The following is a 57,671-nucleotide window of genomic DNA, read 5'->3' as shown; positions in this document are numbered from 1 at the left end:
AAGCAATTTTTGCTTCTTCACAACTTGAGAATAATGTTCCTTGACCTTTAATACCATTTGCTTCAGTTTCTTTTTCCTCAGTTGAAATATAGTAGTTTCCAAGAATCATATCCTGAGTTGGTGTAACAATTGGCTTACCATCTTTTGGACCAAGAATTGCACTACTTCCAAGCATTAAAGCTCTTGCTTCAGCAACAGCTTCATCACTAATTGGTAAGTGGACAGCCATTTGGTCTCCATCAAAGTCAGCGTTGAAGGCAGTTGTAACAAGTGGGTGAAGACGAATTGCTTTACCTTTAACTAATTTAGGTTCAAATGCTTGAATACCTAAACGGTGTAAAGTAGGAGCACGGTTTAAAAGAACTGGTCTATCTTTAATAACCTCTTCTAAAACATCTCAAACTTTTGTGTCGTTAGCCAAAATCATTTTTTCAGCAACTTTAACATTTTCTGCAAAGTCTCTTTCTTGTAATCTTCTAATTACAAATGGTTTAAACAATGTGATAGCCATATCTCTAGGAATACCTGCTTGATACATTTTTAGATCTGGTCCAATAGCAATAACTGAACGACCTGAGTAGTCAACACGTTTTCCAAGTAAGTTTTGACGGAATCTTCCTTGTTTTCCTTTTAAAATTGATGTCAATGATTTTAATGCTCTTTTATCTTTACCTGTTACTGGTCTTGGTTTACGCTCATTATCTAGTAATGCATCAACAGCTTCTTGTAACATACGTTTTTCGTTGTTAACAATAATACTTGGTGCACCCATTGATTTAACTTTTTTCAGACGTTCATTTCTAATAATGATTCTTCTGTATAAGTCATTTATTTCTGATGTAGTAAATCTTCCACCATCAAGTTGAATAATTGGTCTAATGTCTGGTGGTATAACAGGAATTACGTGAAGAACCATTCATTCTGGTCTTGCTTGAGATTTTTTTAATGAATCAAGAACTTCTAAACGTTTCATCATTTTGTTTTGTTCTGTTGATCCTTTATTTTCTTTTAACTTATCTTTTAATTTTGTAATTTCTTTATCAAGATCAATACCTTTTAAAAGTTCTTCAATAGCACTAGCGCCAATTCCAAATTTAGCACCAATTAATCTAGACATAAATGTTGCTGCTTCATCCATTGAAAATGGAGTTTGTGATTTTAATTGTGTAATTAAATTGTCTGCTCTTCTTCAGTCTCTTGTTTCTTCGTCTAAATCAGCTTTAATATCTTCCAAAGTTTTTAAAAGTTTTTCTCTAGTTTTTAAACTTGCTTTAGCATTACCTAAATCTAAAACTTGTCCTCTTTCAAGGTGTCTTGATCCTCCAGCATCTAAAACAACGTGACTAACAAAATAAACTACTTCTTCAACTTCTTTAGTTTTTAAATCCAATATTGAAGCAATTCTTGAAGGAACGACTTTTAACATTCAAATATGAGTTACTGGTTCTTCTAATTCAATGTGACCCATTCTTTCACGTCTAACAATTGTTTCTGTAATTTCAACATTACAACGTTCACAAACTTTACCTTTATTTTTAACTTTCTTGTACTTACCACAACTACATTCATAGTTTTTGGTTGGTCCAAAAATTCTTTCGTCAAAAAGACCTTCTTTTTCAGTTTTTAAAGTTTTATAGTTGATTGTTTCAGGTTTGGTAACCTCACCACGTGATCAGCTTCTAATAACATCTGGTGAAGCTAATTCTATTTTAATCATTCTTTTATTTATACCCATAAAACTTCCTCCTTATTCTTCATCGAAATCAAATTCATCTGCTGCAAAATCAAAATCGTCTTCTTCTGATTCTGAATCTGCTTCATCTTGAAATACTTCTGAATCTACTTCATCTTCACTTGTTTCTCTGAATTCTGATCTTTCTTCAGAACTAAATGCAGTCCCTGCTTCAATATTTTCAAAATCGGTATCATCTTCATCGTATGCATTTATTGCAACTTTGTTTCCTTTGTCGTCAATCATGTGCATATCAAACCCTAATCCCATAATTTCTTTTGTAAGAACATTAAATGATTCTGGAATTCCTGGTTTAGGAATTGGTTTTGAACGAACAATTGATTCATAAGTTTTGATACGACCTTTTATGTCATCTGACTTAATTGTCAAGATTTCACGAAGTGTGTAAGCGGCACCGTAAGCTTCAAGTGCTCAAACTTCCATTTCCCCAAATCTTTGTCCCCCGTTTTGGGCTTTACCCCCAAGAGGTTGTTGAGTAATTAATGAATATGGACCAATGTTTCTTGTATGTAATTTGTCATCAACCATGTGAGAAAGTTTTAGCATATACATAACTCCAACCGAAATTGGTTTATCAAATGCCTCTCCTGTTCTTCCGTCAATTAATTTAACTTTTCCATAGTTTTCCATTCCCGCTTCATTCATGATATCTTTTAAGTCAGCTTCTTTAACACCTTCAAAGACTGGTGTAGAAACTTTAATACCTAATTTTTTAGCTGCCATTCCTAAGTGGATTTCAAGTACTTGACCAATGTTCATACGAGAAGGAACCCCCTGTGGGTTTAGCATAATATCAACTGGTGTTCCATCTTCCATATGTGGCATATCTTCGATAGGTAATATTTTTGAGATAACCCCTTTATTACCGTGACGACCAGCCATTTTGTCACCTTCTTGAATTTTACGTTTTTGAACAACGTAGATTTTTATTATTTCTAAAATATCTGCTGGAAGATCATGTCCATCTGATTTACTAAATCTTTTAATTGACTTAACAATTCCTTCCCCACCATTTGGAACTCTTAATGAGTTATCTTTAACATTTCTAGATTTTTCACCGAAAATAGCATGTAGTAATTTGTCTTCGGGTGAAAGTTGTGTTTGAGATTTAGGCGTAACTTTACCAACCAAAATATCTCCAACTTTAACTTCAGTACCAATTGCAATAATTCCATCTTCATCTAAATGTTTTTTATGTGATTCACTAATATTTGGAATTTCTCTAGTGATTTCTTCTGGCCCTTGTTTTGTTTGTCTTCTTTCCAAAGTATATTCATCAATATGGATTGAAGTGAATCTATCATCAATTACGATTCTTTCAGAAACAATAACAGCATCCTCATAGTTATAACCATTTCATGTTGTAAAGGCTACAACTACATTTTGACCCAAAGCTAACTCACCTTTTTCCATTGAAGGACCATCTGCAAGAATATCTCTTGCTTTAATGCTATCTCCAACTTTAACAATTGGTAAATGAGTTATTGCAGTACCACTGTTTGATCTTCAAAAATCACTCAATCGATAATTTTTTGGTCCACTTGCACCTTCAATTATAATTTGTTTTGAGTCAACGTATTTTACAACTCCATCTTCATTAGCAACAACAGCATCCCCAGAGTCACGGGCTGCTTCAAACTCAACACCTGTTCCAACAATTGGAGATTCAGGATTTATTAAAGGTACAGCCTGACGTTGCATGTTAGCACCCATAAGTGCACGGTTAGCATCATCATTTTCCAAGAACGGAATACATGAAGTTGCTATTGAAACAATTTGTTTTGGTGAAACATCGACAAAATCAACATCTTTTGGATCAGCCATGATGTCATCACCTCTATAACGAGCAATTACACTTTCATCTAAGATTGTTCCATCTTCTGATGTTTTAATATTTGCTTGTGCAACTATAAAGTCTTTTTCTTTATCGGCAGTTAAATAAACGTGCTCATCATTTAAAACTTTTCCGTTTTTAACCTGTCTGTATGGTGTTTCAATAAATCCAAACTCATTTATTCTTGCGTAAGTTGATAAGTTGTTAATCAATCCAATATTTGGTCCTTCTGGAGTTTCAATTGGACAAATTCTACCATAGTGAGAAGGGTGAACGTCACGAACCTCTAAAGCGGCTCTATCTCTACTTAGACCTCCAGGTCCTAGAGCAGTTAAACGACGTTTATTAGTTAACTCAGCCAATGGGTTTGTTTGATCCATAAATTGTGATAACTGTGACAAGTTGAAAAACTCACCAATAATTGCTGTTAATGGTTTATTGTTTATAATACTTGATGGTTTCATTTTAAATGGATTAGATGTAGCTAATTTTTCTTTAACATTTTTTTCGATACGAGTCATACCAATTCTAAATTGGTTTTGTAGTAATTCCCCAACTGTACGAACTCTTCTGTTTCCTAAGTGATCAATGTCATCAACTTCTCCAATGTCATCCATTAAGTTAATTGCATATGAGATAGTTGCAATAATATCTGGAACATTTATATATTCATCAGATCTTAAATTAGTAATCCCAATAATTGGGGTTGTTTCATCTCTTGTGTCATTGTTTTTATAAACTCTAACTTTTTGTAATTGGTTTCCTGATGATATAGATTCATGAAAGTTGATTGTATGAACCATAGCACCGGCATCCAATACTTTTTCAATTTTTGCATACATATCTTTAGTAATTTCAGTATCTTTTGGCACAGCCACATTACCATCGATATCAACAATATCTTCAGCTAATACTCTTCCGATTAATCTATTTTTAACAGCAAGTTTTTGCTTTAATTTGAAACGTCCAGCTTTTGTTAAATCATATCTTTTTTTGTCAAATAAAAGTCCGTTTAAGTACTTACTTGCACCTTCAGAAGTAGCTGTTTCACCTTGTCTAATTTTTTTATAAATTTCTTGTACTTGTGTTTCAAAATCGATTTTTATGTCTCCACTTAATTGATCTTGTTCGTAACTAGAAGTAATCATTTCTTCTCCGTCAAACAAATCGATAATATCTTTACTATCAATTTGTAATGAAGTTAGTAAACTAGTAGCTGTTGTTTTTCTTGATTTATCAATTTTTACGTAAAAAATATTTGAAACTTTGTTATCCAATAACTTCTTACTGTCTAATTCAAATTCTAATCATGTTCCTCTTGAAGGAATGATATCAGCAAAGTAAATCATTTCCCCATTTTTTCTGTTCATTTCTTTTTTGAAATAACTTCCGGGAGATCTTACTAATTGAGATACAACAACTTTTTCACTACCATTAATTATAAAAGTCCCTCTATCTGTCATAAGTGGGAATTCACCAAAGAAAACTTCACCTGTTTTATATATATCGATATTCGCAAAATACATTTCTTCATTTTCTGAAATAACTTCAATTTGAATAGTATCTTTATCACCAGATTTTGATTTAAACTCAAAAAAGTAAAGTTTGTCCTTTGCGTCCTTAAACTCTACACCTGTTGATTCAATTTTTTCTTGTAATCATCCTTTTAAAAATGTCTGCATATCACCAGAAATCTCTTCTTTGTATAGTTCAACATTTTCTTGTCTGATTGTTAATGATAAGTTAGCATAAATTGGAGCATCATATATTTTTGATTCTTCCTTAGCTTGAGTGACTTTAAGTCTTGGTTCTCTAAATTCTCAATCTGTTAGGTTTAAAACGATATCTCCATCTGCGGAAAAAACCGGAAACACTTCATCAAAAACTTCTTTAATTCCCTCTTTTAAAAACCATTGAAATGTTTCTATTTGTAATTCTATTAAGTTAGGTAATGGTAAGTTACCTGAAACTTTGGTATAATCACGGCGTTGTACTAATGCATTAATTTTCTTGTCTCTGTAGTTCATTCTTTGCCTCCATTAAAGTAAAACATACGCAAACAAATTCTATATTAAAACACTAGATAAATCAAGAGTAATTTTGGTTTTTTTTATTTATTTTAGTTTAAATCATTTTATCTTCTTTTTTCTGTTTTTTAGCTTTAGCTTTCTTTATTTGAGATGGAAATCAATAGATGTTTGGTGCAAAAATAACTGTTTCAAAAGTAATCCAAAGAATAAATCCTGGTACACAAGTTATTATTGAAGTAATTCAAAACATAACTGTAGCAAATTTAGACCTATTTTCTTTGTAAATTCAAATATTAAAAGCTATAGCATGAAAAACTGTTAATGAAATAATTATCAATAACAATGCAAATACCCCAAAAATATATGGTGGTAAATCTATACCAGCTAGCATATTACTCATCCTTTTTATTTATTTTAACATTTTTAGATTTGTTAAATTTGGTTTTTAAAAAGGTAAAAGATATTTGACATCATGTTTTATGTAATTGGTTATCATTATTTCTTTCATATATTGGTTTAAAGAAATAGACAAAACTTAATCCTAGGGCTATGTATATATTACCAACTGTAAATATTAAAATTAATACATATAATCTGGGCATATCTTCTATACCAAGCGCTCCAGTAATATCTCCAATTATATAGTTTGTACCAAAAAATCTATTTCATGTTTCTACACCTAAAATAACCATTGCTCCAGTAATCATAGCTTTGAAGATTGCTTGTTTTCCAAACTTATAACCTGTAAATCCATATAAATATAAATAAGCCCCACCAAATAATATACAAGCATGTCCAAGGTAAAAGGTAAATCAATTTAAAAATCCTTGCTCTACTGTAGATCACAAAATTGGTTTATCCATTGGTGAAATTAATGTGACAACAGGACCCATAATTATAAATGGGAAAAAACATTCTAAAATTAATTTTGATGGACGAATAAGACAGAAGAAAACACATCATGAAGAAATTGTACAGAATGAAAGTTGTATATAGTTGACAAAATTTTGGTATCATTCTTGACCGTCGCGTGCTGGATTCAGGTAAAGACCAGAATTTTTAAGTATTTTAACTGATTCTTTATGACTATTATCAATAAAAACCTCTTGATGTCATGGTCCTAAATATATTATTCTTTGAACTTGTGTGATTACAAAAAAAACTATTAAAGTAAACTGGGAAAAACAAATTCTACAGTTTTAAATAATAGCGCCGGCAGTAGCTGGCGTTTTTCAATTCAAAATTTTTTGTATTCTTTTATTATTATATCAATCTATATATCAATCTATATGATTATAAATTTCATCAATATTCATTTTGTTTGTATTAATGTGATTTAGATACTCACCTTTTAAACAACTAAAAAAATACTCTATTTCTCTATTATCTAAGGAATTGCCAACTCTGCTCATTGAAGTTTGACAATTCATTTGTTTTACCAATTCTATAACTTCATTACTAGAGTATTGAGAGCCATGATCTGAATGTAATATAAAATTTGATTTATTAATTTTATTTAAAGTATCTATAACTAATTGCGAGTTGTTGTTTTTTGATAAACATCATGATTCAATTTTTTTAGTTTTATGACTAATAGCTGCAGATAAATAGTAATTATTTCCTTCTACCAAACCCGGAATGTAAGAAACATCAGTAGCAATTATATTGTCTATAGTAGGATTATAATTGCGCTTCACTAAATCCTTAAATTTAGTATTAATATTTTTTGATTCTGCTTGTCTTTTTTTAATTCGGGTTTTAATTATAAAACCTCATCTTTTTAGATAGTGCCTTAAAGTTCTATCGTTGATTGACATATGTTTTTCTTTTAATAAAACACTTATTTTTCTGCTACCATATATAAACTTGGACTCCTTTAATATTTCTTCAACTGTGTTTTTTAAATTATTGTATTTATATCTTCTAACTTTTGGTTTTTTGTAAAATGTTGTTCTATGCATTGATATAATTCTTGCTTTCATACTTATGTTTAGAGATTTTATTTTGCTAATCGCATTTCTTTCCTTTTTATCTCTCTGACTTTTTATTCAATCTTCAATTATTTCTCTTTTTTGCTCTTCAGTTAGATCACTAATTATTCCTGGAATATCAGAATCATCTCTTTTTTTGTATCTTCCAGAGCCTTTTTTTCTATTTAAACTTTTCATACCATAATTATCTACTAAATAAGTTTTTTGTTTTATTCTTTTTTTAATAAATTGTGAAAATTTAATCTGTTTTGCTTTAATTATACGATATTCTTGTTCTGCAATTTGAATTCCTTGTTTTTTATATATTTGAATTATTTTCATTCATTCTTCTACAGTTAGGTTTTTTGACATAAAAAATTCTACACCTCTTTCTAGTGTAGAATTTATTTTTCCCAGTTTAAAAGCTATTCATATTCCTAAAAAAACTTTTTGTTTTTTGTAATAGTTGGGGAATGCTCATAATGACATTCACATTAATAAAGCAGCAAATATTGCCATTGCTCAACATATATTTCCTTGTACTTGTGTGCTCATAAATTTTACTTCTCCTTAATAGAAATATTTTTTGTATAAAAAATATAATCAAAAACTCTTTAATAACAAAGAGTTTTTGATTATAAATAATTTAAAAGTTAACTAATGAAGATGATAATTTTTCTTCTCTAATATAGTCAAAAATCTGGTTCTCAAATTTTCTTGTACCATTAATAACTGCTAACAAAGGCTGTTCTCCAACTCTTGTTGGCAATTGAAGGGTGTCTGCAAAGTACTTATCTATCCCACGAATTAAAGCTCCACCACCACAAATTATAATTCCATTTTTGAAAATATCACCGGCTAATTCTGGAGGTGTTTCTTCTAAAACTTGTACTGTTAAATCTATTATTTTTGATACAGGTACTTTTAATACTTCACGTACTTCTTCTGGTGACAACTCAATTTCTCTAGGAAGACCCGAAACAACATCTCTTCCATATACTTTCATGCGTCTTTCATCAGAATATTTTGCAAGTGAACCAATATTTATTTTAACCATTTCAGAGGTTTTTTGCCCAACTTCCATTCCATATTGAGATCTTATGAATCTTCTAATTTCTTCATTTAAATAATTACCAGCAACTTTAATTGATTTTGAAACAACTATGTCCCCTGATGCAAGCACAGCAACATCGGTTGTACCACCACCACTATCAATTACTAATTTTCCTGTTGGTGCAAATATATTCATACCTCCACCCAAAGCTGCCATTTTCACTTCTTCTTCTATAAATACTCTGGATGCTCCAAAATTCATAGCTATTTTTTGAAGTGCTAATTTTTCAAGTCCTGTAATAACAGATGGACATGCTAGTAAAACTACTGCCCCTTTTAAGTAACTTTCGATTCTTAATTTTTTAAATATATATCTTAATTGTGATGTAGTAGTTTCTATATCTGTAATTACACCATCTACCATTGGTTTAACTATTTTTATTGTTTTATTACCTTTACCTATCATTTTATAGGCTTCTTCACCAACTGCGATTATAGAGTTATCTTTTCTTCTATAAGCAACTATTGAAGCTTCATTATAAACTATTCCTTTTCCATTTACATAAACAAGAGTGTATGCTGTACCTAAGTCAATAGATACAAATTTTTTGTCGCCCTTCATACAACCACCATCTTCCTTCCTATAATAATTATATATGTATAATTAAAAATTATTCCATATATTTTTACTATTTTCGGAAATATTTTTATTTTGTTAGTTTGTTGTAATCTAAAACTTTGTCAAGCCTTTTAATCAAAGTGTTACAAATGGGTCCTGTTAAAAATAAAAAAACCATTGTTGCTATTGAAAAGTTTGTGAAGAAAAATGACAATTTATCTCCATTTGTTATTAGACCAAAGAAAAGAACACCAGGCAAAATCATTAATATATCACAAATAAAGCGTGATGCACCATATTTAATTTTTGTCAATCTTACAAACTCAGAACAAATACTATTATACGGTCCAAGTGCCCATGTTGATTTAACTCATAAACAAATACCAACAATATATATTATGTAAGCTAAAAGGAAAAATCAGGCTGCTTTACCAGGACTATTTTGTCCTGAAAAGTCATCTCTCAGTAGATTTAAAATGCTATTAGAAGAGATTAGATCATTAAATAAATTAACTATCTGAGGTAATAAAAATGTAATTATCACATCAAACAATATTTTAAATGTATAGTTTATTCAAATTGTTTTATCTTTTGTTGATTTGAACTCTTTAATTGTCGAAATAGTAGAAAAAATTGCGGCTATAAAAGTAAGTCCTATGTAAAAATAAGTCAAAAAGTTGGCATAGTATTGTTCAAGCACCTGGTTATTATTTTCAAATATACCTGTGGTTCCGCTTTTTAAACCAATCATTGTGTATATACTGAAATCCACTTGGCTAGCTCCAATTTGAGTTGGTATATATAATCTGATACCCAAAGCCATTAAAAACATTCCCGAAATTAAAAGAAACAATTTTAGAATAACAACTCTGTAGTTTGTTTTTAGGTAAGCTAATTTTTTAAATATTCACTGATTCACTTTATTCGTCCTCTTCTATTTTTGTGCTAGTTAATAAAGGTAGTAATTTTTTAACTTCTTCGGGACTTTTATCTCATCACCTTAGTTTTTCAATTTTTTCTATACTTTTATCGCTAAATCTTTTTCTAATTATTTTAGCTGGATTACCAGCAACGATGGTATATGGTTCTACATTTTTTGTAACAACACTCATTGCTCCTATTATTGATCCATTACCAATTTTTACTCCAGGCATAATTGTAGCTCCATATCCAATTCATACATCATGACCAACTACAGTTTCTCCTTTTATTTCTGGTGTGTTTTTTATTAGATTTTGATCATCATTAAACTCTTTAAACATTTCAAAAGGATAAGTTGATATTGTGTTTATTCTGTGATTGGCACCACTCATAATAAATTTAACTTGATCTGCAATAGCACAATAGTTACCAATAACTAGTTTGGTGTCATTGAATTGTGGAAAATGATACAAAACATTTTTATTTTGAAATTCTATTAAACCTTGCTCACCATCAAATGTATAGTAATATGTAAAATCTCCAATTTCTATGTTCTTATTTGTTATGTATGGTTTCAATAATTTAATTAAATTTGATTTTGCCATAAAACACCTCTTTTTAAAAGTTTAAATTAAAAAAAGATTATTACAACCAAAATTGATTGTAATAATCTTAAAAAAATAAAATATTATTTTAAATCTACTGAAGCTCCAGCTTCCATTAATTGTTTTTTCATTTCTTCTGCTTCTTCAACTTTTACATTTTCTTTAATAGCTACTGGTAAAGTTCCGTCCACTAATTTTTTAGCATCCATTAATCCTAAACCTGTGATTTCTTTAACTATTTTAATAACTGAAACTTTGTTTCCTCCAGCATTTGTTAACATAACGCTAACTTCTGATGGAGCTGCTGCTGCCCCTCCGCCTGCTGCTGGTGCTGCTACAGCTGCTGCTGCAACAACCCCAAAGTGATCTTCGATAGCTTTAACTAAATCGTTTAATTCAGTTAATTTCATTTCTTCTAAAGCTTTAATAATATCATCTTTTGTAATTGCCATTTTTTTAATCTCCTTTTCAAATTTATTATTTTGCTATTAGTACTCTTTTAATTTTTATTCTGATTTTGTTTTTGCTAATTCTTTAACAGTCAACATAAATTGACGTAATGGGTAAATCAATGATGAAGCAAACATTGAGTATAGTTCATCTTTTGATGGAAGTGATGCAATTTCATTAATTGCACTTGTATCCATAACATTACCTTCATAAATACCTGCTTTAAGTTTTAAGTCTGGATTTATTTTTGCGAAATTAGAAACTAATTTTGGTGCAAATAACGCTTCTTCATCCGAAAAAATATAAACATTTTGTCCGATTGAGTAAGGTTCCAAACCTTGAATTTTTAATTCTTCAACGGCTCTTCTGAATAATGAATCTTTATAAACTTTTATATAAATTCCTTGTTCACGAGCTTTGTTTCTTAAATCTGTCATTTGAGCAACAGTTAGGTTTTTGTATTCTGCTATAACCATTCCTTTACAGTTTTTAATTCTGTTAGCAATGTCTTTAACAATTTCACCTTTTTTTGCATGTGCTGGTCTTGATTGTGACACTAATAATGACCTCCTTTTTTACTACTCTATATATAAAATCAAAATAAAACCTCGAAAAGTTATTTCCGAGGTTAATTAAAAACACACTAATAATCTATTAGAATAGATCTTATAAATGATGTTTCATTCCTCGGTAACAAATTAAGGGTAATACCCAGTTACTTTCTTCGGTACGAATAGCATATATATAATAACATAAAATTTTAATTTTTAATAAAAAATCATATCCGAAGATATGATTTCATTAAGCAACTTTTTTAATATTTCTAACTACTAAGTACTTACCTTCATAAGCTAGTTTAATTTCAAAAGTATTTGTTACATTAGTTTTTTTATCATTTATCTTGTAAGTAAAATCATTAGTTAATGATGACTCAACATTTACTTCTAAACTATCAAATACTGAATTAGCTACAACTTTTGTTTTTGCTAATTTTTTATTATATTCATTCATAAGTCCAGTAATTTCGTTTACTAAATCTGATAATACACCAATATAGTTTGTTATGATAGTTTGTAAAATAGCTAAAGGTGAACCATCTTTAAAAGATTTATTATCGTCACTTAATCCAAGAATATGCATCATGTTTGGAATGTCTTCTGTAGCTTTTTTGAATAAATCATCTATATATAAACTTTTAAATAATTTTCCAAATAAATCAAAATTGATTACGTATTTAGATTCATCTTTAACTTTATCTAAGTTGCTTTTTAGATCGGCAACAATTTTTTGAACTGAAGTTGATAATAAGAATCCAAAAGTAACATCTTTTTTATCATCAAACTTTTTCTCAGCATCAGCACTACCACCAAGTAATGAAGATAATAATGGTAATTTTAAAATATCTCCAATTGGGTTTTGTAGTAATTTTTTAACTGACGCCCCCAATGCTTTATCACTGCTATATAGGTAGTTTATAAATTTACCTTTTTCACCAAAATTAGCTTTTCAATCAGCTTCCCCAATATTTGTTAAAAAGCTTTTTAACATATCTGGAAGACTATCTTTGAAGCTATACAAAGCCCCAATCAGTGAAGCAGCATCTGAAGAATTATATCCAAAACCTCAGTTTATAAATATTCTTAAAAATGAGTCTACATTTATAGTTGCAGGTCCTGCTTGTAAGTTTTCTCCTCCAAGCATTTCACTAAGAAGTCCTGTAATAACAGTCATCAGTCCATGTTTTTCTCCTGTATATGGTGTATTTAAACCCAAAGCTTTTGCATCATCTGGTGTTTTATCTCCGGGTGTTGCTAAGATTGCTCCAATCAGATTTTTTAAAACTGTTCCACCATTACCGTCAGTGTCTTCTGTTAAAGTACTTAAAACATCAACTATATTTTTTAAATCTAATACATTATCTTCTTGTTTTATTGTAGCTGTTCTTTGCTTATCAATATCAACAATTGATAACTTATCATTTGTCAAAGTTTTTAATTTAAATGAATTCAAGTATACAAGTAAAGTTCTTAAAAAGTACAATACTCCCGGAATATATTTAGCATCTGTTAAAATATCTAAACTTAAACTTTTTGTTTTTTTAAATATCCCTGAAATATTTGAACCAATCAGTTTAGCTGCATCTTTTATATTGTTGTTAATATTTTCTTTATTATTGTTCGCTAATGCCGCTTTGTCTGAATCTTTATTTACAATTTTATCTAATGAATTTGATAAAGCAATAATACTTGAGTTTAGTGCATCTTCATATGAAAACACATTTCCGTTTTCATCTTTGTAAGCATCAAAACTAAAAGCTTTTTCTAAATCTTTTAAAACATCTGCTGATAAAATATTTCCTAATTGATGAATTAAACTAGGTGATACTAATGTATCTAATTTTTTAGATAGCACTGCTAGCAATGGTGCTAATGCAGCTGGATTAGATAAAGCTCCCATAATTGTTGGTAAAGATTGTACCAATGACATAATTGTACCCATAATTCCGGAAGGAGATTCTAATGAAATAACTTCTCCTTTATAAACACTGTCGTCAACTTGTGTGTTTTGGTCAATAATATCAGTACTATTTTTGAAATACTTTTGAGCTATATCACTATATCTTGAATAATCATTTATTTCAACACCATCAAAATCATTTAAACCTAAACTTGATAAATAATTATTTTTGACATGATCACTCATTACATAAGATGAACTATAGTGAATCTTTCCAAGTCCATCGCTTGTTGTATCAATCTCATTTTCATTTAAATATAATGCTTTTGAGTATTGAGTTAAAAGTTGTTGTATGTTTTTTTGATCGTTTGAATTATCAAATTGTCTGTTGTCTTTCTGACATGAAACCACAAAAGATAGTGAAGATGCCGAAATTGAAACAACACCTAATAAACTAATTAACTTTTTCATATTTAATTCCTTTCTTAGTTAGTTACCCAATTTTTTGCAACTAGTAAGTCTCATATTATTTTTGAAACATATTTATGTCCTGCTGCAGTTGGGTGAACATCGTCAATAAAGAAATAATCATCAATATTTTTCTCTTCATTGCCTTCTGCACGTGTTGCTTTAATTTCAAGATTTGTAAGATCTAGTTCTGCCAAATCAAATGCTGTAGATATACAAAACTTATCTGTAATATTTGCATTCGGATTTCCTTTTTTAAATCCATCTAATATTTCTTGTAGTTTTTGGTATAAATTGTAAACCTCAAGAGTATCTGCGTATTTTGCATTTACTTCTTTAACAACTTCAGCAATTTTTGCGTCAAACTCTTTACATAAATTACCAACTTTAACTTTATCATCACCTTTGTGACCTGGTGTTAATAAAATGTCTGGTGGAGTTAAGAATAAAATTCTTTTTGCTCCATTATTTACTAGTGTAAATAATGCATTTCTTATATTATCTATTGCACTAGTCATGATAGTTCTTTGAGCATTGTAATCATCTTGAGCTGCTGCCAAACCAAACAAATCATTTCCTCCAATTTCAACTACAAATAAATCTTTTTCATTAATAACTTGTTGTTGAACAAGAGCTTGAGCTTGTTTATAAATACCTGTATTTTTCATCAGTAGTTGTCCAAACAACCCTCCAGCGTCGGCTGCTGTTGCTCCTCCAACTGAATAATTTCTTCCTCATACTTTTTCTGCTGTACTGCTTTCATCTTTTTTGTAATCAATGTCAGCACTATGAATTAAGTTTGATGCTTTAAAAGTATCAACGCTTTCTTTTTCTTTATCAAAAATCATATTGTTGATTAACTCAACAGTTCTTAGTCCGTTGCTAAAACCGTTTTTGTATTCTCCAGTAATTTTTGGAGTAACACCCAATTCATCTTGCGCTATTGTAACAAGCCCTCCATTATCACTAAGACTATCTCCTAATGTAAAGAAATTTGACACACCGTGATGTGTGTCTGGATTTACACTTAAATCTTTTGCATTTGCTTTATTTATATTAGTTCCTATAATTGATGAACCTAAATCAACGTCCATTTGAGCTGGAGTACATGCTACTGCAGATACTGCAGAAGTACTTGACAACGCAATTACAGATAATAAAGTAAGTATTTTTTTCATTAGCTATTACCTCTTTTCTTGTTGATCAATAACACAGTTAATGCAAATGCATAAAAAGGAACAGTTGCAAGAGCTACAAAAAATAAAATTGATCCAGCTCTTAAATTATCAAGAACCTCAGTAAAGTGCGGTACATATAGTTCATTTATTTCTACTTTTGTTTTTGGCATTTTTGATTCATTTAAAGTTTTATCTTTAAAAATACTGTGACCAAATATGTTCATTCCATATTTAATGTTTTGAATTTGTTTATTTAAATATCACACTTTGTTATTAACAAGTAATGAACCAATTGAAGAATAGATATCAATTCCTTCCATTCCAACAGGAGAAGTTTCCATTTTTGAATCATATAAGTCTTGATCAATAAATGTTTGGTTTCTTAATAACTCCTCTTTAATATGACTTGAAAAAATTTCTTTAAGTCCGCCATCTCTAAATATTCATCCAATCCCTGGATTAACATAACCATAACTTAAAAACTCTGTTGAAACAGCTTTATCAAATTCGATTAAATTTACCCCTAAATCATATAAATCGATATCTTGATTATTTTTTGCAGATTCCCCTCATCTATTTTCATATCATTTTGCTGCAAATTCAGCATAGTCACTTCTCTTTTTTTCATAATTTTTAGTTGTGTATGAATTTAATGTAGATATAGCATCTGCACTATATGCTTTTTTAATAACATTTTCCATAACAGTGTTGTATGCTGGATCTTTTCCATCAATTACATAAACCCCTTGTGGCATAACTTGAGAAATTTGGTTATGAACGCTATTAATAAATCTAAGTGATTCAATTCCAACACCAGGTGTTGCCATTAAAAAACTAAATAAAAAGTAAATCCCAAAAACTATTGAAAAAATCATAATTTTTAGCTTAACTTTTGTAGAAAAAAAATCGCTAATTTTCTTCATTTTTAAAATACCCTTCTATTGTCTCAACATAAAAAAAGAAGTTGTTGAGAACTTATACTAATTGTAAAGGTTTTTAAAATAATGGCACTACTTTTACTAATATTTAAAATTTATTTAGTAAAAAAAAATATTTTTTGTAATGAGTTTAATTTGAATTTAAAAGTTATAATATATTTAATATAAATAGGAGTTTGAATATGAAAAAAATATTGCCTGTTCTTGGTATTTTAGCAATTAGTAGTTCAGCAGGATTAGCAACTAGTTGCGCAAATAACTTTGGTTATAATACATTTTTCAACAAAGCATATATTGATAAAAACGAATTTGTTGGTTTAGAAGATAAAATAAATGTCTTTTTCTTCATTGGGGATGAGAGTTTTTTAAATTCAGAAATAGTATTTATGATTTACTCTAAAAAAGTAGGCACAGAAATAGATTCTAATAGTTTTGAATCCTCAATTTTTGGTTTTAAAAATGGAGTATCAAAAAATCCTGAACAAGAAAGATTGTATTGAGCTGAAATAATTATCAAAAGTGATCATGTTATGAATTCAGGGGATAAATATACATTGACATTTTTAATGAAAAACTTAGCACTTAATTTAGGTGTTTACACCATTACTTACAGAGATAAATAAAGGTATAAAAATTTGGGGGAATAAAAATGAAAAAGCTTTTAAGATTTTTAATTACTGGTGGAACACTTTTGAATGGTTTTATGGTTACATCTTGTAGTTTATCAAATCCAAATGGTTACAATACCGATTATAATCATGCTTATACCAACCAAAAAGAGTTTGTTGGCAAAAATGATTATTTAGATGTATTCTTTATTTTTGGAAATGATGCCATTGATTATAGTACGGTTGAATTCAAATCAGATACATTCATTTACAATGATAGTGCTGGGTATTATGATTATTATAGAAAGCCAAGCTTTAAAGTCTCTTTACTGAAACGATATGATAATAACCAAATTTTTATCGCTAAAGTTGAACTAGAAAAGTTAGATGAAGAGCCTCAAGACGGGGACAAAATTAAATTAGCATTCGAGATTACTACTGATGCTATTGATGGTTATTACAGTAACTGATTTAATGACAAAATGTATGTAGAGTTCAAATACATAAAAAATTAGCTTTAAAAGCTAAAATTTTATGTATTTTTCAATTTCAAAAACGTTATCAATTATGTGTTTTGCACGTTTTTCAACATTCGGTTGATGATTACTCATTGCAAATGAATGGTTTGTAACATCCAACATTTCTATGTCATTTTCACCATCCCCAGAGGTTACAACATCTTTATAATCAAAATGCTTTAAATCTCTTATTCTTTCTATACCATCACCCTTAGATACTTTGGGGTGCATTATCTCAAGTATGTTTTTATGGGTTCTAACAACTTTACAATTAGGAAGCATTTCTTTAACTATTTTTTTTAAAGGTTCTGCCTCATCAACTCTTAAATAAATATATAAGAGATTTAAATCTTTGCTATTTAATATCTCTTTTTCTCCTTCTTCAAAATTATTTTTATGTGGACCATTAAATGATAAAAAAGGATTTGAGTCAATTTCTTCTACTGGTACTTTTGAATAATCTCTTCTTTGATCTAATAAACAATATCCCAAAATATGATCATCTCTTAATTTTTTAAATAGTTTTATAATATTTTGTCTTTCTTCCATGGGAATAGGAGTGTTTAATATTATTCCTTTGCCTTTTTCGTATATAACAGCACCATTGTTACAAATTATGTAATTATATGGTACTTTTGCTTTATCTAAAACAGCTTCAATTTCATGAGGCATTCTGCCAGTCGCTATTGAAAAAGAGTTTCCGTTTTCGATTCAACGGTTTATAAAATCTAAATCTCTAGGATCAATTGTGTCATTATGTTCTAAATTAATAGTCCCATCATAATCTGAAAATCATCACTTCATATTTCTTTCCTCAAATTTCTATTAAACTAATATTTATATTTTAAATCCTTTACTTAAATATTTAAATAAAAAAACAAAAAACTCTTATTGTAAGAGTTTTTTGTTTTAGTGTTCTATTAGAACTTTGATTCCTGGACCCATTGTTGTTGTCACTGAGATATTTTTAATGTATGTCCCTTTAACAGCAGCGGGTTTAGCTTTTCTTATAACATCTAATAATGCTGAATAGTTTTGTAATAAGTTTTCTTCTTTAAAAGAAACTTTACCAAGGATTGAGTGCACATTACCTTCTTTATCAGTTCTGTATTCAACTTTCCCTTTTTTAATTTCTTCAAGTGCTTTTTTAACATCAGGTGTTACAGTTCCTGTTTTAGGGTTAGGCATTAAACCTTTTGGCCCTAAAATTTTACCTATTTTTCCTAGTTCAGCCATCATTTCTGGAGTAGCAACTATTACATCATAATCAAATCAGTTTTCTTTTTGAATTTTTTGTATTAGTTCTTCTGCCCCAACAAAATCAGCACCTGCTTCTTGAGCCTCTTTTGCTTTTGTTTTAGTTAAAACTAAAACTTTTTGAGTTTTTCCAGTTCCTCCTGGTAAAACTAATGCACCTCTTATTTGTTGATCGGCATGTCTTGGATCTACATTTAAGTTAAATGCTATTTCAACTGTTGCATCAAATTTAGTTATTGAAGTTTCTTTTGCAAGTTTTACAGCTTCAGTTATTGGGTATAGTTTGTTTTTATCAACTTTTGCATTTACAGCTTTTAATTTTTTACTTACTTTTGCCATAACTACTTACCTTCTTTTTCAGGCATACCTGTTACTTTTATACCCATGTTTCTTGCTGAACCTTCAATTATTCTCATAGCGGCTTCAATGGTATTTGCATTTAAATCCACCATTTTGTATTCTGCTATTTTTCTAATTTCATCTGCACTTAATGTTGCAACAACTTCTTTTCCTGTGTTTTTTGCTCCTTTTTGTATTCCTGCTGCTTTTTTAAGTAGGAATGCTGCTGGAGTTGTTTTTAATACAAAATCAAATGATTTATCATCATAAGCTGTAATAACAACTGGAACAACTTCTCCAGCTCTTTCTTTAGTGGCGTCATTAAATTGTTGTGTGAATTGCGGCATGTTTATTCCAAGAGAAGCTAATTCAGCTCCCGGTTTTGCTTGCATTGCCATAAATTCTAATTTTGCTATACGTGTGATTTTCTTTGCCACGAACAACACCTCCTGTTTTCGCTGTGGTCCTAACGCTTGAACTTTTTAGTTCATACTTCCACAATTAAAATCTGCCATTAATAATAATAACACACTTATTTATAATTTGAAATATTAATCTTATTTTTCAAAGTCAATAAATTTATTTAAAAAATCCTCAAGATCTTCTGAATTTATTAATTTAAAATTCTCATTATTTATGTGACTACTAACTTCAATAAAGTTTTTTTCTTTTTTTGATCAATAATTTCCATCACAAACAAACAAAATAAATATATCATAATTTATATATGGACTACTTGCATTTTTTATTGTGTTTATAACATCATTCTTTTGATTATCTTGTGCACCTCCAGGTTCGTTTGTGTATTTATGACATACATAAAAATCAGTATTCAAATTTTTATAGTTAAATTTAAAATCTATTGATTTGGACATGCTTGTTATAGATTTTTGAGTTTTAGAACCCATTCTTACTTCTTGATTTATTATGAAAACTGTATTTTCACTATTTTTACCTTTTGGTAGTTGTATATAATTCTTAACACCTTTAATATTTTTTAAAAAATCTCCAAAAGTGTCTTCGTGAATATTTTGTTTTGTGGGATCTTTTATAAAAAAAGCTTTAACTATATCACTTTTTTCAACTTCTTCTAACACAGTTTTAAAATCTAAAACATACTTTTTGCTAAAGTTTTGTATTTTCGTTCTTACGTTAGAATCATTTATATCAAAGACTTCAAAATTTTCCTTAATTTTTTTTTTGAATTGTTCATCATAATTTGGTTTAGACATTTTTTTACTCCTATCTTGAAATTACATTTGAATAAGCTATTTCTAAAATGTTTCTGGCGGTATGAAAATCCAATCTTCTCCTTCTTTCTGCTTTTTTATTATTTCCTTTAAATGGTGCCAACAAAACATCATTTGTTGCTGCTCTAAAATTATGCAATATTGTGTTTGCTTCTTTTATGATTTTATTAATTTGATTTTGATTACACTTTTTAAAAATTTCACACCCAACAATTGTTATAGCTCTTGAAGTGTTTTTTATTTTAGAAATACTATATAATAAATCTTCCTTATTTAAAAATTTAATTTTGTTCAATGGATCTGTTGAATCTACACCTTTTATAGCTATTTTACCCCTTATATCATTAAACCTTAAATCATAAAGAAACAAAGAGTCTGGTTTTGGTAATAATTTATTCAAATTTTCTAATTTTCCTATATATTTATCATTTTTATATATTTTAATTTTTTCTTTTACTGAACCATTAAAGCAAACCACACATATGGGAACTTCTGTATCTTCAAATGGGTTAGGTTCAATTATAACAATTCTATTAATTTTATCTTTCGGAAATGTAGATTTAATTATAGTTTCGGGAACTATGGCTATTCCAGGAAGACCTGTTTCTATCATTTGATGTAATGCTATCATATATAAATCTGTAAACTTAAATTTTAAAAAATATTTTTTATAAGAATCTGAAAAATCATTTCTTTTACAACTGTTTTTAGATAAATAAGGAGGATTTGTAACAAAAAAAGATTTACTAATTTTTGGAATTTTTAATAAACTGTCGTTTTGAGTTCAACCCAGTTTGTCATCTATATCATATCCTAAATATTTAAAATCCTGTTTATCACTAAATAAAATTCTGATGGTTGTAAACAAATCACCTATACCAGCAAATGGATCTACAATGCTTTTGCATTTTTTGGTGTTTTTTTCTATAAAATTTATAACCGGTTTTGTCAATCAGGTATTTTTTTTAGTAAAAAATTGACCTAAAATTAATTTTTTCATATTTATCACCTTGTCTTCAAAATAATTGTAACATTATCTAAATAAATCTTAAATTTATTTTTACTTTTAGCATAAAAAAAAGTTAATTTCATCACTAATTAACTTTTATATATGTTTAAATATTTTTTACATTATTTAAAATTGTCCTTGAGTTAATAACACCCTGAAACATCTAATTAAAATGGGTTTTTTCAATATCATAGTTGTTTCTTTTTCTAAGACCTAAGTGGGAGTGTTCCCAATTTCATTATATATCAAAATAGAAAAAATTTCCTATTTTTTTAATTTTTTTTTAGAAATTATTCCATTTTTTCAATATTTTTAATAATGATGGGTTCCTCGGGAACATCGTCATAGTAACCTTCTGTTTTTGTCTTTACATTTTGTATGTCTAGAGCAATTTTTAAACTGTCTTCATCGCTAAGTTTACCAAATGAAGCATATTTGCCATCTAAAAATGTTGCATCTCCTGTGACAATGAAAAATTGACTTGTAGCACTATTCATAACATTTGTTCTTGCCATCGATAGTATTCCTGGTTCATGTTTTAAATTCATGTTTTTATCTCAACCATTATCTTGAAATTCTCCACGAATGGGTTCAAGACCACCTTTTTCTTCTAAACTTTCAAAAAGTCCTCCCCCTTGAATCATAAATCCTTTTATAACTCTATGAAAAATCAAATCATTAAAATAATTTTCATTAATTAATCTTAAAAAGTTTCCTGTGGTTATCGGTGCTATTTCTGGGTAAATTTCTGCTTTCATTGATCTACCGTCTTTTAAATTAATTTTTATTTTTATACTTTTCATATTTTCTCTCCTTAAAAAATAAAAACAGCTTCTAAATAAGCTGTTTTAGATTAAAGTTTGTAAGCTAATTCTAAGTTAGTAAACTCAAACTCTGTTGGTGTGATTCTACCAAAAAGTTCTACACTCACTATAGCTATCCCTTTTTCATAATCCATCTCTGTTACTTGTCCTTCTGTATTTTCAAATGGACCTGACTTTACCACAACAACGTCTTTTAATTTAAATTCTGCAGTATGTAGAATTTTTTCTTTCTTAGGTTGTGTAAATCCTTTTGCTCCAGCTTTTTTATCTTCACTTTGTTGACCTAAAATTCTTGATACCTCTTCAACGGTTAGAGGGAATGGTTTTGCACCTTTTCCAGATGAACCAATAAACCCAGTAACACCAGGGGTATTCCTAATAATAAACCATGTTTCATCAGTCATAATCATATTTATAAATAAATACCCTGGATATTTATTTTTATCTATTGTTTTATTATTTTTTGATGCAACAGGTGATTTAGAAATTCTTATGTCAAAAATCCTATCTTCTAAACTTGAAGTTTCTATTTTTTGCAATAGATCTGCTCTAACTCTGTCTTCATGACCACTATTGCAATTTATTACAAATCATTGACCCTTGAAAGACTCTAACTCTTCTTCTAAACTTAAAAATTCTTTTTCCATATTTCTTACCTCTTAAATAATTTTTAAAACTTGGAAAAGATATTTAAGACCAGTATCTACTCCATAAAAGAACAATGCGAACACCAATAAGAAAACTACAACTCATGAAAACTTTTGACCAAGATTTTTTCTACTACTTCATTTAATTTTGTTAATTTCTTTTAACATTTTAATTGGAGCTTCTTTAAAAGCAAGTTTCAAGTTAACTTTTTCTTTGTGTTTTTTAACTTTAACTTTTCTTGCTTTTTGAACTCTTTCTTCTCTAGTTAAACCTTTATCTGCATCAAACGCTTGATAAAGCGCTTTCATTTCTTCATCTTTTTGTTGTTTTTTTATTCTTTTAGCTTCCAATGCTTCTTCTCGTTTTTTTAGTTTTTCTTGAATTTTAGCTGCTTTTGCTTCTGCTTTAGGATTTTTATCTTTCATTTTTATCTAGACTCCTTATGAATTGTTCTTGCATTGCACGTATTGCAAAATTTTTTGATTACTAATCTTTCTCTTTGAGATAGTGTGCTTTTATGCAATGTATAATTTCTTGACAAACATTCTTCGCATACTAATAAAGCCTTTTTCTTACTTACAATTGACATAAAACTACTCTCTTCTAAACAATATTATATAGTATCTTGACTAATTATGCCAAGAAATTATATGTTTTTTAAGTTTTGATATGATAGCTTCAGATGCTCTCCGTTTAAGGGCAATTAGTTGCGATGCTCTAGTTTTTGTATAACCTTTTAGAATAAGTCTTATAAAAGTTATTTCAATATAGTTTCTACTTTTTATAAAAAAGGCTTTAATAGATTCTCTTATATCTTCAATTCTATTAGATTCTTTGTTAATATCGAAAGCAGCATTAGATATCAAAGTATTTTCTAATGTATCTTGAACATTTCCTTCGTTTTTTATGGGGCTTGTGTAGTATATAATGTCTTTATATTTTGCTTTAGCGCTTCTAACATAATCCATTACTCTGTATTTTACAACGGTTGTAATGAATGCTTCTATATTTTTATTTTTTGATTTTTCAATTGCACTTTTTGCTTCAACAATTGCAAAATAAATTGATGTTAATACTTCAAGGGGGTCTTGTATATAGTTTTGTGCCTTGTTTATTATTTTTGATGCAGCAAATTTTAAAATTTTAGCAAGGTTTTTGGCTTCTTCTCAACCAAAATTATCAAAGTGTTTAGTTATTTGTTTTGCTAATATTTCAATATATTTTTTATTCATTATTGTACCTGTTAAAAAGTATAATCCCAGCAGCTACTGAAACATTAAGTGAGTCAATATCATTATTTGTTTTTATTTTAAATAAGTAATCTGATTTTTTCATGATCTTGTTTGCGACTCCTTCCATTTCATTACCTAAAATTATTACACAATTTTTAGTAAAATCTGTTTTTGTAATATCTAATGATTCATCTCCTAGATAAGAACAGTATATTCAATAATTTTTTTCTTTTAATAAACTAATTGCATGACTTAAGTTCGGAACTTTAACAATTGGAATTGTATAAGCAGTCCCGGCAGAAGCTTTCATAACGGCTGGTGTTACACCTGCTTGATTGTGTTCGGGTATTATAATACCATTCACTCCGAATAATACTGCACTTCTAATTATAGCCCCAAAATTGTTTGGGTCTTGTATTCTATCAAGAATTAAAATAGTATTCTTTTTATTTTGCTCACCTAATAAAGATTTAAAATCAGAAAATTGAAAATCTTTTACTTCAGCTAAAATATTTTGGTGTGTGACTTTTTTATTAAACAAGTTTTGAAAATCTGATTTTTCCAAATAATCTACTTTTAATTTTTTTTGTTTTATTATTTCTAAAACATTGTTGTCAATTGCTGAGTTTTTCAATAAAATAACTCTTTTAATAATTGATTCATTTTTTTGAATGGTATTGATCACAGGATTTTTACCATAAATTATATTCATTTAGATTATTCCTTTCTCATACAACTGCGCTCTAATATTGTCTGCTTTTTCATAGTTTTTTTCATTTATTGATTTTCTTCAATTAATTAAAAGTTCTTTATCGTTCTCTGATATTTTTGGAGTTTGAAAATTAAACCCCAAAACTTTTAAAATAGTTTTTAAATCTTCAAAACTTGTTGTTAAAACTTTTTCTTTAATTTCTTTATTTAAATCTTTAATCATTTTGTCTACTAAGGTTAAAACCATTGGTGTGTTTAAATCATCACTCATATATTTTATGAATTGTTCTATATTAGTTTTAATAGGTTCTGATTCTATTTTTAATTCGTTGATAATTGTCATTCACTCCACTTGTTTTATGAGACTTATCACTTTATTGTTTCAATCTGCTGCTTGTTTCATAACTAAACTTGATAAATTTTGAGGTTGTTTGTAATTTGAAACCAAATATATGTACCTTAAAATATTTGAGTGGTTCTCACTCAAAAAATCTTTAACTAAAATAAAGTTATTTAAAGATTTAGACATTTTTACATCTTCGACAGACAAATGCCCATTGTACATTCAAATAGATGCTAATTCGGTATAGTTTTTTGAAACATATTGTATTCTTTCGTTTTCATGATGTGGGAACTTTAAATCTATGCCACCAACATGAATATCAAGTCCTCTATCAAAATAATCATCTATCAACAAAGCACATTCTGTATGTCATCCAGGTCTTCCTAAACCCCAAGGCGATTCTCATCTAATTCCTAGGTTTGTTTTTTTTCATAAAACAAAATCTGCTGCATTTTTTTTATTCTCTTCTTTTTCAACTCTATTCCCTATATTTAGCTCTTTTATTTTTTGTTTTGATAACACACCGTATTCAGATTTATTACTTTCAATATCAAAATAAACATTTCCATCTACTTCGTATGCATAACCTTTTGCAATTAGATCTTCAATAAAAATTATCATTTCATTTAGCTTAGTTGATATGGGTGTTATTTTAGAAGGCATTTTTATGTTTAATGCTTCTAAGTCTTTCAAAAAAAAGTTTGTATATTTTTTTGAAATTTCCAGTTCGTCGCTATTTTCTTCAATAGCTCTTTGAATAATTTTGTCATCAACGTCTGTTATGTTTAATAAATAATTTACTTTGTAATTTTGAAATTCTAAAAATCTAACCAATGTATCTGTCAGTATCATTGGTCTAGCATTACCAATATGAATAAAATTATAGACTGTAGGCCCACATGTGTATATATTAATTTCTTTATTCTTTAATTCTTTTAAACTACCCGATAGAGTGTCATACAATTTAATCATAAACAAAACCTATCTATCTCTTTTAATTAATGGTGAAACTGCTTTATATGTATAATAAAGTATTGTTGCGTTAGTTACAATTTTTAATGGTGCTTGAACTAGTCTTGCCATAAACATCAATATATAACCACTATCATTTGAGTTGTTAGTTTGTTGCAGCCCAAGGAATCCATAGTCACCTCAAGCTGAAATTACCGAAGTTACGATGTATTCTGAAGCAGTAGCAAATAATAATATTGGCATATAAGTGTTTAACATTTTTCTATGTTTTGAAATCATTCCACCAATAGCAATAGCCCAAACCATAAATACACATAATAAAATTGATATTATAAATACCCATTTAAATATTTGTTTGTCCATTTTTATAGAAACTATCTGTATTTCATCAATATTTTTGGCTGCATCAATCACATAAACCATTGCAATACCAAACCCTATTAAAAAGATATTTGTTAAAGCCAACATTATTCAGTTATTACCTCTACCAACCCTTAAAAAACTAGATCCGATTCCGGCTACAAAACCATAACAAACAACGATTATTATAAAAGCGGGGTGAATAAAAGATGGTACAAAAAGCATAACTAAAACCTCAGTTATCAAACCAACTATAACACCAACAATTGGGCCAAAAATAAACCCAGCTATTTTAACCATTAATCCTTCAATAGCAATTCTAATTGGTGGAAAAACAGTAATTGGAGCAGCTAAAGAAACAACAACTGTTACACTAACACTAACAGCAACAAGCATTGTTATGTATGCAATATTTTTTGTTGTAAATCTGATACCATGATACTTTTCTTTCAAAATAGCATATGACATTCAGTTGTAGATTATGTAAGAAAATATAAAAAATCCCATTATTGCAGCACCTAAATATGCTATATTATTACCTTTTAGTAGTGCTTCTGCGAATTTCTGCATAACTATCTCCTTTTACAAACTTCAATCAATTGAACTACCATCAATTTTTTTTAACATTCCATTTATCTTTGAAAAAGGTTTACTATTTTCAAACCCTTTTTTATAGCTGAATGGAGAGGGGTGTGCACTTTCAATCACATACCCTTTTTTTATATTAAGTTTATTATATAGTGTTTTTGAAAAATTTCCTCATAAACAAAAAATTATGTTTCGATTGCTTTCATAAAGTTTTTTTAAAAGTTCTAAAATTATTTTTTCTCACCCTAAATTCTTATGTGATGCTGGTTCATTTTCTTTAACACTAAGCGAAGTATTTAATAATAAAACGCCTTGCTCAACTCATCCAGATAAGTCGTTTTTATTAAAATGATCTATATTAAGATCACTTTTAAGTTCTTTGAAAATATTTCTTAAACTTGCTGGTGTCTTTGAATTGTTATTAGAGCTAAATGCAATCCCATTTGCTACATTTGGTGTGTGATAGGGATCTTGCCCAATAATTACTACTTTTACTTTGTCAAAATCTAAAAGTTCAAAAACTTTAAATATTTCTTCTTTTTTGGGGCATACTTTATCTAGTTTTTCAATTTCTCCTAATATTTCGGTTAGTTTATTAAATATATCAACTGAAGTGAATATTTTTTTTCAATTTTCTTTTATAGAACACATGTAATTAGTAATCATTATTTTAATCTTTTTTCAATTTTCTTTCTACTTATCTCATCTCGCTTTTTAAGTTTTTTCAATAATTTTTTATCTTTTTTAGTTAATGGACCTTGCTCTTCTTCATCTTGTTGAAAGTCCATACGTGGGGTTGAAAAAATATCATCTTCTTCTTCTATTGGTCCAAGATCGATAACATCATCATTTCTTCCGTTAGAATTAGATAAAGTTACATTGCTAGTTTCATACAATTCTGTGATTGTTTTATTTTGAACAACTTTGTTACCGATATTGGATTCTTGCTCGTTTATGAAATTTAAATATGCTTCATCAAGAGATGTTGTTTGGACCTTGGTGTTTGAAATAGTATTTTTAATTTCTAATGTATTGTCAAATTCAGAAGTAACTATTTCCTCAGTTTGCTCTATATTTTCAAAAGATTGTGCAATAATTGGTTGTTTTTCTAAATTTGGTTCACTTGGAATGGTTGGTACGTTTTGTGAAATGGGTTCACTTGGAATGGTTGGTACGTTTTGTGAAAATGTAGTACTTGATTGATTGTTATTTAGACTATTTTTATAAATATTTTGATCTGAGCTTAAATTTTTGATTTCGCTTTCATCATTCTTTGGTAAATCATTTGCAGCTTTCAAAATTTCACTTTGCTTCAAATTTGTCGCTGTACTTTTTTTTATAGGGTTTTCTTTTATAATAAATGTTTTAGAATTGATCTCATATTCTTCAAAAGGATCTTTTTTATTACCATCAATAAGAGGTTTTCTTTCAGTGTAACTAGCAGCCTCACCAAGACTATCATCATCTGTATTGTTGATTATGTAATCATCCAACTGTATAATAGCACCCTCATCAAAATCAAAATCATCCATGAAAAAACCACTTTGTGATTCATTATTTAGTTCTGATGAACTTTGTGTTTCTGCTGAGTTTAAATTGTCTGCAAGCATTTTTTTGTCACTAAATTGTTCCAAATTATTTGATACATTTTTATCTGGTTCGCTTGCTGATGTTTGACTTTCTTCTTTATGTAAACCCGGTAATTGTAAGGCATGAGTTTGTGGATTTGCTTCTCCTTTTATTGGAGCTTCAACTTGTTTTAATCCAGGACTTGGTACATTTTTATTTAAACTCTCTGTTGATTTGTTATCCTGAATTGGTTGTTTGTTTAAATTTGGCATTGGTAATGCTTGAGTTTGTGAGCTTGTTTCTCCTTTTATTGGAGCTTCAACTTGTTTTAATCCAGGACTTGGTACATTTTTATTTGAACTCTCTGTTGATTTGTTATCCTGAATTGGTTGTTTATTGATTGGTTGTATTTGTGAGGGTTGAACTTGTTTCATTGCATCCCTATTTGTTAAAATTTCTATTGGTTTTGGAGAAAAGTTTGTTGCATTATTATTTAAATTATCAGTTGATTTGTCGTCGTGCTTAAAACTTTTATTAACATCAGGCATTGGTAACGCCTGAGTTTGTGTACTTGCATCACTTTTTATTGGTGCTGCAATAGGATTTTGTCCGCTATTTGCCTGTGTTTGACTTTTTATTTGCTTTTGTGTTTTACTATAATCCAATTCATTTTTGGAAGATTTTTCGCTAAAGTTTTGATTAACTTTTTGACTGTTCTTAAAGTTTTCCAATTCCTTAGCTCTATTAATGACATCATCTGTAATCTTATTATTTTGTATTTGATCAATGTCGTTTGGGTGTAAAGCAGGTTTTACCTTATCATATTCATTACTTCAATTATTGAAAGGTTGTTGTATGATTGGTGCCATTTCTTCAAGTTTAGAAATATCTTCATCTTTAATAAATGGCTTTTGATTAACTATAGCTTCTTCCACACTTTGTTTTTGTTGTTCAGAACCCATATTTGGACTGACATATTGATTTGGTGTATATTGTTGTTGGCCATATTGACTAGCAAAGTCTCTATTAGCAAATCTTTGTTGATCATAAGCATATTGAAAAGCAGCTTGTTGTTGTGCTAATAGCTGTTGTTGGTACATTGCTTGCATTGCAGCCATTTGAGAATATAAATGTTGTATCTCAGAGTTGTAAGAAGCCGCGTTTGAAAATCTGTTCCCGAAATCTAGATTTTCATAACCATCTCAAAAGTAATGATTATCATATTGATATGAATCATCATAGATTCAATCACCTTCTTCATATGAATTACCTCAATCACTATAAACGTCCATCATAGTTTGTTCTGAATAAAATGATCCTGATAGAGTTTGTAAAAATGCATGAGCGTCTATTTCATTATCAAACTCAGCAACCACCTCATCGGTATTTTCATCCATCACAATATATAACTTTCCATCTATTCTAATGTAGTAATTCATAGGCTACACCTCATTTGATATTATCTCATATTTAAAGTTTTTTTCAATTTCCAAAAATACAAAAAAAGAGTTTTAACTCTTAATTTGACTTATTTCTATTCCTGGATCAAAATTTTCTCCCAATACATTAAAAATGTTTTTATTGTTTTGGGCGATTATTTCATCTTTAAATTGGTATATCGCTGGTTCATATCAATATACAGATAGGTCTGTTCTATTGTCTTCGCTAGTATTAGATAAAATATCAGAACTTCTTAAACCTCAATTTATAACTATATTATTAATTTTTGTGTATTTTATTAAATAATTCAATTGATCGCCATGATTGGGATCAGTAAAGTTTAATTCAACATTTGCAAATTTATTACTTAAAGAATAAATAAGGGTTGCATTAGATTGTACAGTTTTGTTATCTTTACCAAAATGTAATTTAAATTCGTCTTTCAACTGATAATTTATTTTTGGTTTATAACTATCATCTTCTTGTTTATCAGCATTTGCAATTTCTTTTGAAATTTTAGTTGGAATTTCAAAATCTCCTAGCAAGTTTATTTCACTTGTTTCTACATTTTTTAAAACTGATGCTTTTGAAATCATTTTCTTTTCATCATCATTTGGATTTTGTGGATCGCTGGCATATTTGGTTTTGGCATCATCCTCAGATAAACCTATAACTTTTAGAGCATCTGATAATTTATCTCCGGAATTTACAGTTGTTGCTTGATCGTTTGAAGTTGTATCATCCACACTTGCATTTTTTATATCAAAACTATCCATTATTTCTGAAGTCTCTAACTGTTTTTCTTTATAAATTTTCTTCACCAAAAAGATTGGAGAGTCACCATTGTTATAAATAGATTTTTTGTTTGCTCTATCAAAATTGATAGATGTAAAGTTGGTGTTTCTTGAAGAAGTGTAAGAATTTTTAAAATTTAAAAATGCTTCTTCTTGGTTATCTTTGTTGTCATCAATATATTTATTTAAAGACATATTGATACCGTTTTGACCTAACAATTCTTTTTCTATATTAAGTTTTTCTTGGTTTTGATATTTTGTTTTAGTAAAAGTAATGGCTTCTAGCAATTGTCTTGCAACTGATAAAACTTTATTTTTATTCAAAGTGTTGTTATATGCTTCTAACACACTTACATCCGATTCTTTTCCATCTTTATCAGTTTTTTTCTCAAACTCAACACCATCAACTAAAACTTTTACATCTATACTTGGTATGGCTCCACAAGCCAAAACTGCTGATGAAGAGCTGGCCGATAATGCTAAAACTCCCATAAAAGATAATAACTTCTTCATACTATTCCCCTTTTTCTAATTTATATAATACATTAATTTTTATTATAATTAAGAAATTTTTGTCTGGTCTATAAATCTTCCAAAATTTCTCATAAAATTTACTTTAACAACACCTGTGGCACCATTTCTATGTTTTGAAATAATTACATCAGTTTCGTCAATGTCATCCTTTGAAGAAACTTCATATTCTTTTGTTTTATAATAGGCTTCCCTATATAAAAACATAATAATATCAGCGTCCTGTTCAATTGCTCCTGAATCACGTAAGTCGGACATTAGTGGTATTTTTTCTTCTCTTTTTTCAACGCTACGGGATAATTGTGATAAACAAATTATTGGTATTTTCAATTCTCTAGCTATTTTTTTAAGGTATCTAGAAATTGAGGCAACTTCATTCTGTCGACTCTCAGCCTTGTTTGATATTGATGATATAAGCTGTAAGTAATCTATAAAACAAATATCTATTCTCAAATCTCTTTTCATTTTTCTTAATTTAGATTGTATTTGTAAAACATTTATTCCTGGTGAATCATCGATGACTATATCCATTTTTTTGATACTTTGTGCTGCGGATGTTATTTTAGATCACTTATCTTTATCTAAACCTCTTGCATTTCTCAATGAAGCCCCGTCTACCCCAGAATTAGAAGACAATATACGTTGAACCAATTGTTCTTTTGGCATTTCTAAAGAAAAGAATGCTACGCCTTTTCCTTTTTCAGCTGCATTAACAGCTAGGTTTAAGGCAAAAGCGGTTTTCCCCATACTTGGTCTTGCAGCTAATATTATAAAATCACCTTTTTGTCAACCATTAGTAATAGAGTCAATGTCTGTAAATCCAGAAGTTACTCCATTTATAATTTCACCATTTTCTTCAAGTGCAGCGATTTTTTCAACAACATCGTCTACTATTGTGCTTATTCTTGACATTTCGTCATCTACAAGTTCTGTTCTAATGTTTAAAATTTTTTCTTGCGCTTCTAAAAATATTTCCTCGATAGATTTTTGTTTTGTCTCTCTCATTTGTTTAATATTTATTAAAGCTTGATCTAATTGTCTACCTATTGAGTTTTTAAAAATTATACTTACATAATCTTCAAAACCCTCATCAGTATAGTAATAACTAGAAATATCTGAAAGATAATCTACACCACCGATTTTGTTTAATTCTTTTGTACCTTCTAAAAAATCGGTTAGTTGTGTTATGCTAATTGTTTGACTATTTTCATTTAGTTTTTTGATAGCATCAAAAATTATACCGTGTGCGTCCCTAGAAAAATCTGTTCTTGTTAGCTGATGTAGTATGTTGAAACGGGCTTTATCAGAATACATTGCAACTGCCAAAACAGTTTTTTCTGAGTCAATCAGAACCGATTGTTGTTCTAAGTCCATAAGATTTTCCATTATTCTTTTCCTTCTATTTGAACTTTTAGGGTAGCTTGAATTTTAAAATCTAGTTTTACTTTTAAATAAAACAATCCAATTTTGTTTAAATTTTCATGTTGTTCAAACTTTCTCTTATCAAGAACTATTTGATGTTCTTTTGCCATTCTATCACAAACTTGAGTTAAAGATACTGCCCCAAATGGTTTATTATCTTTTACCTTAAGTGAGAAATTTAATATAAGTGATTCTATTTTTTCTTTTAGCTTCTCTTGCTCTTTAATTAAACTTTCTTTTTCTTGACTTTCTTTTTTTAACTTAACATTTAAATGATCAACATCAGATTTAGTTGCATAAATAGCAAGTTTATTTGGAATCAAATAGTTTTTTGCATAACCATCTGAAACTTCAACTATTTGATTTTTTTTACCGTAGTTTTTTACATCTTGTAATAGAATAACTTTCATTTTTATCACCAAAATTATTATAGCAAAGTATTAAAAAAGCACCTAATAAAATTAGGTGCTTAACACAATTACTTATTAACAAATGGTAGTAAACCCATTATTCTAGCTCTTTTGATTGCAACAGAAAGCATTCTTTGACTTTTTGGTGATGTTCCTGTTATTCTTCTTGGTAAAATTTGACCGTTATTTGAAATAAATTTTTTTAATAATTCAACATCTTTGTAATCTATATATTCAATATTATTTTTTGCAAAAAAATTAACTTTTTTTCTTTTTATAAACTTTTTCATGTTTCTCCTTTTAGTCATCTCATAAAATTGAGTCATCATCATTTGAAGGTCTATTGTCTTCAATTAAATCAAAATCATAATTATTTGATGTCGGTTGTTCATTTAAGTTAGACACGGGTGCCACGGGTCTTGCAACTTGTTGTTGTTGACCAGGACTTCCTAAAAACTGAACTCTATTTGCTCTAATTGTTACTTGTGTAGAATACTGTCCATTGTTATTATCTTGTCTAACATTAACATTACCTTCAACAGCGATTTGTCCACCTTTTTTAACATATCTAGCTAGATTTTCTGCTGTTTTTTCTCAAGCAAAGCAAGGAATAAAGTTTGTATACTCTTTTCCTCCCCCATATTCAGAAACAGCAAGTGTAAATGCAACATATGATTTACCTGTACTTGATGTTCTAAGTTCTGGGTCCTTTGTGATTCTTCCAATTAAATTAACTGAGTTCATGCTAACCTCCTAAATGCTTATTCTTCTTCTTTTTTAGTTTCTTTTTTTGCTGGTGCTTTTTTTAGTGCTTCTTCTTTTACTTCGTGTTTTTCTGCTGATTTTTTAACTGCTGGTGCAGATTTTTTTACATCATTTTCACTTGAAGTTTGAGTGTTGTTTTCGTTATTGTCTGATTTTGGTCTAGCATCATTAGCTTCACCTCTATCATCTCTTCTTCCACCAGGTCGTCTATCAAAACCTCTTGAAGGTTTTTTCTCTTCTTTAAATTTTGACATATCTGTTTTAGATAGTTTTGTTGATTGAATATATTTTTTTTCGTTTTCAGTGTTTATTATTAATTCTCTAACTACATTTTTATCTATTTTTGAAATTCTTCTGAACTCTTCAATGTTTTCAGATTCAGTTTCAACAATAAGAACTGAGTAGTATCCTTTTCTTTTTTTATTTATTTCATACGCAAATTCTTTTAACCCTCAATCTTCAGATTCTAGAATTTTACCACCGTTGGCTGTTAAGATGTCGTGTAGTTTTGATTGAACTGCTTTAACATCTGTTGTGTCTTGATCGATAATATACATAACTTCGTATTTTCTAATCATTTTGACTCTCCTTATGGTCTTTTGGCCTAATAAAGGCAAGGAGTTAATAGAAATTAACTCACTAAGTTATTATATATTAAAAGACTAAAAAATATTAATTATTTATATCATATTTGTAAGTTATTTTTTTATTTTGTTCTTCACCTTCAATTAGTTTTATTTTATATCCTTTACCCTCTAACGCTTGGCAATCATCAAACCAATTGATATCAAGCTTTTCATACTCTTTTTTTATTATATTAGTTTTAAATAGTTGAGGGGTTTGAGAAATAAAATAGTCATCCCTGTTCAAAGTCTGTATTTGATCACCATCTATTTTTTTCAAGCAACTAGTTATTTTTAAATAAGGAATAACTGCATCATTTAAATCTTTATGCTTTATTAAATTATTTATAAGTTTTTTACTCAGAAATGGTCTTGCGCCATCATGAATAAATACAAAATTACTTTCAACCAACTTTAGTCCTCGATTGACTGACTGACTTCTAGTTTTTCCGCCCTCGATAAAAAAAAGTTTGTCAAACATTTTTTTATCAATTTTATCTCATACTTTGCTGTTTGTTACAACGATTACTTTGCTAACTTCTGAGATTTTACTAAAAGCTTTTAAAGTTTTGTTTATCAAAAAATCATCTTCAATTTTTTCAAGCATTTTATTATTACCAAATCGCTCACTTTTTCCATAAGCAACAATTACTAAGTCAATCATATTATCACCAAAATAATTATAAATAAAAATCAACCACAATGGTGGTTGATTAAAATATTTTTATGTTATTAGTGTTACAGTAATTTAAAAATTTTTGATCTCACACAGAAGAAGTGACCTCTCCTATGTGCTGTTTTTCTAAAATAGCCATAACTATTCTATCTACATAAATCCCAGAGGTAATTGTTAGTGGTAACAAGTCTGATTTTAACTTATTTTGATATTCTGTTTGGGTTTTTTGATTTTCTTTCAAAATAGAGTTTTGCGCTTTAAATTTTTCTCTATCAACAGAATAAGATACATACCCTATACTAACTGCTTTTTCACAATTTGTATTGTAAAAATATATTTTAGAATAGGTACTAAAATCAAATACATCACTTGAAAATTGACCAACATTATTTTGATTGAAAAGTTGTGATACAAATTCTTGCAATACAAATGCACCATTATCTTTTCCAAATTTATTGATTCTTTCTTTAAAAGTTAATAGCGGATATAATTCTTTCAATTTTTTATAAGTAACAAATATTAAAGTATTACCAAAATGTTTTTTTGTTAATTTTTTAAACTTTTCTGACACTTCATTATCAATATCGTTTATGATTTTAAAAATATCAGTAACACAAGAGTTGACCTCTTCAATACTATAATTACTTTTAAGAATTTCCATTCCTAGTTCATGAAAAGTTATAGACGATGTGTTTGTCATTTCAGCGTCTCTTTCAATTGCAAAAAAATCAGTTATTATACCTTTATCTTTTTCTTCAAATTCAGCTTCTAGTAAAAAATTTCTTCTTCACTTGTTGTTTGATTGTAAAACTTCACCATAACTATTATTAAAAGAAATATCAAAATCTATTGGTCTTCTTGTTTGTTGCGCATCATCATTCAATCAAAGATTTTTGTCTGTTACAACTGCTGAACTAACTTCAATTAAACCAAAATTTTTTTTAAGCTGACTTTTTATTTTGTTTTTAATTAGTTCAATACCCTTTACAGTTTCAAATGAATTTAGCTTTGAAACATATCCAAGTGTGATCCCATACTTCATAAATTATCCTCTTGGTTTCATTTGCGGGAATAATATAACATCTTTAATTGATTCTGAATTAGTTAACAACATAACTAGTCTGTCAATTCCGATTCCGATTCCACCTGTTGGAGGTAAACCATATTCTAATGCTTCAACAAAATCTATATCCATATCATTTGCTTCTTCATTTCCTTGATCTGATTCTTTAACTTGATCTAAAAATCTTTCAAATTGATCGATTGGATTATTTAACTCAGAGAATGCGTTTGCATATTCTCTATTTAAGATAAATAGCTCAAATCTATCTGTAAATCTCGGATCATCAGCATTAGCTTTGGCTAATGGTGATATTTCTTTTGGGTGACCATAAACAAATGTTGGTTCTTTTATAGTTTCTTCAACGAACTCTTCATAGAATAGATTGATTATATGTCCAACTGTTGAGTGGTGTTTTTCAATTTTAATTTTGTGTTCATCTGCGATTTTTTTAGCTTCTTCAAATGTCATTGGTTTTCAGAAATCAATTCCTTTAATATCTCTAATTGCATCTACCATGTGTAATCTTTTAAATGGTTTTCCTAAATCTAAATCATAACCACCGTATGATAAAGTTGTTTTACCATTAACAGCCATCGCACATGTTCTAATTAATTCTTCACATAAGTCCATAACAAAATACATATTTTTATATGCAACATAAATTTCTATTGTTGTAAATTCAGGATTATGTCTTGTACTTATTCCTTCGTTTCTAAAAAGTCTACCTATTTCGTATACTCCTTCAAATCCACCCACGATGCATCTTTTTAAGTGTAACTCTGGTGCAACTCTTAAGTAAAAATCATTATTAAGAGCATTATAAAATGTGGTGAATGGTTGCGCTGTTGCCCCACCACGAATTGAGTGTAAAATCGGTGTTTCAACTTCCATGTATCCTTTATCATCTAAAGTTTTTTGGATTGTTCTAATAATTTTATTTCTTTTAATAAAAACATCTCTTGTTTCAGGATTAACAATCAAGTCAACATATCTTCTTCTATATTTTTCCTCAATGTCACTAATTCCTGCATGTTTGTCAGGTAATGGTTTCATGGCTTTAGTTAATAAAACATATTTTTTAACTCTAATAGTCAATTCTCCATGATCGGTTTTCATCATTACACCTGTTATACCAATAATATCTCCTAAATCAAGATCACTAAAACTTTCAAATGCTTCTGCTCCAATTTCATCTTCTCTAACATAAATTTGGATCATTCCAACTTGATCTTGAATATTTGCAAAAATAGCTTTTTTTCCTGCTTCTCTAAATAATCTTATTCTTCCTGCGGTTGAAATTTGTTCACCATTTTTACTTTGTAATTCTTCTTTACTAAATCCATTGTACTTTTCTAATAATTCTTTTGTATTGTGTGTACGATCAAAGAACGTTTCTCTAAATGGATCTTTGTTTTGTTCGACTAATTTTTTATATTTTTCTCTACGAACTAACTCTTGTTCGCTAAAATTTCTATCAAAATTGTTATTCATTTTTTCTCCTTTATTGATTTTCATAAATCTTAAATAATTTTTCTATATCATTTAACGTTGTTATTTCGGTTGCTAATTTTTTCATTTTTAAAATTGTTTCATTTCTACCCAAAACTGCTAAGTATCACAAAATTTGCTTCCGCATTTCCTTTATAGCAAACTCTTCTCCGCGCATTTCAATCAATAGATTTGCATGTCTTAAAACTGTTTCTTTTCATTCTTCATAAGATGGTTTATCTAAAGATTTTCCTGTTTCAAGGTAGTATTCAATTTCTCTAAAAATTCATGGATTACCTTGTGCAGCTCTTGCAACCATAATGGCATCACAACCTGTTTCTTCAAACATTTTTTTAGCTGTTGGACCATCAACAACATCGCCGTTTCCAATAACTGGAATAGAAACTGCTTCTTTAACTTTTTTAATTCAACTTCAATCTGCATTACCAGAATAAAATTGACTTCTTGTTCTTCCATGAACTGCAATCGCCATTGCTCCATTTGCTTCTGCAATTTTTGCTAATTCGATTACATTTTTGCTGTCTTCATCTCATCCTATACGCATTTTAACTGTAACTGGTTTGTTTGTATTATCTACAACCGCTTTAATAACTTCTCCCACTCTTTCGGGATACTTTAGTAAGTTTGCTCCTGCTTGACTTCTCAAAGCAACCTTAGGTGCCGGGCAGCCCATATTTATATCTATAATGTCACAATCAGAATATTGATCAACTATTTTTGCTGCATTAACAAATGAATTTACATCAAAACCAAATATTTGTAGAGTGATTGGGTGCTCTAAGTCTGATACTTTAATCATTTCTCTTGTTTTAGTATTGTTATGTACCAAACCTTCTGTACTAACCATTTCTGCGTACACAAGAGAAGCCCCTTTTTCCTTACAAATAATTCTATATGCAGCATTTGTTGTGCCTGCCATTGGACCTAAAACTATCTTGCCTTTAAGTTCAATATTTTTTATTTTCATTATCCTTTTACTTTACCATTCAAGTACATAAAGTTATTAATTTCTGTAAATTTTACATAAACGTTAGTTCCGTTTTTTGCAAAAAAGTCCATAAGGTGTTTAGTTACAGGTTCCTGCTTGACTGGTCTTCCGACTCAATCTATAGATACCATTACAACGTGTTTATCATGTCCGTTTCAAACAGCTTCTGTTTCTTCTCATCAAAAAACAAACTCCTTCACATCAACATTTATTATTTGTGAAAGTTCTCCTACTTTTTTTGAGTATTCTTTTACCTCATCAATTGAGACACCTTTAAAACTAAAAATTGGCATATTTTTTCCACCTTTACTCATTTTATTATATCTTTTTTTATAATTATTAAAATATAAATACTACAAAATAAATCATTTTTTTATGATCAATCAATTTCTGATGGTTTTTTAGGATTTGGATTGTTAGACATTTTATCTATTAAACCATTTCTAACGTGAATTATTGTATCCCCTATTTCTGCTATATTAGGGTTGTGGGTAACAATAATTATAGTTGTATTAAATCTTTTTTTAACCTCAAGAAGAATTTCTAAAACTTTTCTTCCCATTTCCTCATCTAAAGCTCCTGTTGGTTCATCACCAAAAAGGATTGCAGGATTTTTTGCTAAAGCCCTTGCTATAGAAACCCTTTGTTGTTGTCCACCAGACATTTGGTGAGGATATTTATTCATTTGTTCTTTCATACCAATAGTTTCAAATATTTCTTCTATTGACATAGCATTATCAGCTTTTTTACTTAAGTTTTCTCCTACCTCTGCATTTTCTTTTGCAGTTAGATTTGACAGAAGATTATATTGTTGGAAAATAAAACCTACATTTTCTCTTCTAAACATAGTTAGGTGAGAATCTTTCAATAAAGTAAGATTGCTTCCTACTGAAAAAACATCTCCCTCAGAAACCTTATCTAAACCAGATATTACATTTAATAAAGTGGTTTTTCCTGAACCAGATGGCCCTAATATAACTATGAACTTACTTTTTTCAATTTTTAGGTCAATCCCTTTTAAAATTGGAGTCACCATATCACCATTTGTGTATCATTTTCTAACACCATATAATTCAATTGCATATTTATCTGTGTCAGGTTTATTTCCAGTAGTTGATACAGTGTCACCACTCAAAATTTGTTTTGAATATTTTGAAGTAAGTTGTTTTTGTAGTTTAATACGTGCTTTGAAACCTTTTATTCCATCATCTTCAAATTTATGAGAGTCCACAAAGACTACTTCTCTTTCTTCAACTGGTTTTAGTTTTTTTTCAAACTTTGACTCTTTGTTTGCTTTTTTGTTATCTTTATTATTATTAAGATTTTTGTTTTCCATAAGTACCCCTTAAATCTATTAAATAACGTCCATATAATTATAACATATTAGTTTAGTAAACTTTTCAATTCCTCTGGTTTAATATTGTATTGCTTTTTACAAAAGTCACAAACTACCTCTATTACTTCACCTTTTGTATATGCATTTGATATTTCCTCATTACCAAGCATTTTAATTGACTCCATTACTTTTTGGTGATTGCATGTGCATTCAAATTTAAGTTCATTTACACCTAAAACTTTTGCATCTTGACAAATATCTTTTAATAAAGATTCGTAGTTAGTTGTTGCTATTAAAGTTTGTTTTAAGTGATCTAATGATCCAATTTTTTCTTCAAGAAAATCAATATCTTCATCTTTATATCCGGGTAATAATTGTAGAATTATTCCACAAGCTTTTTTAATAGAACCATCTTCATTTATTTCTACTGTTGTGGTTATTAATGAGTGTATTTGGTCTGATTGTTGTAAATAATACATAAAGTCCATATTGATTTCTCCAGAGATCAAATCTACTTTAGATGTATAAGGTATTTTTTCATTATTATCTCTTGATACTTGTAAAAAACCTTCAACTCCAACAACTTGTGCCAATGGGCTTATAGTGTCTTTTTTTATTTGTTCTGCATCAAAATTGTTTTTTTCTATATACCCTCTTATTTTATTATTTTGATATTCTGCAATTATTGTGCCTGCAAGTCCTTGACCGTTTATGTTTGTTGTAACTTTGCTCCCATCTTTTATACTCAAACTTAGCAAAGCGGTTGCTAAAACCGTTCTACCTAAAGCAACACTTCCTAAAGGGTTTGTTTTTTGTAATTTTATTATTTCATTAAGTGACTCAGTAACATCAACAATTGCCATTTTAACATTCTTTTCATCACTAATAGCTCTTATTTCCATATCCATAATATTTACCTCCTATAAACTTTTTTATTATACCTATTAAAAAACAAAAACACCAACTGGTGTTTTTAGTTTTCTTCATCTGGTTCAAATTCAAGTATTTCTCCAGATTCTCTTTTCTTATCTTCTTTATCTTTTCTTTCTTTTTCAAAAAGAACTTCATTTGGTAATTTTTTATTTTTATTAATGTAATCAATTTGTTCGGCTGTAATAGTTTCTAAAACCCTTAATGATTCTGCAATTAATTCTAAAATATCTTTGTGTTCATTAATTGTTTTAATTGAAATTTTATAACATTCTTCAAGAATAGTGTTTATTTCATTATCAATTTTATATGCAACTTCATCTGAATAAACACCTTTTGTTTGTCCATAAGCTTCTTCTGCCATAGTCAAGTATTTGGTTAGACCTAATGATGACATACCAAATTGAGTAACCATTTTTCTAGCTATGTTAGTTGCTTTATCTAAATCATCGTGTGCTCCTGTTGTTACATTTTCTTTACCAAAAATAATTTCCTCGGCAGCTCTACCACCCAAGTAACCAGCAATTGCAGCGAATAAATCTTCTTTTGAAGAAAAATTAGATTCATCTTTTGGAGTCATAATTGTATACCCACCTGCATTACCACGTGGAATAATAGTAACTTTTTGGACTTTTGATGCAGATCTTAATTTTAAACCAATCAAAGCATGTCCAGCTTCATGATATGAAACGATTTTTTTGTCATTCAATGTCATTGCTCTTGATTTTTTAGCTGGTCCACCAACAACTCTATCGATAGCTTCATCGATGTCGTTTATTGTTATCATTTTTCTTTTTTCTCTAACAACAAGAATTGCAGCTTCATTTAAAACGTTTTCAAGTTGAGCACCTGAAAAACCAGGCGTTCTTTCAGCTATACGTTTTCAATCAATTTCTGGTGAAACAGATTTATTACGTGCATGAAGTTTAAGAATTTCTTCTCTTTCCCTAATATCTGGAAGTGATATTTGAATTGTTCTATCAAAACGACCCGGTCTTAATAAAGCTGGGTCCAGAACATCAACCCTGTTAGTTGCAGCCATAACTATAACTCCTGAGTTAGTTCCAAATCCATCCATCTCAACTAAAAGTTGGTTAAGAGTTTGCTCACTTGTTCCTGTTCCTAATGATGCATTTCTTTTTCTACCAACGGCATCGATTTCATCAATAAATATAATACATGGTGCAGTTTTTTTAGCATCTCCGAATAAATCTCTTACTCTACTTGCTCCTAAACCAACAAACATTTCTTCAAATTCTGAACCAGCCATTGAGAAGAATGCTACTCCAGCTTCACCCGCAACCGCTTTTGCTAGTAAAGTTTTACCAGTACCTGGAGGACCTTCCATTAAAACTCCTTTTGGTACTCTGGCTCCCATTTGTGCATATTTATTTGGATTTTTTAAATAATCTACAAGTTCAAATAACTCTTGTTTCTCTTCGTTAATTCCCGCTACATCTTTAAATTTAACATCTGATTTAGTTTCTCTAGGTCTTTGTTTGTTGGCACCAAACATTCCTCCACCCATTCCACCTTTAGTCATACTTGAAAGGAATCAAATCATAACACCAAGATAAAGTAATGTGGGAATAAGACTTCTTGCTAAATCTAATCAAGGTGAGTCTTTATCATAATTTATTCCTATTTTATTAGCAAATAAATCTTTAAATCTGTAGTAATCTTGTTGATCTAAAACAGATCTAAATTGATAAAGCTTATCACCAGACCTATAATATCCTTCTACAACATACAGACCTGTGCTTGTGACATTTACAGAAACGTCACCCTCAATTGAATCTATGTTATTGTTAAGATCTGTTGCTGTTCATTTAGTAACAGTACCTTGTTGAAAGTTATAAATAACAATCCCAATTATAATTGCGATTAAAATAAGTATTACTCACAACCAGATGGTTTTTTTATTTTTCATTAATTTCACCGTTTTCTAAAGCATTGTTTTTATTTTACCACTTATAGTAAATTATTAAGAATGTTTTTACTTGTTTTATTATAAATGATTGGAGTTGAAAATCTATCAAAATAGCTTATTTTATTTTTTTTATAAAAGTCACTTAATTTTTTATTTTTATAAATCAATTGAGATCTATACTTTTCTCAGTTGTTTGTGATAAAAGTATCTTTTTCAAATCCTTTTAAGTCATTTAATTTAAAAAATCTTTTTTCTTCTTCATCTAAATCAAAAATATTTTTATCTATAATTCGCATATTTTTTATATTTTCAAAATATAGATTTTCTCTATCTTTTATAATTAGCAAGTTTCCAATTGCTATTTTTACATATGATTTTTCGCTTTTTAATTGCTTTAAAATTTCTTTTAAAAAGTTTTTCTTTCTTGAATAAATCAATTCACCGAATCCTTTATTTTCTAAATAAGAAAATAAAAATCTTTCATTAAATTCACCAGTATTATTTAATAGAGTTTTTTTAGTTATTTTTTCAGTAATTAGTTTATTAATTTTATTTGTATATTGGTTTATTTTTTTGTTCTCCACGTTTTTTTTAATTAAAATTTCTTCAAAAGCATTTTCATCAATAGTACTTCTGATTTTATTTCGCGTGTATTTTATGTCTAAATTTGTGGAATCAACTGCGTAATGAATATTGTTTCTTCTCAAATATTCTAATATCTCTGATTTTTTAAACTCTAGAATCGGTCGATAAACTATACAATTTTTGTAAGTTGTTTGTTTTTTCAATCCATAATACTTAGGAAGTATTTTTTTTTCAACTTGCATTATATATGTTTCAATATCATCGTTCATATTATGAGCAATTAAAATTTTATCAAACTGATTTTCTTTTAAAACCTCAACAAAAAAATCATATCTCAACTCTCTGGCTCATGCTTCAAAGTTTTGTTTTAGATTATCATATGAGACATCTACAACTTTTGTTCGCAAATCAATATTATTCTTCTTACAATAATCTTCACAAATTTTTTGATCAACGTTTGAATCTTTTCTAAAATTATAATTAACATGACAAGCTATTATTTTTTCTTTTTTTACTTTCTTAATCAAATTATCTAAAAGAAAAATGCTATCTGGTCCTCCAGATAAACCTACTACATACTTTTTTTTGTTACAAATCTTCATTTAATCACCAAACATTCTAGATACCTCTTCTGTGTAAGAACCATCATCGTTGTGTACAAATAAAGGTTCCATAAAATTTAAACCTTCATTACCATCATTTATCGCGTCTATCAAAACTTTTTTTGCTGATTGATTTTTTTTAGAATATATAATTCTTATATTTTTAACTTTGAAGTTATTCTTTCTTAAAACTTCGATAATTTCATCAAGTCTTTCTACAAGGTGAATCATGACAAACCTTCCACCATTTTTTAAAGCTATTTTTGCGCTTCTAACAACTTCTTCTAAGTTAATACTAACTTCATGTCGCGCTGGTATTAGTTTTTCGCTTTTTGTATTTAAGTTTGAGTTTTCAAAAACTTTGAAAAAAGGTGGATTACAATATATAACATCAAAAAAATTGTTTTTATCTTTTACATATTCTTTTATGTCTTGATTAATGATTTCTATAATATTTTCTAAATTATTAAGTTTAATATTTTCTTTTGCAAGCTCACAAGCTTTTGGTTGTATGTCTATTCCAATTATTTTAGTGTCTTTTGATATAAATTTAGAAAGTATTAAAGGGATTATTGCATTGTTTGTTCCAAAATCACAAATTACTTTTTCTTTTGCTTTTGGTTTATAAAATCTTGCTAGCAATACTGAGTCTAGACAAAAATAAAACATCTCGGTTTCTTGATAAATGTTTAAATTTTTATAATTCAAAACTTTATTGATAACTTTCATTAAGCACCTCATAAATTTTTATAAACAGGTTTTCAATAACTAAACTAACATACGTCTCGTTTTTTAAAACAAAAATACTATCTAAAAAATCTTCTGCTAAGTTTGGTTTACTCTCTAAAACAAAAAAATTGTAAACATATTTTAAAATATCTATTTGTTCTTTTTTTGAAAACTTCTTAAATTTATCTGAATATAAAAGTACATCGTCAGCTTTATTACTAATTAATAAATCATAAAAAGTTTTATCAACATCATAGTTTTCCTTAGGTCTTTCTAGATTAAAAACTTTGCACCTAGATAAAATGGTTTGTAATATTTGGTTTCTATCATTTGATTGTAATATTGCTATAACTTTTTTTGGTGGTTCTTCTAAAAATTTTAAAAGCGAGTTTGAAGCTGATTCCGATAAGTTTTCTAAATTTGCTATTCTATATAGTTTAATATCTTTATCTTCAATAGAAGATAAAGAAAAACTATTTATTAGCTCGTTTATTTTTTCTTTTTTTATTGGATTCATACCATCGCCAATGTCTAAAAAATTAAATGTTGAGTTATTTACAACTCTTTGACATCAAATACAATCATCATTTTCTAATGAGTTTTGCTCACAAAAAATCATTCTTACAACTTCATTTGTTAGATTGTTTAATTCAGATTGATCCGGACATAAAAAAATTATCGAGTGAAAAAGCTTTTTCTCAAGAATTAAATTATTAATGTTTAAGATTATATCTTTCTTAGTCATCCTCTTTCATCAATCCTTCGTTAAGTATGTTTTCTACAATGAACTCAACTTGTTGGAAAACTTCATTAACATTTTTTCTTGCATCAATAACTTTTATTCTATCTGTATTCTCAGAAATTAAGATTTGATAACCGTCGTAAACGCTTTCATGAAATTTTATATCTTCTTTTTCTAATCTGTCTGCAGCTCTTTTTCTATTCATTAATCTTAACTGAGCTTCTTTTGGTGTTATATCAAAAAATATTGTTAGATCAGGTTTGGTAACACCCAAAACTATATTTTGAACCTCATCAACATCTGTTATTCCTATGTTTCTTCCATAACCTTGATATGCAGATGTTGAGTCCATAAATCTATCACAAATAACTATCGTTCCTTCTCTTAAAGCAGGAACTATAACTGTGTCAAGATGTTGCTTTCTTGCGGCCACATACAAAAGTGTTTCTGTTCATGGAGTTGGAGCAACATCTGAATCTAATATGATGTTTCTAATTCTTTCAGCCATAGGTTCTCCACCAGGTTCTCTTGTAAGTAAAACTTTATATCCTTTTTGATCAAGTGAATCTTTTAACATTTTTGATATAGTAGTTTTACCAGAACCGTCGATTCCTTCGAATGTAATAAATATCATATTGTTTACCCCTTTTTAATTATTTTTCTATTTTTTATTGCATCTTCTAATGTTTCGTTATCCATATAGTCTAGTACTCCACCTAAAGGAATACCTCTTGCAATTCTTGTAATATTTTTTGCTTTATCTTTTAATTTTGTTGCAATATAGTTTGCTGTAACTTCACCTTCAAAGGTTAAATTTAAAGCTAATAATATTTCTACTTCTGAATTAATTCTAGCAAATAATTCTTCAATTTTTAATTTTTCTGGATGTACATTTTTGTTGATATTGATTTCACCATTAAGAACATGAATTATTCCTTTAAACTTACTGTTTAAAATTTTTTCTGCGTTTAGAATATCAGAAACCACACAAATCAAATTCTTATCTCTTATTTGACTATCGCAAAATGAGCATAGTTTTTTGTATTTATAAAAAAAACATCTTTCACAAATTTCGTAATCGTTTGATATCTTTTCAATAACTTCAATTAACTTTTGTTTTTTTAATTTACTAGTCATTATCTGAAAAAACATTTTTTTCGCAGCTTTTTGACCTATGCCGTCAAATTCTTTTAAAAGTTCTATTAATTCATCCATCTAATCCACCACTTTTATGTCTATATCTAAAATTTTCTTAGCTCTTTCTAAGTATATATTTTCAGACTCAACTTCTTTTAAGTTATTATAAAAATCATCTACATTTATTTCTTTATACTCAGTATCTAATAAAGATATTTTTTTTCTAAATTGATATTCTTCTTTTATACTTTCTCATCTTTTTTTGTCTATACAAATAAAGGCAAAGTTTTTTTTAAATTCTTTTTGCACCAAGTCTCTAAAAGTTAAGTCTTGTAGTTTATCGTTAATTCACTTTGCGGTTGTTGCGTCTTCTGCAACAATTAGAGCTGACTGATAATTTGCTGCTCTAACTTTTACATTATAGAAACATATAAAATCCGATAACTTATTTTTATCATTATGGTTTATCAAAAATATATTAGTTAGATGATCACTAATTTGTTTTCTAGCATCTTTTTCTGCACCAATCAATAAGTTTAAAATATCATCATCTTTAATTTGTAATTCATAATTAATATTTTTGATTTCTTTGTACATAATTGCCATTTGGAGTTTTTCTAATTTTTCTTCTAAACTTTCAATCAAATAGATTTGTTCTATTTTATTTTCTATACTATCTGTTAGGTTTTGTTTAGATTCTTCTTCTTCGAGTTTTTGTTCTTCACCCACCAGATTGGTCTGATTAAAATCATTATTATAGTTTGAAGATTGTTTGACTTCGTGTTCTTGATCAATCTTGTTTGTGATAACTTCGCTTGCTTCGTTTTGTTTATTTTTTTCTATGATATCTTCCTTAATTTGAATTTGATCTTCAAACACTTTTTGATTATTAACTTTACTAATTTGTTCTTCTGTTTGTTTATTATTAAATTTATGTTCTTCATTTTCATTAACACTTATTAGTGTTTCAAAACTTTTTATAGTTTTTAGTATATTTATCAAAATATACTGATAGCTAATGTTAGAGTTTTTTGCTTTTTCGTATGAGTTTGATAAATTATCGGATAATAAAAATATTTGTTTTAAACTAATATGGTCAAATTCTTTAAGTTCGTCCAAGTTTAGTATTTTTAATGTGTCTGTTGATTTAGACATTTTAAAAATTATTATTTCTTTTAGAATATCCAATAATCCCAAAGTGGTTGATTGGAAGTCAACTCCTTTTTCGTTGGCTCTCTCAAAATAATTTATTATATCTTTAACCTTAGAATCAAAAATATTTCTTAGTATTTGAATTTTTTCTTCTTTTGTTGAAATATAGAAAACTAGTTGTAGTTCTTTTGCTGTTATTAAATTTTTAGAAACTGTCATTGTTTGCTCCAAAAAATTTAATGCATCCCTAAGTGACCCATCTGACATATAAAATATTTCTTCAAGTGCTTCTTGATCTATTTCTATATTTTCGAAACTACACACTTCTTTTATTTTATTTTCTAAAGCTTCTTTGTGTATTTTTTTAAAGTTAAAAACCTGACATCTTGAAATTATTGTTTGCGGAATTTTTGTATACTCAGTAGTTGCAAGAATAAATATAACATGAGTTGGGGGCTCTTCTAATGTTTTTAATAAAGCATTAAAAGCAGAGTTTGTTAACATATGAACTTCATCTATTATATAAATTTTGTAATTAGAGATTGATGGTAATGTTGAAACGTTGTTCTTTATATTTCTAATTTCGTCAACACCATTATTTGATGCGGCATCCATTTCATAAATGTCTGGGTGGGAATTTGCATTAAATTCCAAACAACTTTTACAGCTATCGCACGGATTGTAATGGTTTATGTTTTCACAATTTATTGTTTTTGCAATAATTTTAGCAACAGATGTTTTACCAGTTCCCCTCTGTCCTGAAAAAATTAAGGCATGTGGAAATGTTTTGTTTTCGAATTGCGCTATCAAAATTTTTTTTAAATTTTCGTGTCCTGCAACTTGATCCAAATTTCTTGGTCTATAAATTCTATATAAAGATTTTTTATTTTCCATAATGCCTCCTTTTATATAATTTTACATAGTATTTCTTAAATTCTTAAAAAAATCTTTGAGTGTTTTTTTGAAAGTGTCGTCCTCATTTAACTCCTCTTTTATAAAAATAATATTGGTTTTATATTTACTGTAGTCACACTTCTCATTTTCCAAAAAATAATAAACATTTTTTATGTTACATTGTTCAATCGCTGCTATGCACATCAAACATGGTTTTAAAGTAACAATCAAACTATATAAGCTTAAGTTTTTAGATTTTGTTTTTTTAATCATTTTATTTATTACTTGTATTTCAGCATGCCCTAAAATATCGTTATTTTTAATTCTAGAATTTCTAGAACTAGCAATAACATTATTATCTAAAACAATAGCCGCTGCTACTGGAACATCATCTGATTTTGAGCATTTTTTAATTTCTTTTTTTAAAACATCAATTATTTTGCTTTTCATAAAAACTCCTCAAAAAAAAGTCATTGTACAAGGCACTTGTTCTTATGGCTGCTACCTTCCGGTCCTGACCAAGTTCGAACGTTACCCTTACAATGACTTATTAATAATAACACAATTATTCAAAAGGTTTAAGTTTTTTTAATGTTTCACGTGAAACATTTAAAGTTTTGTTTCACGTGAAACATTACTCAAGATAATCTTTATTATCAAAGTACGGTTTCAAAACCTCTGGTAGTACAAGTTTTTTTCCATCAAAATGATTTTCTAAAATAGCGGCAAACAATCTATCAATTGCTAAACCTGATCCATTTAATGTATGTAAATACTCAGTTTTATTTTCTTTGTTTCTATATCTTGCCATCATTCTTCTAGCTTGAAAATCCCCGCAATTTGAACAAGATGATATTTCTCTAAACTTATCTTGATTAGGAAATCAAGCTTCTAAATCATAAGTTTTTTGTGATGAAAAACCAACGTCTCCTGTACATAACTCTATTACTCTATATGGTATTTTAAACATTTTAAGACAATCTTCAGCATCTAAAACCATCTTCTCAAGTTCGTCATAAGAAGATTCAGAGTCACAAACTTTAACCATTTCAACTTTATTGAATTGGTGGAGTCTAATCATTCCCTTGGTATCTCTGCCTGCACTTCCAGCTTCTCTTCTGAAACATTGACTAAATGCTGTTAAATAAATTGGTAAGTCTTTATGCTCAACTATTTCATTTCTAAATAAATTTGTAAGAGGAACTTCAGATGTTGGAATAAGATACTGGTCATCGATTTTATATGCATCATCTTCAAATTTTGGAAGTTGACCAGTTCCATACATTATTTCCTTATTTACCAACAATGGTAAAAACATTTCTTTGTAACCATGTTTTGAATGTCTCTTCAAAAGAATATCTGCTATGGCTCTTATCATTTTTGAGCCTCTGTCAGTATAAACAAGAAATCTTGATCCCGATAACTTTGCTCCTAACTGAAAATCTACCATATTTAATTTTGTAGCAATGTCTCAATGAGGTTCTGATTTTTTCAACCCTGGTTCAACTCATTTTCTTATTTCAACATTTTGTTCTTCATCTTTACCTTCAGGCATATCTTTGTTTGGTACATTTGGTAATTCTAAAAGTTTTAATTCTATATCTTCATTTATTTGTTTAAGTTCTAAATCATATTTGTCTATTTTTTCATTTAAAACACTTACTTGATTTTTTAAACTTTCTATTTGATTGTTTTTTTTCTCTCTTGCTAAAACTCCAATATCTTTAGATATTTTATTTTTTTCAGACTTTAGTTCTTCGGTTTTTTTAATCAATTCTTTTCTTTTGTTATTTAGGTCGACCAAGTTTTTTAAATCATTTGTGTAATCTGTTTGTCTTTTTTTTAATTGTTCACAAACAAATTCAAACTCTTGCTCAATTCTATTTATATCTATCATTACTCAACACTCCCTTCTTTGTTATATTCAATTGTTGTAGCTGTAATATATTCTCCATCTTCTAAATTAAATCCTTTTACACCTATCGAACTTCTTGATTGTAAGTTTATTTCTTGTGAGTTTATTTTAATAATCTTCCCTTTGGATGAAATCATCAAAACATCATCGGTATCTCTAATTGCATGCATAGCTTTAAATTTACCTGTTTTTTCATTTAGTTTCATTCCAACAATTCCTTTTGAACCTCTACCAAATAAATTATATTCACTTATAAGTGTTTTTTTAATTATACCTTGTTCCGATATTGTTGTTAGACAATTGTTTCCATAATTTGTTACGGCATTTATTACAGAATCATTTTTATCTAAAGTTATTCCTCTGACACCTCTTGATGATCTTGAAATCGGTCTAATATCTGATTCATCAAGTTTTAATATTTTTCCTTTTTCTGAAGATATTAATATTTCATTTAAACCTGAACTTGGTACAACCGAGACTAAGGTATCTCCTTTATCAAGTAAAATTGCAATTTTACCATGTTGATTTATTCTACTAAATTCTTCTAATAGAACCCTTTTTATAATTCCCTTTTTAGTAACAAAAATTAGATAATTGAATTTTTCTTTTTTATTTTTCAGACAAAGTACTGTTGTTATTTTTTCAGATGAGTTTATACCTATAAAGTTTATTATCGGTAATCCTCTAGATGTTCTAGAAAATTGTGTGATGTTATAACCTTTAATTTTGTAAACTTTTCCTTGATCGGAAAAAAATAAAACATCATCTTTGGTTTTACCAATTTCTGCAATCACAATATTATCATCAGAAAAAGAATTTATTATGATTCCTTTCCCTCCTCTTTTTTGAGTTTTAAATTCATCAGAGTCTATTCTTCTTACATAACCGTTTTCAGTTATTGTAATCAACATTCTTTTATCTTGAATAAGTTCCTCTTCTTCAATTTTTGTTTGAGATTCGTTAATGATTTTTGTTCTTCTTTCATCACCAAATTTCTCTTTTATTTTTATAAGTTGTTCGATCAAAGTTTTATTTTGTTCTTCTTTTGAATTAATTATTTTTTCAAGTTCAGCAACTCTAGATTCCATTGTAGATATATCAGTATCTATTTTTTCTCTTTCTAAACCTACCAATCTTTGAAGTCTCATTTCTAAGATTGCTTTAGCTTGTTTATCATCAAAACCAAATGCATCATTCAATGATTTATATGCTTCTTCATTATTTTTTGATTCTCTAATGATTTTTATTATTTTTTCAATATTGTTAATATCAACAGCGATTTTTAAAGCTCTTAAAATATGTAACCTTGCTTCTAATTTATTTTTTTCAAAAATAGATTTTTTTAGAATTACATCAATTTGATGTTTAACATATAGTTTTATAAGATCTTTAATATTTAAAACTTCAGGTATTCCATTGTTAAGTGCTAGCATGTTTATTGAAAAATTTGTTTGTAAACTTGTGTATTTATAAAGTCTTTTAATAATTAGTTGCACATTTGAGCTTGCTGCTAAATCTAAAACAATTCTAATACCTTCATAGTTCGATTCATCTCTAATATCTGTAATTCCAGTTATTTGTTTATTTTTATAAAGTTCTGCTATTTTTTCAACTATTCTTGCTTTGTTAACCTGATAAGGAATTTCACTAATTACAATTCTTTGTTTTTTTTGGTTTTCTTCAATATCAATTTTTGCACGAACAATTAAATTACCTTTTCCTGTTTTATAACCATCTATCATGCTTTTACCATTTGTCATTGATGCACCAGTTGGAAAATCTGGTCCTTTAATATGTGTCATAATTTCATCAATTTCAATTTCAGGTTTATCAATAAAAGCATTTATAGCATCGATTATTTCATTTAAATTATGAGGTGGTATATTTGTTGCCATACCAACAGCAATTCCTGTTGAACCATTCACTAACAAGTTCGGAAAGTAACCAGTTAAATATTGTGGTTCTTTTTCTGAAGCATCATAGTTATCAATATATGGAACTGTATCCATATCAATATCTTTAAGTAACATATTTGATATTTTTGATAATCTAGCTTCTGTATAACGCATTGCAGCTGCTCCATCACCATCGATAGAACCAAAATTTCCATGACCATCAACCAATGGATAACGATATGAAAAATCTTGTGACATTCTAACCATTGCTTCATATACAGATGAATCACCATGTGGGTGATACTTACCAATAACATCCCCAACAATACGTGCTGATTTTTTATGAGGAGTATCAGCAGTTATTTTTAAGTCATACATTGAATATAAGATTCTTCTTTGAACTGGCTTTAGACCATCTTTTAAATCAGGAAGGGCGCGACTAACAATAACACTCATAGAGTATTCTAAAAAATCTTTCTCTACTTCGTCTTTTATGTCTATTCCTATTATTTTTTCTTCTTTATCTGTCATTTTTTAGGTTGCCCTTTCTAATTAAAAATCTATATTTTCTACAAATTGTGCGTTTTCAGTTATAAAGTCTCTTCTTAATTCTGGATTTTCACCCATTAAACTTGAAAATACTTCATTGGCCATAAAAGCGTCTTCAACTTTTATTTGAATCATTGTTCTTTTTGATGGATCCATTGTTGTTTCTCAAAGTTGAACTGCATCCATTTCTCCTAAACCTTTGTATCTTTGAATTACATATTTTAAATCTTTGTACTTACCATTTTTTAATCCGTCTAACTCTGCATCTGAATATGCATAGTCAATATTATTTTTTCCTGACTCAATTTTATATAAAGGTGGTTGTGCAATATAAACATAACCATTTGTAATAAGATCTTTCATATATCTGTAAAAGAAGGTTAGTAATAATATTCTAATATGAGCCCCATCAACGTCAGCATCAGTCATTATAACTATTTTTCCATATCTTATTTTTTTTACATTAAAGTCTTTTTTTACCCCAGCTCCAATAGCAGCTATAATAGATTGAATTTCTTTATTCTCAAAAACTTTAGCTTGCTTGACTTTTTCAACATTCAAAACTTTACCTCTTAGAGATAATATAGCTTGAGTTTTTCTGTTTCTACCAATTTTAGCACTACCTCCAGCTGAGTCCCCTTCGACTAAATATAATTCAGCTTCATCTGAGTTTTTCGATTCACAATCAGCTAATTTACCTGGCAATGAAAAACTATCAATTGCTGTTTTTCTTCTTGTATCTTCTCTTGCTCTTTGAGCTGCTTTTCTAGCTTTTTGAGATAATAAAACTTTTTCAACAATTTGTTTTGCATCTTCTGGGTTTTTTAAAAGATACTCAGTGAATGAATCCATAAGAATTTGTGACACAGCCTCTTTTGCATCGACATTTGAAAGTTTTGCTTTTGTTTGACCTTCATATAAAGGATCAATATGTCTAATAGAAATAACTGCACATATTCCTTCTTTAATATCATCAAAGATAAATTTATTACCTTTGAAATTTTTTAAAGAATTTACATAACTATTAATTGATTTAACAATTGCTAATTTGAATCCTTCTTCATGCGAACCACCTTCACTTGTAAAAATATTGTTACAGAATGAAAAAATACTTTCATCATAAGTTTCGTTATATTGAATAGCGATTTCAACTCCAACTTTATTCAAAGTATCACTAACATAAAAAATATCTTCATTAATTCTTTCTTTTGAAGAATTTATCTCTCTAATATAATCTTTTATTCCATTATCAAAACAATAAGAAACTTGTTTTTCAAATCTTTGATCAAATAAATTTATTTTTAATCCTTTATTTAAAAAAGCTAGTTGCTTAATTTTTGTTTGTATTACTTTAAAGTCAAATTCAGTAGTTTCTTTAAAAATTATTGGGTCTGGTTTAAATTTAATAATCGTACCATTTGTTTCAGAAGTACCAATTATTTCAATTTCACTTGATTTTGTACCACCTTCTGAAAAAGTTTGTTTGTACATTTTTTGGTCTCTTAAAACAATTGCTTCAACATAAGTTGACAAGGCATTTACAACTGAGGCTCCAACTCCATGTAGACCTCCTGATACTTTATAAGTATTTTCATCAAATTTTCCACCTGCATGAAGCACGGTAAAAATAGTTTCTAAAGTTGTTTTTTTTGTCTTAGGATGGATATCTATCGGTATACCTCTACCATTATCTTTAACAATAATTTCGTTTTTATCAGTAATTATTATTGATATTTCATCACAAAATCCAGCCAAAGCTTCATCAACTGAATTATCTACTATTTCCCAAACTAGGTGATGTAGTCCATTTTTTCCTACATTACCTATATACATACCAGGTCTCTTACGAACCGCTTCTAGACCCTCAAGAACTTGAATTTGATCAGCACCATATTTATTTGTCATATGAGTAACTCCCAACTATTTCAATTATACCATTTTTAGACGCTAAAAAATGCTAACTAGAAAACATAGGTAGGATTATTTGACTTAATGAAGGATCTTCAGAAGAAACAACAACAATCGGAGCCTTACTATCTAAAAAATTTATTTCAATTGTTTTTGTCTCAAAACTTCTTAAAGCATCTAATAAGTATTTTGAATTGAAAAATATATTTTGTTCTTCTAAACCTTTAAGTTCAAATTCTTTAAATTCTTCTTCAAAACTTCCTATTTGTTGGATATTAGATTTTATACAAATTGTTTCGCCACTTAAAATAAAATTAACAACTGTTGAAGAATTTTCTTCACTTGGTATATCAGCTCTTGAAATTAGTTTTAAAAACTTTTTATTTTCTACATATATTGTACTGTTGAAATCTTTTGGAAATACTCCATTAACATCAGGAAAATTTCCCTCTAAAACTGTTGATTGAATGATCGAATTATTGATTGTAAATGTAACAAAATTATCACTAACAAGAATTTTTGTTTTACCTTTATCCGACAAAAGTTTCATGATTTCTGAAACACTTTTGAAAGGAACATTTGCTACAAATCTGTCGTTGTATACTTCACCAAGCTCAATTTTTTTTCTTGAAACTCTTTTCCCATCAGTACCTGTTATGTATAAAATACTTGAATCTATCTGAAAATTAATTCCTTGTAAAACTATTTTTTGATTATATTCATCAACAGAAATTATTGTTTGGTTTAACGATTTTTTAATATCGCTAGTTTCCACTTCAATCATTGAACCAATCTCTTTAAAAGAAATTGTTGGGAAATCTTGTTCATCCATAACATTTAACATAAACTCTGATTTTTCCCCAGAAAGAGTAATTAAATTAGTTTCAACTTTATTCATTGAAATAACTTCATCATCCATTCTTCTCAAAATTTCTATAAAATTTTTACCTCTTATTAGAAAGCTTCCAGTTTCTTTTATTTTAAGATCATTGGTATCTGCAAAAATATTTGTCTTAATAGATAAAGTTTGATTAGTAGAAACCAAAGAAATTTTATCTGAATCCACCTCAATAAAAATTCCTGTAAGAGCAGGAGAAACTGATTTATAATCAACGATTCTATTACACTTCGAAATTTCATCAATAAAGTAATTTCTATTTATCTCAAAATACATGATATACCCCCCCATATATTAGATTATATTTATTAAATATTATTATTATGGAGTTAATATGTGAATAACTTTAAGACAACCCCAAAATAAAGACTTTTTTATATATTTATAATAACATTACAAAATACTAATTAACATATTAAGAAGTTATTTCCTTTTTCATTTTCGTTAATAATTTTTTAAGATTTTTATCAGAGGCAACAAGTTCATTTATTTTTTTGTAAGCAAACAAAACAGTTGTATGATCTTTACCCCCAAAACAAGCTCCGATTTCTGTGTAGTTTTTCTTTAAAATTTCACCTGTTAAATACATCGCTATATGTCTAGCTATAACAACTTTTTGAATACGATTTTTTGAATCAATTTGTGCTGGTGAAATACCATAGTTTTGAGCAACAACGTTTTTTATTTTCTGAACTGTAACTTCTCCACCAGGCGCAAATGAATAATCAAGTAAAAAATTATTTACTTCTTCATCATCTATAACCTTAGAAGAATCTACTTTGTTTTGGATTAACGCAAAACCTATTTTATTGATAGCTCCCTCAATTTTTCTAACATCAGATCCGTAGTAAGAAGCAACATATTTTTTTGCAGATTCTGACAGGTTTAGATTTGCTAACTTTGATTTGTAATCCACTATATTTATAGCTGTTTCAATATCAGGTCTATCAATTTTTACACTCAAACCTTGATTAAATCTTGATAAAAGTCTTTTATCAAAACCATTAAGTGCTTCTGCATATTTATCAGAAGATATAACAATTTGTTTGTTATTTTCAATACATATATTAAATAGTTCAAAAAATATTTCATTTGTTTTATCACTGTTTGCTAAGAACTGAATATCATCTATTAATAAAGCATCTAATTCACTTAATTCATCTTTAGTGCTTTCAATTTCTTTAAAACCACCTTGCAAAGAATCGATTATTTCTTTTCTAAATTCTCCAGAAGTATAATATTTGATGTTTTTATCTGGATTTTTACTACCCAACTCATTTAAAATAGCTTTTAATAAGTGAGTTTTTCCTAAACCAGAATCACCAAAGATAAAAAGCGGATTTCATTTAGTTCCTAAATCTTGAATTACTGCTTTTGATGCTTCAAGAGCACCAATATTACTTGAACCAGCAACAAAATTATCAAAAGAGAAACTAGATCTAACAGTGTTTTTTTGTTTCTTAATAGTTTCAAAATATGATTTTTCTTTTTGGTACTCTTCTTTTGTGAGCATCAAAACTTCAACTTCTCTACCAAGAACATGTAAAATTTGTTCAATTAGCCCATTTTTGATGTATTCTAAATGTTTTTTTGAAAACTCAGAATTAACGACAATAGCCATTTGATCTTTTGAAAGTGTTTCAAGAGATGCTGTTTTTATATAATCTTCATAAACATTAGGTTCAACAAGATCAGAAGCTATCAATCACTCCTTAATTTTTTTTCAAAGTTCTTTATCAGTCAT

Annotated in this window: 56 protein-coding genes, 1 other RNA gene and 1 other annotated feature (1 of these 58 running past the window's edge); of the genes, 2 read left to right on the top strand and 55 right to left on the bottom strand. The window is 28.4% G+C overall.

Annotated features, from left to right (window positions below; translation table 4 throughout):
* The 13 genes from rpoC to SHELI_RS00220 form a co-directional block, all read right to left on the bottom strand.
* On the bottom strand, window positions 1-1,735 hold the 5' end (the start) of the coding sequence (rpoC, locus tag SHELI_RS00280) for a DNA-directed RNA polymerase subunit beta' (protein ID WP_069115791.1). 2,021 nt of this gene lie to the left of the window's left edge; the window shows 1,735 of its 3,756 coding nt (coding positions 1-1,735); its start codon is at window positions 1,733-1,735; its stop codon lies beyond the left edge, outside the window.
* Window positions 1,736-1,747: 12 nt separating this feature from the next.
* On the bottom strand, window positions 1,748-5,614 hold the full coding sequence (gene rpoB, locus SHELI_RS00275; protein WP_069115790.1) for a DNA-directed RNA polymerase subunit beta: 3,867 nt from the start codon (window positions 5,612-5,614) through the stop codon (window positions 1,748-1,750).
* A 97-nt stretch (window positions 5,615-5,711) separates the two neighbouring features.
* Window positions 5,712-6,008: a hypothetical protein gene (locus SHELI_RS00270; protein WP_069115789.1), complete on the bottom strand. Its 297-nt coding sequence runs from the start codon at window positions 6,006-6,008 to the stop codon at window positions 5,712-5,714.
* Between the two features lies 1 nt (window position 6,009).
* Window positions 6,010-6,480, bottom strand: a complete 471-nt coding sequence (locus SHELI_RS00265; RefSeq protein ID WP_157087556.1) for a hypothetical protein — start codon at window positions 6,478-6,480, stop codon at window positions 6,010-6,012.
* Between the two features lie 336 nt (window positions 6,481-6,816).
* Window positions 6,817-8,142, bottom strand: coding sequence for an IS3 family transposase (locus tag SHELI_RS05890; RefSeq protein WP_084449211.1), 1,326 nt, complete (start codon window positions 8,140-8,142; stop codon window positions 6,817-6,819).
* Window positions 8,143-8,233: 91 nt separating this feature from the next.
* Entirely contained in the window at window positions 8,234-9,262 is a 1,029-nt protein-coding gene (gene mreB / locus SHELI_RS00255) for a rod shape-determining protein (RefSeq protein WP_069115787.1), read from the bottom strand.
* Window positions 9,263-9,347: 85 nt separating this feature from the next.
* Entirely contained in the window at window positions 9,348-10,178 is an 831-nt protein-coding gene (locus tag SHELI_RS00250) for an SPE_1075/MLC_0560 family membrane protein (RefSeq protein WP_069115786.1), read from the bottom strand.
* A 1-nt stretch (window position 10,179) separates the two neighbouring features.
* Complete coding sequence (locus SHELI_RS00245) at window positions 10,180-10,785, bottom strand: CatB-related O-acetyltransferase (protein ID WP_069115785.1); 606 nt, start codon at window positions 10,783-10,785, stop codon at window positions 10,180-10,182.
* Window positions 10,786-10,868: 83 nt separating this feature from the next.
* The gene (rplL, locus tag SHELI_RS00240) at window positions 10,869-11,237 is read right to left on the bottom strand and encodes a 50S ribosomal protein L7/L12 (RefSeq protein ID WP_069115784.1); all 369 of its coding nucleotides are present in this window, start codon (window positions 11,235-11,237) and stop codon (window positions 10,869-10,871) included.
* 54 nt (window positions 11,238-11,291) lie between these two features.
* The gene (gene rplJ, locus SHELI_RS00235; RefSeq protein WP_069115783.1) at window positions 11,292-11,792 is read right to left on the bottom strand and encodes a 50S ribosomal protein L10; all 501 of its coding nucleotides are present in this window, start codon (window positions 11,790-11,792) and stop codon (window positions 11,292-11,294) included.
* Between the two features lie 34 nt (window positions 11,793-11,826).
* Window positions 11,827-11,981, bottom strand: a sequence feature (ribosomal protein L10 leader region).
* A 55-nt stretch (window positions 11,982-12,036) separates the two neighbouring features.
* Window positions 12,037-14,163 (bottom strand): MOLPALP family lipoprotein, encoded by a 2,127-nt coding sequence (locus tag SHELI_RS00230; RefSeq protein ID WP_069115782.1) that lies wholly within the window; start codon window positions 14,161-14,163, stop codon window positions 12,037-12,039.
* A 14-nt stretch (window positions 14,164-14,177) separates the two neighbouring features.
* On the bottom strand, window positions 14,178-15,338 hold the full coding sequence (locus SHELI_RS00225) for an SGNH/GDSL hydrolase family protein (RefSeq protein ID WP_069115781.1): 1,161 nt from the start codon (window positions 15,336-15,338) through the stop codon (window positions 14,178-14,180).
* Complete coding sequence (locus SHELI_RS00220) at window positions 15,338-16,261, bottom strand: hypothetical protein (RefSeq protein WP_069115780.1); 924 nt, start codon at window positions 16,259-16,261, stop codon at window positions 15,338-15,340. Before SHELI_RS00220 ends, SHELI_RS00225 begins: the two co-directional genes overlap by 1 nt.
* 197 nt (window positions 16,262-16,458) lie before the next feature.
* On the opposite strand from SHELI_RS00220, the gene SHELI_RS00215 reads away from it, so the two are divergent.
* Entirely contained in the window at window positions 16,459-16,899 is a 441-nt protein-coding gene (locus SHELI_RS00215; RefSeq protein ID WP_069115779.1) for a hypothetical protein, read from the top strand.
* A 26-nt stretch (window positions 16,900-16,925) separates the two neighbouring features.
* Window positions 16,926-17,399: a hypothetical protein gene (locus tag SHELI_RS00210; RefSeq protein ID WP_069115778.1), complete on the top strand. Its 474-nt coding sequence runs from the start codon at window positions 16,926-16,928 to the stop codon at window positions 17,397-17,399.
* A 9-nt stretch (window positions 17,400-17,408) separates the two neighbouring features.
* On the opposite strand, the gene SHELI_RS00205 is transcribed toward SHELI_RS00210, so the two are convergent.
* From SHELI_RS00205 to dnaA, 42 genes are all read right to left on the bottom strand, one after another.
* The gene (locus SHELI_RS00205; protein WP_069115777.1) at window positions 17,409-18,206 is read right to left on the bottom strand and encodes a Cof-type HAD-IIB family hydrolase; all 798 of its coding nucleotides are present in this window, start codon (window positions 18,204-18,206) and stop codon (window positions 17,409-17,411) included.
* 105 nt (window positions 18,207-18,311) lie between these two features.
* Window positions 18,312-18,998 carry a 50S ribosomal protein L1 gene (gene rplA, locus SHELI_RS00200; protein WP_069115776.1) on the bottom strand — a complete coding sequence of 229 codons (687 nt, stop codon included), beginning with the start codon at window positions 18,996-18,998 and terminating at the stop codon, window positions 18,312-18,314.
* A gap of 2 nt (window positions 18,999-19,000) precedes the next feature.
* Window positions 19,001-19,435 (bottom strand): 50S ribosomal protein L11, encoded by a 435-nt coding sequence (rplK, locus tag SHELI_RS00195; RefSeq protein WP_069115775.1) that lies wholly within the window; start codon window positions 19,433-19,435, stop codon window positions 19,001-19,003.
* Between the two features lie 120 nt (window positions 19,436-19,555).
* Window positions 19,556-20,230, bottom strand: coding sequence for a hypothetical protein (locus SHELI_RS00190; protein WP_069115774.1), 675 nt, complete (start codon window positions 20,228-20,230; stop codon window positions 19,556-19,558).
* A 10-nt stretch (window positions 20,231-20,240) separates the two neighbouring features.
* Entirely contained in the window at window positions 20,241-21,248 is a 1,008-nt protein-coding gene (locus SHELI_RS00185; protein WP_069115773.1) for a hypothetical protein, read from the bottom strand.
* Window positions 21,249-21,547: 299 nt separating this feature from the next.
* Complete coding sequence (locus SHELI_RS00180) at window positions 21,548-22,060, bottom strand: peptidylprolyl isomerase (RefSeq protein WP_069115772.1); 513 nt, start codon at window positions 22,058-22,060, stop codon at window positions 21,548-21,550.
* A 50-nt stretch (window positions 22,061-22,110) separates the two neighbouring features.
* The gene (gene nusG / locus SHELI_RS00175; RefSeq protein ID WP_069115771.1) at window positions 22,111-22,728 is read right to left on the bottom strand and encodes a transcription termination/antitermination protein NusG; all 618 of its coding nucleotides are present in this window, start codon (window positions 22,726-22,728) and stop codon (window positions 22,111-22,113) included.
* A gap of 12 nt (window positions 22,729-22,740) precedes the next feature.
* Window positions 22,741-23,154, bottom strand: a complete 414-nt coding sequence (secE, locus tag SHELI_RS00170) for a preprotein translocase subunit SecE (protein ID WP_069115770.1) — start codon at window positions 23,152-23,154, stop codon at window positions 22,741-22,743.
* 2 nt (window positions 23,155-23,156) lie between these two features.
* Window positions 23,157-23,318 carry a 50S ribosomal protein L33 gene (gene rpmG, locus SHELI_RS05885; protein WP_084449210.1) on the bottom strand — a complete coding sequence of 54 codons (162 nt, stop codon included), beginning with the start codon at window positions 23,316-23,318 and terminating at the stop codon, window positions 23,157-23,159.
* A 40-nt stretch (window positions 23,319-23,358) separates the two neighbouring features.
* Window positions 23,359-23,961, bottom strand: a complete 603-nt coding sequence (locus tag SHELI_RS00165; protein ID WP_069115769.1) for a hypothetical protein — start codon at window positions 23,959-23,961, stop codon at window positions 23,359-23,361.
* The gene (gene rlmB, locus SHELI_RS00160; protein ID WP_069115768.1) at window positions 23,954-24,673 is read right to left on the bottom strand and encodes a 23S rRNA (guanosine(2251)-2'-O)-methyltransferase RlmB; all 720 of its coding nucleotides are present in this window, start codon (window positions 24,671-24,673) and stop codon (window positions 23,954-23,956) included. The genes SHELI_RS00165 and rlmB overlap by 8 nt, the downstream gene beginning before the upstream one ends.
* Window positions 24,674-25,987, bottom strand: coding sequence for a cysteine--tRNA ligase (cysS, locus tag SHELI_RS00155; RefSeq protein WP_232306382.1), 1,314 nt, complete (start codon window positions 25,985-25,987; stop codon window positions 24,674-24,676).
* Between the two features lie 9 nt (window positions 25,988-25,996).
* The gene (locus tag SHELI_RS00150) at window positions 25,997-26,917 is read right to left on the bottom strand and encodes a hypothetical protein (RefSeq protein ID WP_069115767.1); all 921 of its coding nucleotides are present in this window, start codon (window positions 26,915-26,917) and stop codon (window positions 25,997-25,999) included.
* Between the two features lie 12 nt (window positions 26,918-26,929).
* Complete coding sequence (locus SHELI_RS00145; protein ID WP_198146097.1) at window positions 26,930-27,601, bottom strand: uracil-DNA glycosylase; 672 nt, start codon at window positions 27,599-27,601, stop codon at window positions 26,930-26,932.
* Window positions 27,601-29,943 (bottom strand): hypothetical protein, encoded by a 2,343-nt coding sequence (locus SHELI_RS00140; protein ID WP_069115766.1) that lies wholly within the window; start codon window positions 29,941-29,943, stop codon window positions 27,601-27,603. Before SHELI_RS00140 ends, SHELI_RS00145 begins: the two co-directional genes overlap by 1 nt.
* Window positions 29,944-30,015: 72 nt before the next feature.
* Window positions 30,016-31,251, bottom strand: coding sequence for a hypothetical protein (locus tag SHELI_RS00135; protein WP_069115765.1), 1,236 nt, complete (start codon window positions 31,249-31,251; stop codon window positions 30,016-30,018).
* Between the two features lie 48 nt (window positions 31,252-31,299).
* Window positions 31,300-32,655, bottom strand: a complete 1,356-nt coding sequence (gene dnaB, locus SHELI_RS00130; RefSeq protein WP_069115764.1) for a replicative DNA helicase — start codon at window positions 32,653-32,655, stop codon at window positions 31,300-31,302.
* Window positions 32,655-33,101, bottom strand: a complete 447-nt coding sequence (gene rplI / locus SHELI_RS00125) for a 50S ribosomal protein L9 (protein ID WP_069115763.1) — start codon at window positions 33,099-33,101, stop codon at window positions 32,655-32,657. The genes dnaB and rplI overlap by 1 nt, the downstream gene beginning before the upstream one ends.
* A 68-nt stretch (window positions 33,102-33,169) precedes the next feature.
* Window positions 33,170-33,391, bottom strand: a complete 222-nt coding sequence (rpsR, locus tag SHELI_RS00120; RefSeq protein WP_332307437.1) for a 30S ribosomal protein S18 — start codon at window positions 33,389-33,391, stop codon at window positions 33,170-33,172.
* A gap of 10 nt (window positions 33,392-33,401) precedes the next feature.
* Entirely contained in the window at window positions 33,402-33,845 is a 444-nt protein-coding gene (locus SHELI_RS00115; protein ID WP_069115762.1) for a single-stranded DNA-binding protein, read from the bottom strand.
* A 17-nt stretch (window positions 33,846-33,862) separates the two neighbouring features.
* Entirely contained in the window at window positions 33,863-34,444 is a 582-nt protein-coding gene (gene rpsF, locus SHELI_RS00110; protein ID WP_069115761.1) for a 30S ribosomal protein S6, read from the bottom strand.
* Between the two features lie 94 nt (window positions 34,445-34,538).
* Window positions 34,539-35,153, bottom strand: a complete 615-nt coding sequence (locus SHELI_RS00105; RefSeq protein WP_069115760.1) for an IspD/TarI family cytidylyltransferase — start codon at window positions 35,151-35,153, stop codon at window positions 34,539-34,541.
* 49 nt (window positions 35,154-35,202) lie between these two features.
* Window positions 35,203-36,207, bottom strand: a complete 1,005-nt coding sequence (locus tag SHELI_RS00100) for a class-II aminoacyl-tRNA synthetase family protein (RefSeq protein ID WP_069115759.1) — start codon at window positions 36,205-36,207, stop codon at window positions 35,203-35,205.
* Window positions 36,208-36,210: 3 nt separating this feature from the next.
* Window positions 36,211-37,719 carry a lysine--tRNA ligase gene (gene lysS, locus SHELI_RS00095; protein WP_069115758.1) on the bottom strand — a complete coding sequence of 503 codons (1,509 nt, stop codon included), beginning with the start codon at window positions 37,717-37,719 and terminating at the stop codon, window positions 36,211-36,213.
* Window positions 37,720-37,729: 10 nt separating this feature from the next.
* Window positions 37,730-38,704 (bottom strand): tRNA dihydrouridine synthase DusB, encoded by a 975-nt coding sequence (gene dusB, locus SHELI_RS00090; RefSeq protein ID WP_069115757.1) that lies wholly within the window; start codon window positions 38,702-38,704, stop codon window positions 37,730-37,732.
* Complete coding sequence (locus SHELI_RS00085) at window positions 38,704-39,018, bottom strand: DUF1904 family protein (RefSeq protein ID WP_069115756.1); 315 nt, start codon at window positions 39,016-39,018, stop codon at window positions 38,704-38,706. The genes dusB and SHELI_RS00085 overlap by 1 nt, the downstream gene beginning before the upstream one ends.
* An 80-nt stretch (window positions 39,019-39,098) precedes the next feature.
* Entirely contained in the window at window positions 39,099-40,061 is a 963-nt protein-coding gene (locus SHELI_RS00080; protein ID WP_084449209.1) for an ABC transporter ATP-binding protein, read from the bottom strand.
* 47 nt (window positions 40,062-40,108) lie between these two features.
* Window positions 40,109-40,969 (bottom strand): Hsp33 family molecular chaperone HslO, encoded by an 861-nt coding sequence (locus SHELI_RS00075; RefSeq protein WP_069115755.1) that lies wholly within the window; start codon window positions 40,967-40,969, stop codon window positions 40,109-40,111.
* Window positions 40,970-41,034: 65 nt separating this feature from the next.
* The gene (gene ftsH / locus SHELI_RS00070; protein ID WP_157087554.1) at window positions 41,035-42,930 is read right to left on the bottom strand and encodes an ATP-dependent zinc metalloprotease FtsH; all 1,896 of its coding nucleotides are present in this window, start codon (window positions 42,928-42,930) and stop codon (window positions 41,035-41,037) included.
* Between the two features lie 32 nt (window positions 42,931-42,962).
* On the bottom strand, window positions 42,963-44,108 hold the full coding sequence (gene tilS / locus SHELI_RS00065; RefSeq protein WP_069115753.1) for a tRNA lysidine(34) synthetase TilS: 1,146 nt from the start codon (window positions 44,106-44,108) through the stop codon (window positions 42,963-42,965).
* Window positions 44,109-44,837: a tRNA1(Val) (adenine(37)-N6)-methyltransferase gene (locus tag SHELI_RS00060; protein ID WP_069115752.1), complete on the bottom strand. Its 729-nt coding sequence runs from the start codon at window positions 44,835-44,837 to the stop codon at window positions 44,109-44,111.
* Window positions 44,821-45,582: a hypothetical protein gene (locus SHELI_RS00055; protein WP_069115751.1), complete on the bottom strand. Its 762-nt coding sequence runs from the start codon at window positions 45,580-45,582 to the stop codon at window positions 44,821-44,823. The genes SHELI_RS00060 and SHELI_RS00055 overlap by 17 nt, the downstream gene beginning before the upstream one ends.
* Window positions 45,575-46,213: a dTMP kinase gene (gene tmk, locus SHELI_RS00050; RefSeq protein WP_069115750.1), complete on the bottom strand. Its 639-nt coding sequence runs from the start codon at window positions 46,211-46,213 to the stop codon at window positions 45,575-45,577. The genes SHELI_RS00055 and tmk overlap by 8 nt, the downstream gene beginning before the upstream one ends.
* Window positions 46,214-46,218: 5 nt before the next feature.
* Window positions 46,219-46,794: a toprim domain-containing protein gene (locus SHELI_RS00045; protein WP_069115749.1), complete on the bottom strand. Its 576-nt coding sequence runs from the start codon at window positions 46,792-46,794 to the stop codon at window positions 46,219-46,221.
* Window positions 46,795-48,762, bottom strand: coding sequence for a DNA polymerase III subunit gamma/tau (dnaX, locus tag SHELI_RS00040; RefSeq protein ID WP_069115748.1), 1,968 nt, complete (start codon window positions 48,760-48,762; stop codon window positions 46,795-46,797).
* Window positions 48,763-48,783: 21 nt separating this feature from the next.
* On the bottom strand, window positions 48,784-49,212 hold the full coding sequence (locus SHELI_RS00035) for a nucleoside deaminase (RefSeq protein ID WP_069115747.1): 429 nt from the start codon (window positions 49,210-49,212) through the stop codon (window positions 48,784-48,786).
* 7 nt (window positions 49,213-49,219) lie between these two features.
* Window positions 49,220-49,316: signal recognition particle sRNA small type (ffs, locus tag SHELI_RS00030), an RNA gene on the bottom strand.
* Between the two features lie 80 nt (window positions 49,317-49,396).
* Window positions 49,397-50,659, bottom strand: a complete 1,263-nt coding sequence (gene serS, locus SHELI_RS00025; protein ID WP_069115746.1) for a serine--tRNA ligase — start codon at window positions 50,657-50,659, stop codon at window positions 49,397-49,399.
* Complete coding sequence (gyrA, locus tag SHELI_RS00020; protein WP_069115745.1) at window positions 50,659-53,103, bottom strand: DNA gyrase subunit A; 2,445 nt, start codon at window positions 53,101-53,103, stop codon at window positions 50,659-50,661. Before gyrA ends, serS begins: the two co-directional genes overlap by 1 nt.
* Window positions 53,104-53,124: 21 nt before the next feature.
* A complete protein-coding gene (gene gyrB / locus SHELI_RS00015; protein ID WP_069115744.1) occupies window positions 53,125-55,026 on the bottom strand; it encodes a DNA topoisomerase (ATP-hydrolyzing) subunit B in 1,902 nt (633 codons plus the stop codon).
* 52 nt (window positions 55,027-55,078) lie between these two features.
* Window positions 55,079-56,203: a DNA polymerase III subunit beta gene (gene dnaN / locus SHELI_RS00010; protein ID WP_069115743.1), complete on the bottom strand. Its 1,125-nt coding sequence runs from the start codon at window positions 56,201-56,203 to the stop codon at window positions 55,079-55,081.
* Between the two features lie 139 nt (window positions 56,204-56,342).
* Window positions 56,343-57,671, bottom strand: coding sequence for a chromosomal replication initiator protein DnaA (dnaA, locus tag SHELI_RS00005; protein WP_069115742.1), 1,329 nt, complete (start codon window positions 57,669-57,671; stop codon window positions 56,343-56,345).

The organism is Spiroplasma helicoides (assembly GCF_001715535.1).
In the GTDB taxonomy this organism is placed as follows: domain Bacteria; phylum Bacillota_I; class Bacilli_A; order Mycoplasmatales; family Mycoplasmataceae; genus Spiroplasma_A; species Spiroplasma_A helicoides.
The sequence above is the reverse complement of the archived record's forward strand: the minus strand, read 5'-3'. Positions and strand labels throughout refer to the sequence as shown.